The 55,606-nt window shown below is 68.6% G+C and carries 52 protein-coding genes (1 of these 52 running past the window's edge); 32 read left to right on the top strand and 20 right to left on the bottom strand.

Annotated elements, in window-relative coordinates; genetic code table 11:
• Together ASG72_RS01520 and ASG72_RS01515 are read right to left on the bottom strand one after the other, a co-directional pair.
• Positions 1-281, bottom strand: partial view of a DUF4142 domain-containing protein gene (locus tag ASG72_RS01520; protein WP_056707992.1) — the 5' portion only. 244 nt of this gene lie to the left of the window's left edge; only the first 281 of its 525 coding nucleotides appear in the window; the start codon lies at positions 279-281; the stop codon falls past the left edge of the window.
• 71 nt (positions 282-352) lie between these two features.
• Entirely contained in the window at positions 353-1,324 is a 972-nt protein-coding gene (locus ASG72_RS01515; protein WP_082539992.1) for an alpha/beta hydrolase, read from the bottom strand.
• A 162-nt stretch (positions 1,325-1,486) separates the two neighbouring features.
• On the opposite strand from ASG72_RS01515, the gene ASG72_RS01510 reads away from it, so the two are divergent.
• From ASG72_RS01510 to ASG72_RS01500, 3 genes are all read left to right on the top strand, one after another.
• Complete coding sequence (locus ASG72_RS01510; protein ID WP_156395746.1) at positions 1,487-1,813, top strand: PepSY domain-containing protein; 327 nt, start codon at positions 1,487-1,489, stop codon at positions 1,811-1,813.
• An 11-nt stretch (positions 1,814-1,824) separates the two neighbouring features.
• Positions 1,825-2,421 carry a general stress protein gene (locus ASG72_RS01505; protein ID WP_056707983.1) on the top strand — a complete coding sequence of 199 codons (597 nt, stop codon included), beginning with the start codon at positions 1,825-1,827 and terminating at the stop codon, positions 2,419-2,421.
• Between the two features lie 307 nt (positions 2,422-2,728).
• The gene (locus tag ASG72_RS01500) at positions 2,729-3,580 is read left to right on the top strand and encodes an SDR family oxidoreductase (RefSeq protein WP_056707980.1); all 852 of its coding nucleotides are present in this window, start codon (positions 2,729-2,731) and stop codon (positions 3,578-3,580) included.
• Positions 3,581-3,649: 69 nt separating this feature from the next.
• Here the strand turns inward: ASG72_RS01500 and ASG72_RS01495 are convergent, their stop codons facing one another.
• Complete coding sequence (locus tag ASG72_RS01495) at positions 3,650-4,528, bottom strand: DUF6551 family protein (protein WP_056707977.1); 879 nt, start codon at positions 4,526-4,528, stop codon at positions 3,650-3,652.
• Between the two features lie 268 nt (positions 4,529-4,796).
• Here ASG72_RS01495 and ASG72_RS20510 point away from each other — a divergent pair, with 268 nt between their 5' ends.
• On the top strand, positions 4,797-4,973 hold the full coding sequence (locus ASG72_RS20510) for a hypothetical protein (protein ID WP_156395745.1): 177 nt from the start codon (positions 4,797-4,799) through the stop codon (positions 4,971-4,973).
• A 74-nt stretch (positions 4,974-5,047) separates the two neighbouring features.
• Here ASG72_RS20510 and ASG72_RS01490 read toward each other — a convergent pair whose 3' ends face one another.
• From ASG72_RS01490 to ASG72_RS01480, 3 genes are all read right to left on the bottom strand, one after another.
• The gene (locus ASG72_RS01490) at positions 5,048-5,359 is read right to left on the bottom strand and encodes a DUF1236 domain-containing protein (protein ID WP_056707975.1); all 312 of its coding nucleotides are present in this window, start codon (positions 5,357-5,359) and stop codon (positions 5,048-5,050) included.
• A gap of 71 nt (positions 5,360-5,430) precedes the next feature.
• On the bottom strand, positions 5,431-5,931 hold the full coding sequence (locus ASG72_RS01485) for a VOC family protein (protein WP_056707972.1): 501 nt from the start codon (positions 5,929-5,931) through the stop codon (positions 5,431-5,433).
• Positions 5,932-5,941: 10 nt separating this feature from the next.
• Positions 5,942-6,295, bottom strand: coding sequence for a DUF1428 family protein (locus tag ASG72_RS01480; protein WP_056707968.1), 354 nt, complete (start codon positions 6,293-6,295; stop codon positions 5,942-5,944).
• A 204-nt stretch (positions 6,296-6,499) separates the two neighbouring features.
• Here ASG72_RS01480 and ASG72_RS01475 point away from each other — a divergent pair, with 204 nt between their 5' ends.
• From ASG72_RS01475 to ASG72_RS01465, 3 genes are read left to right on the top strand one after another with little or no spacing between them, the layout of a single operon-like run.
• A complete protein-coding gene (locus ASG72_RS01475; RefSeq protein WP_056707966.1) occupies positions 6,500-6,880 on the top strand; it encodes a YciI family protein in 381 nt (126 codons plus the stop codon).
• A gap of 12 nt (positions 6,881-6,892) precedes the next feature.
• Entirely contained in the window at positions 6,893-8,140 is a 1,248-nt protein-coding gene (locus tag ASG72_RS01470; RefSeq protein WP_056707961.1) for an RNA polymerase sigma factor, read from the top strand.
• Between the two features lie 24 nt (positions 8,141-8,164).
• A complete protein-coding gene (locus ASG72_RS01465; protein ID WP_244488656.1) occupies positions 8,165-9,694 on the top strand; it encodes an MFS transporter in 1,530 nt (509 codons plus the stop codon).
• Position 9,695: 1 nt separating this feature from the next.
• Here ASG72_RS01465 and ASG72_RS01460 read toward each other — a convergent pair whose 3' ends face one another.
• On the bottom strand, positions 9,696-11,687 hold the full coding sequence (locus ASG72_RS01460; RefSeq protein WP_056709865.1) for a biotin carboxylase N-terminal domain-containing protein: 1,992 nt from the start codon (positions 11,685-11,687) through the stop codon (positions 9,696-9,698).
• Positions 11,688-11,695: 8 nt separating this feature from the next.
• On the bottom strand, positions 11,696-13,270 hold the full coding sequence (locus ASG72_RS01455) for a carboxyl transferase domain-containing protein (RefSeq protein WP_056707956.1): 1,575 nt from the start codon (positions 13,268-13,270) through the stop codon (positions 11,696-11,698).
• Between the two features lie 182 nt (positions 13,271-13,452).
• Between ASG72_RS01455 and ASG72_RS01450 the strand changes: the two genes are divergently transcribed.
• The 3 genes from ASG72_RS01450 to ASG72_RS01440 all read left to right on the top strand — a co-directional run bounded on the left by ASG72_RS01450 (position 13,453) and on the right by ASG72_RS01440 (position 16,399).
• Positions 13,453-14,631 (top strand): acyl-CoA dehydrogenase family protein, encoded by a 1,179-nt coding sequence (locus tag ASG72_RS01450; RefSeq protein ID WP_056707953.1) that lies wholly within the window; start codon positions 13,453-13,455, stop codon positions 14,629-14,631.
• Positions 14,628-15,230, top strand: coding sequence for a TetR/AcrR family transcriptional regulator (locus ASG72_RS01445; RefSeq protein ID WP_056707951.1), 603 nt, complete (start codon positions 14,628-14,630; stop codon positions 15,228-15,230). The genes ASG72_RS01450 and ASG72_RS01445 overlap by 4 nt, the downstream gene beginning before the upstream one ends.
• Positions 15,231-15,358: 128 nt before the next feature.
• The gene (locus tag ASG72_RS01440; RefSeq protein WP_056707948.1) at positions 15,359-16,399 is read left to right on the top strand and encodes a histone deacetylase family protein; all 1,041 of its coding nucleotides are present in this window, start codon (positions 15,359-15,361) and stop codon (positions 16,397-16,399) included.
• 132 nt (positions 16,400-16,531) lie between these two features.
• Here ASG72_RS01440 and ASG72_RS01435 read toward each other — a convergent pair whose 3' ends face one another.
• Positions 16,532-18,088 carry an acetolactate synthase large subunit gene (locus ASG72_RS01435; protein ID WP_056709863.1) on the bottom strand — a complete coding sequence of 519 codons (1,557 nt, stop codon included), beginning with the start codon at positions 18,086-18,088 and terminating at the stop codon, positions 16,532-16,534.
• A 731-nt stretch (positions 18,089-18,819) separates the two neighbouring features.
• On the opposite strand from ASG72_RS01435, the gene ASG72_RS01430 reads away from it, so the two are divergent.
• From ASG72_RS01430 to ASG72_RS01415, 4 genes are all read left to right on the top strand, one after another.
• A complete protein-coding gene (locus ASG72_RS01430) occupies positions 18,820-19,782 on the top strand; it encodes an ABC transporter substrate-binding protein (RefSeq protein ID WP_056707944.1) in 963 nt (320 codons plus the stop codon).
• Between the two features lie 214 nt (positions 19,783-19,996).
• Positions 19,997-20,770: an ABC transporter permease gene (locus ASG72_RS01425; RefSeq protein WP_056707940.1), complete on the top strand. Its 774-nt coding sequence runs from the start codon at positions 19,997-19,999 to the stop codon at positions 20,768-20,770.
• Positions 20,767-21,552, top strand: coding sequence for an ABC transporter ATP-binding protein (locus ASG72_RS01420; RefSeq protein WP_056709861.1), 786 nt, complete (start codon positions 20,767-20,769; stop codon positions 21,550-21,552). Before ASG72_RS01425 ends, ASG72_RS01420 begins: the two co-directional genes overlap by 4 nt.
• 139 nt (positions 21,553-21,691) lie before the next feature.
• Positions 21,692-22,813, top strand: coding sequence for a DUF2778 domain-containing protein (locus tag ASG72_RS01415; RefSeq protein WP_082539991.1), 1,122 nt, complete (start codon positions 21,692-21,694; stop codon positions 22,811-22,813).
• 104 nt (positions 22,814-22,917) lie between these two features.
• Here the strand turns inward: ASG72_RS01415 and hutU are convergent, their stop codons facing one another.
• The 4 genes from hutU to hutI are packed head-to-tail and all read right to left on the bottom strand — an operon-like array spanning position 22,918 to position 28,110.
• Positions 22,918-24,588, bottom strand: a complete 1,671-nt coding sequence (gene hutU, locus ASG72_RS01410) for a urocanate hydratase (RefSeq protein WP_056707936.1) — start codon at positions 24,586-24,588, stop codon at positions 22,918-22,920.
• On the bottom strand, positions 24,585-25,421 hold the full coding sequence (gene hutG / locus ASG72_RS01405) for an N-formylglutamate deformylase (protein ID WP_280137731.1): 837 nt from the start codon (positions 25,419-25,421) through the stop codon (positions 24,585-24,587). Before hutG ends, hutU begins: the two co-directional genes overlap by 4 nt.
• Complete coding sequence (gene hutH, locus ASG72_RS01400; RefSeq protein ID WP_056707933.1) at positions 25,418-26,947, bottom strand: histidine ammonia-lyase; 1,530 nt, start codon at positions 26,945-26,947, stop codon at positions 25,418-25,420. Before hutH ends, hutG begins: the two co-directional genes overlap by 4 nt.
• Positions 26,944-28,110, bottom strand: coding sequence for an imidazolonepropionase (hutI, locus tag ASG72_RS01395; protein WP_056709858.1), 1,167 nt, complete (start codon positions 28,108-28,110; stop codon positions 26,944-26,946). The genes hutH and hutI overlap by 4 nt, the downstream gene beginning before the upstream one ends.
• 141 nt (positions 28,111-28,251) lie before the next feature.
• Here hutI and ASG72_RS01390 point away from each other — a divergent pair, with 141 nt between their 5' ends.
• Both ASG72_RS01390 and hutC read left to right on the top strand, forming a co-directional pair.
• On the top strand, positions 28,252-29,625 hold the full coding sequence (locus tag ASG72_RS01390; protein ID WP_082539989.1) for a formimidoylglutamate deiminase: 1,374 nt from the start codon (positions 28,252-28,254) through the stop codon (positions 29,623-29,625).
• A gap of 30 nt (positions 29,626-29,655) precedes the next feature.
• Positions 29,656-30,411, top strand: a complete 756-nt coding sequence (gene hutC, locus ASG72_RS01385; RefSeq protein WP_056707931.1) for a histidine utilization repressor — start codon at positions 29,656-29,658, stop codon at positions 30,409-30,411.
• A 108-nt stretch (positions 30,412-30,519) separates the two neighbouring features.
• Here the strand turns inward: hutC and ASG72_RS01380 are convergent, their stop codons facing one another.
• The gene (locus ASG72_RS01380; RefSeq protein ID WP_056707927.1) at positions 30,520-30,783 is read right to left on the bottom strand and encodes a glycine zipper domain-containing protein; all 264 of its coding nucleotides are present in this window, start codon (positions 30,781-30,783) and stop codon (positions 30,520-30,522) included.
• 233 nt (positions 30,784-31,016) lie between these two features.
• Between ASG72_RS01380 and ASG72_RS01375 the strand changes: the two genes are divergently transcribed.
• The 6 genes from ASG72_RS01375 (at position 31,017) to ASG72_RS21075 (ending at position 34,795) form a co-directional block, all read left to right on the top strand.
• Entirely contained in the window at positions 31,017-31,406 is a 390-nt protein-coding gene (locus ASG72_RS01375) for a PRC-barrel domain-containing protein (RefSeq protein WP_082540103.1), read from the top strand.
• A gap of 200 nt (positions 31,407-31,606) precedes the next feature.
• On the top strand, positions 31,607-32,497 hold the full coding sequence (locus tag ASG72_RS01370; protein WP_056707920.1) for a transglutaminase family protein: 891 nt from the start codon (positions 31,607-31,609) through the stop codon (positions 32,495-32,497).
• Positions 32,498-32,531: 34 nt separating this feature from the next.
• Positions 32,532-33,431: a diacylglycerol kinase family protein gene (locus tag ASG72_RS01365; protein WP_056707917.1), complete on the top strand. Its 900-nt coding sequence runs from the start codon at positions 32,532-32,534 to the stop codon at positions 33,429-33,431.
• A gap of 2 nt (positions 33,432-33,433) precedes the next feature.
• Positions 33,434-34,150: a phosphatase PAP2 family protein gene (locus ASG72_RS01360; protein ID WP_056707914.1), complete on the top strand. Its 717-nt coding sequence runs from the start codon at positions 33,434-33,436 to the stop codon at positions 34,148-34,150.
• Entirely contained in the window at positions 34,147-34,563 is a 417-nt protein-coding gene (locus ASG72_RS01355) for a DUF2177 family protein (protein WP_056707911.1), read from the top strand. The genes ASG72_RS01360 and ASG72_RS01355 overlap by 4 nt, the downstream gene beginning before the upstream one ends.
• 79 nt (positions 34,564-34,642) lie before the next feature.
• On the top strand, positions 34,643-34,795 hold the full coding sequence (locus tag ASG72_RS21075) for a hypothetical protein (RefSeq protein WP_200939870.1): 153 nt from the start codon (positions 34,643-34,645) through the stop codon (positions 34,793-34,795).
• Positions 34,796-34,798: 3 nt separating this feature from the next.
• Here ASG72_RS21075 and phaZ read toward each other — a convergent pair whose 3' ends face one another.
• On the bottom strand, positions 34,799-36,013 hold the full coding sequence (phaZ, locus tag ASG72_RS01350; protein ID WP_056707907.1) for a polyhydroxyalkanoate depolymerase: 1,215 nt from the start codon (positions 36,011-36,013) through the stop codon (positions 34,799-34,801).
• Between the two features lie 159 nt (positions 36,014-36,172).
• Between phaZ and ASG72_RS01345 the strand changes: the two genes are divergently transcribed.
• Both ASG72_RS01345 and ASG72_RS01340 read left to right on the top strand, forming a co-directional pair.
• Positions 36,173-36,826, top strand: a complete 654-nt coding sequence (locus ASG72_RS01345; RefSeq protein ID WP_056707903.1) for a glutathione S-transferase family protein — start codon at positions 36,173-36,175, stop codon at positions 36,824-36,826.
• A gap of 124 nt (positions 36,827-36,950) precedes the next feature.
• Entirely contained in the window at positions 36,951-38,396 is a 1,446-nt protein-coding gene (locus ASG72_RS01340; RefSeq protein ID WP_056707901.1) for an aldehyde dehydrogenase family protein, read from the top strand.
• 84 nt (positions 38,397-38,480) lie between these two features.
• On the opposite strand, the gene ASG72_RS01335 is transcribed toward ASG72_RS01340, so the two are convergent.
• From ASG72_RS01335 to ASG72_RS01315, 5 genes are all read right to left on the bottom strand, one after another.
• The gene (locus ASG72_RS01335) at positions 38,481-38,702 is read right to left on the bottom strand and encodes a hypothetical protein (protein ID WP_056707897.1); all 222 of its coding nucleotides are present in this window, start codon (positions 38,700-38,702) and stop codon (positions 38,481-38,483) included.
• 59 nt (positions 38,703-38,761) lie between these two features.
• Positions 38,762-39,931, bottom strand: a complete 1,170-nt coding sequence (gene pobA, locus ASG72_RS01330) for a 4-hydroxybenzoate 3-monooxygenase (RefSeq protein WP_056707895.1) — start codon at positions 39,929-39,931, stop codon at positions 38,762-38,764.
• A gap of 113 nt (positions 39,932-40,044) precedes the next feature.
• Positions 40,045-40,923, bottom strand: a complete 879-nt coding sequence (locus ASG72_RS01325) for a transglutaminase family protein (protein ID WP_056707891.1) — start codon at positions 40,921-40,923, stop codon at positions 40,045-40,047.
• Positions 40,920-43,415 (bottom strand): circularly permuted type 2 ATP-grasp protein, encoded by a 2,496-nt coding sequence (locus ASG72_RS01320; protein WP_056707888.1) that lies wholly within the window; start codon positions 43,413-43,415, stop codon positions 40,920-40,922. Before ASG72_RS01320 ends, ASG72_RS01325 begins: the two co-directional genes overlap by 4 nt.
• 35 nt (positions 43,416-43,450) lie before the next feature.
• Entirely contained in the window at positions 43,451-46,927 is a 3,477-nt protein-coding gene (locus ASG72_RS01315; RefSeq protein WP_056707884.1) for a transglutaminase family protein, read from the bottom strand.
• A 240-nt stretch (positions 46,928-47,167) separates the two neighbouring features.
• Here ASG72_RS01315 and ASG72_RS01310 point away from each other — a divergent pair, with 240 nt between their 5' ends.
• From ASG72_RS01310 to eda, 8 genes are all read left to right on the top strand, one after another.
• Complete coding sequence (locus ASG72_RS01310) at positions 47,168-48,769, top strand: ABC transporter substrate-binding protein (protein WP_156395743.1); 1,602 nt, start codon at positions 47,168-47,170, stop codon at positions 48,767-48,769.
• A gap of 141 nt (positions 48,770-48,910) precedes the next feature.
• Positions 48,911-49,972 carry an ABC transporter permease gene (locus tag ASG72_RS01305; protein ID WP_056707881.1) on the top strand — a complete coding sequence of 354 codons (1,062 nt, stop codon included), beginning with the start codon at positions 48,911-48,913 and terminating at the stop codon, positions 49,970-49,972.
• A gap of 4 nt (positions 49,973-49,976) precedes the next feature.
• A complete protein-coding gene (gene nikC, locus ASG72_RS01300) occupies positions 49,977-50,867 on the top strand; it encodes a nickel transporter permease (RefSeq protein WP_056707878.1) in 891 nt (296 codons plus the stop codon).
• Between the two features lie 2 nt (positions 50,868-50,869).
• Positions 50,870-51,757, top strand: a complete 888-nt coding sequence (locus ASG72_RS01295; protein ID WP_244488703.1) for an ABC transporter ATP-binding protein — start codon at positions 50,870-50,872, stop codon at positions 51,755-51,757.
• Between the two features lie 121 nt (positions 51,758-51,878).
• On the top strand, positions 51,879-52,631 hold the full coding sequence (locus tag ASG72_RS01290) for an ABC transporter ATP-binding protein (protein WP_056707872.1): 753 nt from the start codon (positions 51,879-51,881) through the stop codon (positions 52,629-52,631).
• 112 nt (positions 52,632-52,743) lie between these two features.
• Positions 52,744-54,249 carry a glucose-6-phosphate dehydrogenase gene (zwf, locus tag ASG72_RS01285; RefSeq protein WP_056707869.1) on the top strand — a complete coding sequence of 502 codons (1,506 nt, stop codon included), beginning with the start codon at positions 52,744-52,746 and terminating at the stop codon, positions 54,247-54,249.
• Positions 54,249-54,938, top strand: coding sequence for a 6-phosphogluconolactonase (locus ASG72_RS01280; RefSeq protein WP_056707864.1), 690 nt, complete (start codon positions 54,249-54,251; stop codon positions 54,936-54,938). Before zwf ends, ASG72_RS01280 begins: the two co-directional genes overlap by 1 nt.
• A 53-nt stretch (positions 54,939-54,991) precedes the next feature.
• Positions 54,992-55,606, top strand: a 615-nt coding sequence (gene eda, locus ASG72_RS01275; RefSeq protein WP_056709853.1) for a bifunctional 4-hydroxy-2-oxoglutarate aldolase/2-dehydro-3-deoxy-phosphogluconate aldolase, incomplete at its 3' end; no start/stop codon positions are given.

The following is a 55,606-nucleotide window of genomic DNA, read 5'->3' as shown; positions in this document are numbered from 1 at the left end:
GGCGCGTTCTGCGAGCGCTCGACGCGGCTCGAGAACACTTCGGCGATGGTTTCCTGTTCCGCGGCCTCGAGCTGCGCGAAGCGCTTGATCGCCGGATCGGTCGCTTTCGACAGCGCGACGCGGCTGGCCTCCAGCGTCATCTTTCCGGCGTCGAGAGTGGCGGTGATGTGCTCGCCCTCCGCGGCGGAGGGGCGGTTCTGGTCACTGGCCTGGGCGAGAGCGAAGCTCGGTGCCGCGATCGCGGCGAGGCTGAGGGCGCTCAGGGTCTGGCGTCGGTTCATGGCGTTCTCCTGCTGTTGTCCCAGCCGCACATGCCCCTGCAACGCCGGTGTCGGGCAAGAGTTGCGTCGCCTCAGCCGGTTCCGCCCACCATTCGCAGCGTCGCGCGGCCGGGTGATTCATCAGTGCGCGCGCTGTCCGCCAGCACGGTTTCGAGTTCGGCGAAGAAGCGCTCCGGTGCCTGGAAATGCGGAAAGGCGCCGGTGTCGAAGGCGCTGCGGCGCCAATTCTCCCGCTGCTCCACCCAGCCCGCCTGGGCGAAATCGGCGAAGGCGCCCTTGGTGCCATGCGCCAGCCAGACCGGCAGCCGCAGCGCCTCGTACAGCGTCCGCACATCGCCGGAGAATAGTTTCCCCGAGGCGAAGGCGAGGGGCGCGAAGGCGGCGTCGGGCTGGTGCGCGCTGGCATGGGCATAGTCGATCAGGCCGGGATCGACGTCGCTGGAGCCGAAGGTGCGCTTCAGGAAAAACCGGATGCTGGGCCGGCTGACCAGCGCCTTGTAGAGGGCATCGCGCCAGAGGCCGACCGTCAGCGCCGCCTCCAGCCCCGGTATCGCACGACCCTGCGCCCCGCCGGCGCGCCGCTTCTGCGCGCCATGTTCGAAACCCGTCGGCGTGACGAAGATCAGCTGCGCGAAGAGGTCCGGGCGGGCCAGCGCCGCGCGGGCGATGAATTCGCAGGTCAGCGACAGGCCGAGCACGGCGATCGGCCCGCTCCCCGCGATCTGCCGGACATGCTCCGCCGCGGCGATGACGGCGCGCGTATAGAACGCGATGGTGTAGTCGTCGCGCAGGCGCGAGGAGCCGCCGAAGCCGGGCAGGTCGAGCGCGAAGACCTGCCGATGCCGCGCCATGTGGTGGAAGATCGGGCGCACCTCATAGACCGATGCCGCCGCATTGATGCTGTGCAGCAGGAGCAGCGGAGCGCCGGACCCGTTCTGGTAGAGCCGCAGCCGATGCGCCTGGAAATCGATCTCGCTGACCGCACCCTCGACGGCGGGCGGCAGCTTGGGCATGGCGGGGCTCGGGCTGTCGGTCCTGCTCATTGCGGGTCTCCGCCTGCTGGTCGTTCGTCAACATGCCGGCTCGGCTCTGGTTCCGCAGCCGCGGCTGCGCGAGGGCTGCGCCCTGTGATTCTTCAAAGCTTTGACGCGCAACGCTGGGGAAATCTGAGCGGAACTCCTGCGAGTCCGGGCGGTTGTCACCTCATGCAACCATCGGAGGTCACGATGAAGACCACAATACTTGCGGCAGGCCTGGCGAGCATCCTGCTCGCACCCGGCGTTCTCGCCCAGACGAGCACCACCTCGCCGCTCCCCTCGCCGCGTCCCGGCGTCGATGGACAGGCGCCTCTGCCCGGCGCCAACAGCTTCACCGAGGAACAGGCCCGTGCCCGCCTCCGTGACAATGGCTACGGCAACCCCGGCAAACTGGCCAAGGGCGAGGACGGTATCTGGCGTGGCCAGGCCGAAAAGGACGGTGCCATGCGCAACGTCGCGGTGGATTACCGCGGCAACATCTCCATCAGCAATTAGGATCCCTCGCCATGAACCGTACCATTACCCGTGTCTATGACCGTTATTCCGATGCGGAAGCGGCCGTTCGCCGCCTGAAGGAAGCCGGATTCTCCGACACCCAGATCAGCCTGATCGGTCACCAGCACGCCCGTGGCGAGCCCGGGACCGACAGCGAGGTCGCCGATGACGCCGCCGGCGGCGCCGCTGTCGGCGGGGCTCTCGGCGCCGGCGCCGGCCTGCTGGCCGGGCTCGGCCTGATGGCGATCCCCGGCATCGGTCCGGTGGTCGCGGCCGGCTGGCTCGCCTCGACGGCGGCCGGAGCGGCGACAGGCGCCATCGTCGGTGGCGCGGCCGGCGGCCTGATCGGCGCCATGACCGAGACCGGCATGTCGCGGGAGGATGCCGAGACCTATGCCGAGAGCGTCCGCCGCGGCGGCTCGCTCGTCTCGGTCCGCACCGACGAGATGTCGGAACAGCGGGCGGCGACGGCTCTCGACGCCGGCGCCAGCCTCGACGTCTCGACCCATCGCGACGAGTGGCGTCGCGAGGGCTGGTCCGGCTTCGACCCGGCGGCCGAGCCCTATCCGCGCGACCGCATGCCCTATGGCCGTACCGGCCAGATCTGAGCCGGCTACTCTATCTCGCCGATGAACGGGCGCCCCTTCCGAGGGGCGCCCGCAACCGCAAGCAAAGAGGGCCCGCCAATTCGCCGAGCGCCGAGGATGCGATCGCGCCGTGCCTCGCCGTCGCGATGATCTGGGGGCCCCTGGCCACTGGCGCCAGCGGCAACCGCTCGGCTCCGGCCCAGACCGGCGCCCAGCCGCAGCAGCCGGCCCCCTCCACCGGCGGATGACGCATCGGCCGGCCCGGTGGTGGCCGGCGCGCCTTCGCCGCCCGCGCCCAGGCGCATCACCCTTTGCAGACGAGGCTGCCATGGCCGACACACAAAATCCCCCGCAATCCCAGGATCACCAGCCCGGCAGCGAGGCGCAGATGACGCCGCGCCCGGATTTCGAGCCCCGCTTCAGGGGTGCGGATCGGCTGGCGGATAAGGTCGCCCTGATCACCGGCGGCGACAGCGGCATCGGCCGGGCGGTCGCCGTCGGCATGGCGCGCGAGGGCGCGGATATCGCGATCGCCTATCTCGACGAGGAGGAGGATGCGGCCGAAACGGTCCGGCTGGTCGAGGCGGAGGGGCGCAAGGCCATCCGCTTCGCCGGCGATATCGGCGACGAAGCCTTCTGCCAGCGCGTCGTCGACGAGACCGTCTCCGCCTTCGGGCGCATCGACATTCTCGTGAACAACGCCGCCGAACAGCACACTGTCGAGACGCCGCTCGAAATTCCGGCGGAACAGCTCGAACGCACCTTCCGGACCAATGTCTTCGGCTACTTCTACATGACCAAGGCGGCGCTGCGCCAGATGAAGGAGGGTGCGGCGATCGTCAACACGACCTCGGTCACCGCCTATCAGGGCAATGACACGCTGATCGACTATGCCGCGACACGCGGCGCCATCGTCGCCTTCACCCGCTCGCTCGCCAAGGCGCTGGCGGACCGCAAGATCCGGGTCAATGCCGTTGCGCCGGGACCGATCTGGACCCCGCTCATCCCCGCCTCCTTCGAGCCCGAGCGGGTGGCGAAGCATGGCGCGCAATCGCCGATGAAGCGGCCCGGCCAGCCCAATGAGGTCGCCTCCTGCCATGTCTTCCTCGCGAGCGAGGAGGCGTCCTACATGTCGGGACAGGTGCTGCACCCCAATGGCGGCACGATCGTCGGGTCCTGAGCGACGCGCCGCCTGCGGCACCGGAGCGCGAGCGCGCCGGTGCCTGCTGATGTCCTCGGGCGGTGCGGCTCAGACGCTTTCGTTCTGCTCGGCCGCGCCGTCCTGATCGCTCCGGCCGCCGCGCTTCTTTCGCGCGTGCTGGTAGACGACGATCGCCAGCGCCCGCGACCGCCGCAGCTTCTTCGCCAGAGCGAGCTCCGTGCTCTTGGCCTGCAGCGTCGAACCATAGCGCTTCAGCGTCGCGAGCACGGTCTCGGGCTCGACATCGCCGAAATTCTCGTCATGCAGCACGGTGTCGATGGCCACGATCCATTCGGCGCTGATCGGCGCCATCTGCGCCTGCACCAGCGTCTCGATCACCACCCGTGCCCGCATCGCCGAGCGGCGGCGGATCAGGGAGACGAGGGCCGAGACCGCGATCAGCTCGCCGGGCCGGAAGGCGCGCCCCGGGGTGGGATTGCGCAGGATCGTCGCGCCGGCGCGCTCGCAGACCTGCTGGGCGGTCAGCGCATCGTCGTCGCCGCTGGCGGCGGCCGCGAAGAACAGCTGGGTGGTGGTGATCGGCACCCGATCCTTGTTGTGCCCGATGAAGGCGCGCGCCCGGTCCTCGCCTTCCTCGGCCTCGACCACCAGCACGTCGATCTCGCCGATGCCGCCATGCGTGACGGCCGCGATGGCGGTGTGCTGGCCATCGATGATGTGCCAGGAATTGCCGACCTTCGTCACGACCGGCACGTTGTAGCGTCGCCAATCCCATTCCTTGACCAGCTTCTGGATCAGTTTCAGCGAACGTCGCGAAATATCCCGCTGGTAGCTGGCATCGATCGAAAGGTCCGCGGGGTTCATCGACATGATCTTCGGACGCGGCCCGACCGGCCCCGGCTTGACGCTGTCGGGCAGGGCGATCGGCGCGATCGGACGAATCTCGTGGATCCCGTCTCTCTGCATATGTCGGACCTCGACTTTGGATGATTCAGCCGCCCGGGGCGGCGCTGTCTGACAAACGCGAAATCGCCGGTTTTGCTCCGTGCCCCGGTTGCGGCGGCCATTTACCGACACTGCATGGCTCCACCGGCTTAACCCCGCATTAACCATGTCGATGCAGCCTTCGTGACGGAAGCTCATGAAGCGGAGGCGCGATATGGACGCGTTTACGATGGTTGTGGTGGCCTGCGTCTCTGGTGAACCCCTGTGTCAGTCATCCCATCTCAGCCGGATGGAGTTCACGACCGCGGCGATCTGCGAGGCGCAGATCGACGACGTCACCAGCGCGATGACCAGGGACTTCGCCAAGCGTCAGGATTTCAAGGGGCGCGCGGTGACCTATGACGTCTCCTGCATGGACCGGACGCAGCTGATGCAGAAATTCGGCGTCACCCAGTCCGACACCTGAGACGTGTCGCGGCCGTGCCAGCCCCGCCGCATAGGCAGGGCTGGGCTGGCTCGTCGATCAGCGGGACCGGCCGATCACTCGATGATCTTGACGATCTTGCGGGTGCGCGGCTCGACCAGCACGGTCTGGCCGTTCACCACGGTGTAGCTGTACTCGGATACGCCGACATCGGCCGGCAGCGTCCGCAGCTGCACCTCGTTGGGCAGCTCGGCGCCGACCGAGACCTCCTTGGTGATCTTCACCGATTCCGGCTTCTCCTTCATCACATAGGAGCGGACCTTGCCGGTCTGCTCGGTGGTGATGGTGGTGGTGGTCGTCGTGCTGCTCTGGGCGAGGGCGGGAGCGCTCAGCAACACGGCGCCGGCAGCGAGAACAAGCATCTTCATGGTCGTCTCCTATCGGGAACTCCCCCCGGCCTTAAGACGCGGGTGGAGCGCGGGAGTTCCCGGCCGGGCGATCAGGCGTGCTGCGGCTGCGTCGCTTCCGGGCAGGGCATGCCGCCCATCTTCATCATGTTCTCCCGGATCTCCTCGGGCGTCAGCTTGCGCAGCTGCGTCGCAACCGACCAGTGATGGCCGAACGGATCCTCCAGCTTGCCGTAGCGATCGCCCCAGAACATGTCGGCGACCGGCATGATCACCGTGCCGCCGGCCTCGATCGCCCTGGCGAAGAAGCTGTCGACGTCGTCGCAGAACAGATGGATGGTCACCGGCGAGCCCTTCAGGGCCTTCGGCCCGAGCGCGCCCCATTCCGGCATCTCGTCGAACAGCATCACGGTCGAGCCGAGGATGCTGACGGCGGCATGCATCAGCTTGCCGTCGGGACCCGGCATCCGGGCGATCTCGGTCGCGCCGAAGGCCCGGACATAGAAGTCGATCGCATCGGCCGCGCCGGCGCAGATCAGGTGAGGGGTGACGCTGTGCATGCCCTCCGGCACGCCCCGCAGAGGCTCGGTCATGACGCGCTCCTCACAGCTCGACGAAGGTCTGGAAACCGCCGAAGATCATGCGCTTCCCGTCGAAGACGTTCGAACCCATCATCCCCTTCAGCCGCTCGTCGGCCATCACCTTGGCATTGATCGCGTCGCGATCGGCGCGCGAGGCATAGGTGATCCAGGAAAAGAAGACCGTCTCATCCTCCTTCGCCTGCACGGCGCGCGGGAAGGAGGTCAGTTCGCCATAGGGCACGTCGTCGCCGACGCATTCGACATAGGAGACGGCGCCATGCTCCATCCAGACGGAGCCGGCGAGCTGCGCCATCTCGCGATAGCTCTCCAGATTCGCCTTCGGGACGGCGACCACAAATCCATCCACATAAGCCATTCAATCCTCCTCCAGCTGGCTGCAATCATGAAAGGCTGTGCTGTCAGATTTTGACACCAGCCTGCTGCAGCACGACGCCCCTAGGACGGACGGGCCGCATGGCTCCCGACATCGGCCGCTCAAAAAATTGTACGGGATTTTTTCTTCTCGCAAATGTCGGCCCGGTGCAGTCTGCCGCGTCTTCAGGATTGAAAGGGAAATGCGATGCTCTACGCCATGCTCTGCTACGACAACGAGGACGCCGTCTGCGCCTGGCCGAAGGAGAAGGAGGCGGCGGTGATGGCCGATCTCGCCGCGGTCCAGCAGAAGCTGGCGGCGCAAGGCAAGCTCGGCCCGGTAGCGCGGCTGATGCCGACGACCGCCGCCGTGACGCTTCGCAAGGGGGCCGAGGCGGTGGTGCTGGACGGGCCCTTCGCCGAGACCAAGGAGCAGCTTCTCGGGTTCTTCGTCGTGGATTGCGCCTCGCTCGAGGAGGCGATCGAGACCGCCCGCGAGATGGCGCAGGCCTGCGGCTCCGGCGGCGCCTTCGAGATCCGGCCGATCGCCGTGCTGAACCCGGTTCCGCCGAGCCTGCAGCAGGGTTGATGGGGGCTGGCGATGAGCGATCTCGCCTGGTTGCACGCCGCATTGATCTCGGCCCGCCCTCAGGCGATGAGCGCGCTGCTGCGCCATTTCCGCGATATCGAACTGGCGGAGGAGGCTTTCCAGGAGGCCAGCCTGCGCGCCCTGCGGCATTGGCCGGAGAAGGGGCCGCCGCGCGACGCCGCCGCCTGGCTGATCTTCGTCGGTCGCAATGCGGCGGTGGACCTGCTGCGGCGGACGCGGCGCGAGACGGCGCTGCCGCCCGAGGAGGCTTTGTCGGAGACCGGCGATGCCGAGGCCGAGACGGTCGAGCGGCTCGACGGCGCCGCCTATCGCGACGATATCCTCCGGCTGATGTTCATCTGCTGCCACCCCGATCTGCCGGCGACGCAGCAGGTGGCGCTCGCCTTGCGCATCGTCTCGGGGCTTTCGGTGGCCGAGATCGCGCGCGCCTTCCTGGTCGGCGAGAGCGCCATGGAACAGCGCATCACAAGGGCCAAGGCGCGGATCGGACAGGGCGGCATCGGCTTCGAGACGCCGGGCGCGATCGAGCGGGCCGAGCGGCTGGGTGCCGTCGCCGCCATGCTCTATCTGCTGTTCAACGAGGGCTATACCGCCGGCTCGGCCATGGCGAGCGCCCGCGCGGCCCTGTCCGAGGAAGCGATCCGCCTGACGAGGCTGCTGGTGCGGCTCTTCCCGGCCGAGCCGGAGATCCTGGCGCTGCTGGCGCTGATGCTGCTGCAGCAATCGCGGCTGCGCGCCCGCTTCGATGCTCAGGGCCAGGCCGTCAGCCTGGAGGACCAGGACCGCTCGCTCTGGGACAGGGCGGCGATCGACGAGGCCCTGGCCCTGGTCGACAAGGCGCTGCGCCACCAGCGTCCCGGGCCCTATCAGATCCAGGCAGCGATCGCGGCGCTGCATGCGCGGGCGGAGCGGGCGGAGGCGACGGATTGGGCCGGCATCGCGCAGCTCTATGCGGCGCTGGAACGCATGCAGCCCTCGCCGGTGGTGACCTTGAACCGGGCGGTGGCGGTGGCCAAGCTCGAAGGGCCCGAGGCCGGACTCGCGCTGATCGAGCCTCTCGCGGGCCGGCTCTCGGGATATTTCTATTTCCACGGGGCGCGCGGCGCCTTTCTCGGCCAATGCGGCCGGGCCGCGGAAGCGCGCGAGGCGTTCAACCGCGCCATCGCGCTGGCAGGGTCGGCAGCCGAGGCTGCCGACATCAGGCGTCACATCGACCGGCTAGACCGGCCGGCCTCGTGACGCGCATCGCAGGGAGAGACCGAGTTGACGGGTGAGACGATGGAGCAGGCGGCGCCACGCTTGGCGACGCGCCGCGAATGGATCGGGCTGGGCGTGCTCGCGCTGCCCTGCATGATCTATTCGATGGATCTGACGGTGCTGAACCTGGCGGTGCCGACGTTGACGCGCGAGCTGAAGCCGAGCGCCAGCCAGCTGCTCTGGATCATCGACATCTACGGCTTCATGGTCGCCGGCTTCCTGATGACGATGGGCACGCTCGGCGACAGGATCGGCCGGCGCAAGCTGCTGATGATCGGCGCCTGCGCTTTCGGGCTCGCCTCCATCGTCGCCGCCTTCTCGGCCAGCGCCGAGATGCTGATCCTGATGCGGGCGGTGCTCGGCATCGCCGGCGCGACGCTCGCCCCCTCGACGCTGTCGCTGATCACGGTGATGTTCACCGACGAGAAGGAGCGGACCTTCGCCATCTCGATGTGGATCGCCGCCTTTTCGGCCGGCGGCATCATCGGCCCGGTCGTCGGCGGGGTGCTGATCGAGTATTTCTTCTGGGGCTCAGTCTTCCTGGTCGCCGTCCCGCCGATGGTCCTGCTGCTGCTGATCGGCCCGGCGCTGCTGCCGGAATACAGGGACCCGAAGGCCGGGCGGCTCGATATCGCCAGCGCGCTGCTCTCGCTCGCCGCGATGCTCTGCATCATCTATGGCGTGAAGAAGATCGCCGAGTTCGGCATGGGGCCGACGAGCCTGGCGGCGATCGGGCTCGGGCTGGCGCTCGTCGTCCTCTTCGTCCGGAGGCAGAACCGCCTCGCCGATCCGATGATCGACATGGCGCTGTTCAGGATCCCGGCGCTCAGCGCCTCGCTGGCGATCAACTTGTCGAGCATCATGTTCATGTTCGGCAGCTTCATCTTCTTCGCGCAATATCTGCAGCTCGTGGCGGGGCTTTCGCCGCTGGAGGCCGGGCTGTGGTCGCTGCCCTCCTCGATCGCCTTCACGCTCTGCTCCTTCGTCACCCCGGCGCTGGCGGCCCGCATCCCGACGGCGCGGCTGATCGCCGGCGGCATGGGCGTGGCCGCGCTCGGCTTCGTCTGGCTCAGCTTCGCGCCGAGCCTGCTGCAGATCGTCTCGGCCTCGATCGTCTTCTCCGTCGGCTTCACGCCGGTGATCGCCTTGACGACGGGGCTGGTCGTCGGATCGGCCCCGCCCGAACGCGCCGGCGCGGCCTCCGCCATGTCCGAAACCAGCGCCGAGCTCGGCGGCGCGCTGGGCGTCGCCATTCTCGGCAGCCTCGGCACCGCAATCTATCGCAGCCGGATGAGCGAGGTCGCGATGCCGGGCACGAGTCCGGAAGCGCTGGCCGGGGCCCGCGCGACATTGGGCGGCGCGCTCTCGGCGGCGGGGCAGATGGCGCCGGACCAGGCGGCACCCGTGCTGGCGACGGCGAGGGCGGCCTTCATGGGCGGGTTCCATGCCGTCGCGGCGCTGTCGATCCTCGCCATGCTGTTCTGCGCCGTGCTCGCCTTGACCGTGCTGCGCGACGCCAAGGCCGCACCGCACTGAGTCAGGGCGCGGGCTCGATCGCCACCAGCACATCGCCGGCCGCGACGGTCGCGCCGGCGCGGGCGCCGAGCTTCGAGACGATGCCGGTGGCGGGGCTCTTGAGCTCGATGAACAGCTTCATCGATTCGAGCACCGCCACGACCTGGCCGGCCTCGACATGATCGCCCGGCGCGACATGCAGCGCCGACAGCGTGCCGGGCATCGCGGCCCTGACCGCATCGCCACCCGCGGACCCGCCGCTGCGCGCGGCCGCCGCACGTTCGACCGCCAGGGACAGCCCGACATGGCCCTCGAACCCGCCATGGGCGAGGAACAGCCCGGCCGGATCCAGCGCCGCGAAGGCCCGCGAGCGGGCGCCGTCGATCACCACCGACCAGGCGCCGCGCCCGCTCCCGGTCACCGCCACCTCATGGGTCGCGTCGCCGTCGCGGATGCGCAGGAACCCGTCATGGCTCTCGACCCGCAGCAGCGCCTCGCCGCCCTCCGCCATCACCGCGAGATGGGCGGTGGCGACGGGGCCGGCCGGCGCCAGCAGGCGAAAGCCGCCGAGGCTGCCCCAGGGCCCGCTCGCCCGAGGCCCGGCACGCTCCGCGAGCCAGATCGCGGCGGCCACCGCATTGCGGGACGCGGCGTCGCAGGGCTCGGGCCGCCAGCCTTCCGGCCAGGTCTCGCGAATGAACAGCGTCGTCGCCCGCCCCTCGGCGAAAGCGGGCTGGCGCAAGGAATCGGCGAGAAAGGGCCGGACCGTGCCAAGGCCCAGCACCGCCATCTCGTCCAGCCCGGCCGCCAGCTTGCGCACGGCTCCGGCCCGGTCCGGCGCATGCGCGATCAGCTTGGCGAGCAGCGAATCGTAATGCGGCGAGACGGTCGAGCCCTCCGTCACGCCGCTGTCGAGACGCAGCCCCTCCGGCGCGTGCCAGAGCCTGATGCGACCTGTATCGGGCCGAAAACCCTCCTCGGCCCGTTCGGCGGTGATCCGCGCCTCGATCGCATGGCCGGTGCAGCGGATCTCGTCCTGCGCGAGCGGCAGCGGTTCGCCGGCTGCGATGCGGATCTGCCATTCCACCAGATCGAGCCCGGTGATGGCTTCCGTGACGGGATGCTCGACCTGAAGCCGTGTGTTCATCTCGAGGAAGAACACCTCCTGCGTCGCCGCATCGACCAGGAATTCCACCGTGCCGAGATTGTCATAGGCGATCGCCCGCGACAGGCGCAGCGCATTCTCGTGCAGCGCCGCGCGGGCCGCATCCGACAGGTTCGGCGCGGGCGCCTCCTCCAACAGCTTCTGATTGGCCCGCTGCACCGAGCAGTCGCGCTCGTAGAGATGCACGATCCGGCCATGCCGGTCTCCCGCGATCTGGACCTCGACATGGCGCGGCCGGCTCACGAATTTCTCGATCAGCAGCCGCCCGTCGCCGAAGGCGGCCTCGGCCTCGCGCGCGGCCGCCAGGATCGCGCCGTCGAGCTCGTGCTGGTGCTCGACCTTGCGGATGCCCTTGCCGCCGCCGCCGGCGGAGGCCTTCACCATCACCGGCAGGCCGATCGCCAGCGCCTCGCGGCGCAGCACCTCCGGCGCCTGGTCGGCGCCGTCGTAGCCCGGCACGCCCGGCACCCCGGCCTGGCGCGCGATCTGCTTCGAGCGGATCTTGTCGCCCATCGCGTCGATCGCCGCCGCCGAGGGGCCGATGAAGACCAGGCCATGGGCGTCGCAGGCGGCGATCAGATCCAGCCTTTCCGACAGGAAGCCATAGCCGGGATGGATGGCCTGCGCCCCGCTCGCCAGCGCGGCCTCGATGATGCGGTCGGCCCTGAGATAGCTGTCGCGCGCCGGTGCGGGGCCGATGGCGATGGCGCGGTCGGCCAGCCGCACATGCAGCGCCTCGCGATCCGCCTCGGAATGCACCGCCACGGTGCGGATGCCCATGCGCCGGCAGGTCCGGATGATGCGGCAGGCGATTTCGCCGCGATTGGCGATCAGGATCGTGTCGAACATCGCGGCGATCACATCCGATAGACGGGGCGGGGGCTGGGATCGCGCGGCTCGCCCGCCGCCAGCGCGAGGCATAGCCCGATCACGTCACGCGTCTGCGCCGGCTCGATGATGCCGTCGTCCCAGAGCCGCGCCGTCGCGTAATAGGGGTCGCTCTGCGCCTCGAACTGCGCCCGGGTCGTCGCGTCGAGCGCGGCGATCGCGGCCTCGTCGGCGGCACCCTTGAGCGATTGGCGGCGCAGATCCGTCACCACATTGGCCGCGACCTCCGGGCTCATCGTCGCGATGCGCGCATTGGGCCAGGAGAACAGGAAGCGCGGGCGGAAGCCGCGCCCGCACATGCCGTAATTGCCGGCGCCATAGGAGCCGCCGATCAGCACCGTATATTTCGGCACGCGCGCGTTCGAGACGGCATAGACGAGTTTCGCCGAATGCTTGGCGATGCCGCCGCGCTCGGCCTCGGTCCCGACCATGAAGCCGGTGATGTTCTGCAGAAACAGCAGCGGGATCTGGCGCTGGTCGCAGAGCTCGATGAAATGCGCGCCCTTCACCGCCGCTTCCGAGAAGAGCACGCCGTTATTGGCGATGATGCCGACGGGATAGCCATGGATATGGGCGAAGCCGCAGACCAGCGTGGCGCCGTAATCCGGCTTGAAGGCATTGAAGGCGCTGCCGTCGACCATGCGGGCGATCACCTCGCGCACGTCATAGGGCCGGCGCAGATCGGTCGGCACGATCTCGGTCAGCTCCGCCGCGTCGAAGAGCGGCGGGGCGGGCTCACGGCTGGGCGGGGCGAGCCGCCCGGTCTCGCCGAGCGAGGCGACGATCTCGCGCAGCTTGGCCAGCCCCTCGCGCTCGTCCAGCACGAGGTGATCGGCCACGCCGGAGACCTGCGTATGCATCTCGGCGCCGCCGAGCGTCTCGCCATCGACGATCTCGTGGATCGCGGCCTTGACGATCGGCGGCCCGCCGAGATGGATCCGGCCGGTGCCCTTGACCATGATCACCTCGTCCGACAGCGCCGGGATATAGGCCCCGCCCGCCGTGCAGCCGCCGAAGACCAGCGAGATCTGCGAGATCCCCGCCGCCGACATCCGGCACTGATTGTAGAAGGCGCCGCCGAAATGATCGCGATCGGGGAAGACGCGGTCCTGCTCCGGCAGGAAGGCGCCGCCGCAATCGACGAGATAGAGGCAGGGCAGGCGATGCTCCTCCGCAATCTCCTGGGCGCGCAGATGCTTGCGCACCGTCTCGGCGAAGAAGGAGCCGCCTTTCACCGTGGCGTCGTTGGCGATCAGCATGCAGGCCCGGCCGCTGACCATGCCGATGCCCGTGACGATGCCGGCACCGGGCACCTCGTTGCGGTAGAGCCCCCAGGCCGCCAGAGGCGACAATTCCAGGAAAGGCGTCTGCGGGTCGAGCAGCAGGTCGATGCGCTGGCGCACCATCACCTTGCCGCGCCCCTCATGCCGCTCCTTCATCCGCTCGCCGCCGCCGGCCGCGACCAGCGCATGGCGCTCCCGCAATGTGGCGATCATCGCGTCGAGCGGGGGCGGGGCGGTGGGGACCTGTGCTTCTGCCGTCATCGTGCCGCCTCGCTCCCTGCACCGTCATTGCGAGCGCAGCGAAGCAACCCAGGCGATGGCGAGCCCCTGGCTCCTGGATTGCTTCGCTGCGCTCGCAATGACGGCTTGAACCTGTCCGGAAATTCACCTACCGTCCGTTAGGTAGGCGGTTCCAATGCCTGCGGTCAAGCGCGGAGGTCATCATGTCGGCAGTGGAGAGGCTCGATAGCGGCGGCGCCCGTCGCTCCCCCTATTTCACCGAGGAGCATGAGGCGCTGCGCGACCAGCTCCGCCGCTTCGTCGAGACCGAGATCAAGCCGCATGCGCTAGCTTGGGAGGAGCAGGGCTTCGTGCCGCGCGCGCTGCTCAGGCGCATGGGCGAGCTCGGCTTCCTCGGCATCCGCTACCCCGCCGAATATGGCGGCTCCGAACTCGATACGATGGCGACCGTGATCCTGGCCGAGGAGCTCGGCCGCTCGACCTTCTCGGGCGTCGCGATCACCGCGCTGGTCCATACCGACATGGCGTCGGTGCATATCGCCAATGGCGGCAGCAAGGCCCAGCGCGACGCGCACATGCCGGGCATCATCGCCGGCGAGAAGATCGTCGCGGTCGCGGTCACCGAGCCCGATGCCGGCTCGGATGTGAAGGGCATCCGCACCACCGCGCGGCGCGAGGGCGACTCCTATGTGCTGAACGGCGCCAAGGTCTACATCACCAACGGCGTCCATGCCGATCTCTACTGCGTCGCGGCCAAGACCGATCTCTCCGCCAAGCCCTCGCAATCGGTCTCGATCTTCCTGGTCGAGAAGGGCACGCCGGGCTTCCGCGTCGCGCGCGAGCTCGACAAGCATGGCTGGCGCTCCTCCGACACCGCCGAGCTGGTCTTCGAGGATTGCCGGATCCCGGCCGAGAATCTGCTCGGCCAGGAGGGGCGCGGTTTCTACGCCATCATGAGCAATTTCCAGAACGAGCGCACCGTGATCGGCGCGATGGCGATGGGCGAGGCGCAGGCGGCGATCGAGCTGACGCTGGACTATGTCCGGACGCGCAAGGCTTTCGGCGCGACGCTCTGGGACAAGCAGGTCATCCGCCAGAAGCTCGCCATGCTCGCCGCCAGGGTCGAGGCCGGACGCCAGCTCGTCTACCACGCCGCCTGGCTCGATGCGCAGGGCTTCGACGCGACGCGCGAGGTCTCGATGGTCAAGGCCTATTGCGGCGAGCTGGTCAACGAAGTCATGTATGCCTGCCTGCAGTTCCATGGCGGCATGGGCTATATGCGCGAGAGCGCGATCGAGCGCATGACCCGCGACGCCCGCGTCCAGGCGATAGGCGGCGGCGCCACCGAGGTGATGCTGGAAGAGGTGGCGAAGCGGCTGTGAGCGTCGCGGTCGACAGGCCGGCCCGCGAGGCCGCCGGCGGCGGTTCGCGCCGGCTGATCCTCGATATGGCAGCGCGGCTGCTGCGCCAGGGCGGCTATCACCAGACCACGTTGCGCGAGATCGCCGAGGCGGTCGGCATCCGCAAGGCCAGCCTCTACCACCATTTCGCGTCGAAGGAGGAGATCGTCGAGGCGGTCGCCAATGACGGCGTGCGCTTCGTGCATGAGGCGGTGGTGGCGGCGCTGGCCGCGACGGCCGGCGCGCAGCCCCGTCAGCGCCTCGAGGCGGCGATCCACGCCCATCTCACGGCGCTGCACGACCATGGAGATTATACCAGCGCCAGCATCCGCGCCTTCGCCTTCGGGGCGGTGACGGTGCCCGAAAGCGTCAGGCTGACCCGCCGCCTCTATGACGAGGTCTGGCGCGGCTTCATCGCCGAATTGCAGGAGAGCCGCACGCTCGCGCCCGAAAGAGCGCCGGAAACGCTGCGCTATTTCCTGCTCGGCGCGATGAACGGCTCGATCGACTGGTACCGTCCCGGCCGCTTCGAGACCCGCGCGCTCGCCCGGGAGCTGACCTTGCTGGTGGCGGCGCGCTAGCTCACCGAGCGAGAGGTCCGGTATCGGCGGCCGCTTTCAGCGCAGGGGAGGGCGGCGTGACGCCGGCGTGACGCGAGGCTGCAGGCTTTGCTAGCCTGACATCGCCAAACAAGGGACGAAGCCGAACCATGCGCGCCTTCTATCATCCGGACCAGTCGCTCCACGATCCCCAGCAATATATGCGGTTCGGCCAGATCGTCGCGCCCAAGGACCTGCCGGAGCGCACGGCGCAGCTGCTCGCCGCGCTCGACCGCCATGGCGTCAGGCCGGAGCAGCCGGCCGATAGCGGGGTGGAGCCGATCCTGGGCGTGCACAGCGCCGAATTCGTCGATTTCCTCCAGAACGTCTGGCAGCGCTGGCTCGAACTGCCGGAGCGCGGCCCCGAAGCCTGGCCCAACACCTTCCCCTATTGGAGCGGCAGGACCGACGAGGCGATGCGCCCTCCCTGCCGGCCGACAGGGCTGATGGGGCAGCTCGGCTGGTATCTCGGCGATCTCTCGGTGCCCGTCGGCGAGCATTGCTGGATATCGACGCTGCGCTCGGCGCAGACCGCGGTGGCCGGCGCCGATGCGCTGCTGGCGGGGGAGCGTGCGGTCTATGCGCTCTGCCGCCCCTCGGGCCATCATGCCCGCGCCGACCGCGCCTCCGGCTTCTGCTATGTCAACAACACGGCGATCGCCGCGCAGCGCCTGCGCCAGGGCTTCGGCAAGGTCGCCATTCTCGACGTCGACGCCCATCATGGCGACGGCACCCAGCAGATCTTCTATTGCCGCGACGATGTGCTGACGGTCTCGATCCATGCCGACCCGGCGAATTACTACCCCTTCTTCACGGGTTATGAGGATGAGCGCGGCAACGGCCCCGGCGAAGGCTGCAATCTCAACCTGCCGCTGCCGCATGGCGCCGCCGGGCATGAGATGAACGCGGCCATCGACCGCGCCGGCCGGGCGATCCGCGAATTCGGCGCGGAGGTCCTGGTCGTGGCGCTCGGCTACGACGCGCATAAGGACGATCCGATCGGCGTGCTGAAGCTGGAGACGGCGGATTTCGGCGCGATCGGCGCCCGCGTGAAGGGTTTTGGGCTGCCGACCCTGGTCGTGCAGGAAGGCGGCTACGCCATCGAGGCGATCGGCGGCTGCCTCGACGCGTTTCTGGAGGGGTTCCGCTAGGACGGGAACGCCGCGGGCCGTCCGGGACCGCTGGCCTCACGGCTGGCAAACGCTTCCGCAAAGGGGACGGGTGGCCGTGAGTTGCGGGTACGGAAACGATCCGGGCCGCAGCTCACGCCGGCGAAACCTCGCTCAGATCACCGCTTCGATCAGGAACGGCCCCTTGCGGGCGAGCGCGGCCTTGAACAGATCGGTGAATTCCTCGGCCGTGGTGGCACGGGCCGCTTCTACGCCCATGCCGCGCGCCATCCCGACCCAGTCCAGCGCCGGCTCGTCGAGATTGAGCATCAGCTTGGCGTTGCGGCCGAAATCATTGACGCCGACGGCGCGCATCTCGCCATGCAGGATCGCATAGGTGCGATTGGCGAAGACCACGGTGACCACATCGAGGTTCTCGCGCGCCTGCGTCCACAGCCCCTGCACCGTATACATGCCGGAGCCGTCCGCCTGCATGCCGATGACCTTGCGGTCGGGGCAGGCCACCGCCGCGCCGATCGCGAGCGGGATCCCTTCGCCGATCGCCCCGCCGGTGAGCTGGATATAGTCGTGCTGCGGCGCCGTATGGCATTGCTGGTAGAAGACGCGGCCTGAGGACACGGATTCATCGCAGATGATGCAGTTTTCCGGCATCAGCCGCGAGACGATGGTGCAGACCTTGTCGGCGTCGAGCGCGCCCCCGGGCAGCGCGCCCTGATCGGGCAGAGGCCGGGCGATCAGGGTCGGCGCCGTCTTCGTCGCCCCGAGCTCCTCGGCCAGCGCCGCGATCGCGCCTGGCAGATCGTCGCCCGGCTCGGCCAGGGTCATCACCGCGCAGCTGTCGTGGATCAACCGCCCGGGCTTGCCGGGATAGGCGAAGAAGCCGACCGGAACCTGCGAGCCGACCAGCACGATCAGGTCGAGATCCTTGAGCTGGCCGAGCGCGATGTCGATCGGGTAGGGCACTTTCGGCAGGGCGACGCGACCGAGACCGCGTTCGATGCGGCCATTCGACATCTGCCCGATCATGCGGCAGCCGGTCGTGGCGCAGATCCGCGCCGTCATCTCCATTGGCCCGGCCCGCAGCGAGGAGCCGGTCATGATGAAGGCGGCGCGCCCGCCATGCTTGCGCAGCGCCTCGGCCACGGCCTTCACCGTCGCCTGATCGACCGTCTTCGCGGCCGGAACGCTGGTCGGGGCCAATTGTGCCGGCTCGACGCTGCCCCAGGCGCAATCGGCGGGCAGGATCACGGTGGTGACGCCGGGCAGCGACAGCGAGGCGGCATAGGCCTCGCCGATCGCCGGGCCGACATCCTCGGGCGTCGCGATGCGGCGGACGAAATGCGACATCGGCCGGGCCAGGCTCTCGATGTCGCTGGTCAGCGGCGCGTCATGGACGAGGTGGTAGGTCGCATGGTCGCCGACGACATTGATCATCGGCGTGCGGGCGCGCCGGGCATTGTGCATATTGGCCAGCGCATTGGCCATGCCGGGGCCGCAATGCAGCAGCGTCGCCGCCGGCTTGTCGGCCATGCGGGCATAGCCGTCGGCGGCGCCCGTCACCACCCCCTCGAACAGGCCGAGCACGCAGCGCATCTCCGGCTTGCGGTCGAGCGCCGCGACGAAATGCATCTCGGATGTGCCGGGATTGGCGAAGCAGACATCGACCTCGTTGACGAGGAGCGTGTCGCAAAGGCGGTCGGCGCCGTTCATCATAAACTCTCAGGCTGATTGAATCGGCCATGCGCCGACGGCCAAGCCAGTCCGATTATCCCAAGCCGGTCAAGAGACAAAATTCTGCAAAGCTTTTTGCCATTATCTCAGTCGGACATGGCCGAGTCTTCGAGGATCGTTTGAAGAATCGTGATGTCGGTCTCGATAGATTCCGATCCGCGAAAAACCGAATATCCAATATTGTCGCGTCCCTATTCAATCTCGATTCTGACACAAGCGCCGCCGCAAACGATCATGATATAATCATCTCTCTGGCAATCCGGAGTAAATCTGATTTTCGTTTCGTTTAGATAGGCGATGAACGTAAATATGTCGCCTATATTACGGATGTTTTGTATCATATTCTGAACCTGTCTTGTCTGAAGTGCTTGATAACAGCATTCGCGGCTGAGCCACGCTGGCTTTCCGGCGGTATGGAATCGCCGATGACATGAGTAAAGCCGCCCAGTAATAACTTCATTTATGAAGTGTTTTATTTTTCGATGTCATTCCGGACAGGAATTATACGGAGCACGGCAGCGGCCGGCCTGTAATCGCAGCGATCAATGGTCTAATCGAACCCGCGGCACCCCGAAAACCCCGATCGGCGCTTGACGTAATTGCATATGCATTTAACCTGCCTTGGAACGAAGGTTGCATTGTCGCTGGACGGGCTGCGTCCTCTCCGGCGACGTGGCAAACGGAAGAATCGCAGAGGGAAGGGTTCCGTCATGATCGCATCGAAGCGCATAGCAGCTCTGGCCGGCATCGGCCTCGCCGGCCTCCTCGCGGCGGGGGCCGCGCAGGCCCAGACCAAGGTGAATATCGGCATTTCCGGCTGGACCGGCTTCGCGCCGCTCGTCCTGGCCAAGGAGGCCGGGATCTTCGCGAAGAACGGGCTCGATGTGACGATCAAGAAGATCCCGCAGAAGGACCGCCACCTCGCCATCGCTTCCGGCGACATCCAATGCGCCGCCACCACCGTCGAGACCTGGATCGTCTGGGACGCGGCCGGGATCAAGACCAAGCAGATCTTCCAGCTCGACAAGAGCTATGGCGCCGACGGCATGGTGACGCGCAACGCCACCGCCTCGATCAAGGACCTCAAGGGCAAGACCGTCGCGGCCTCGGCGCCCGGCACCTCGCCCTATTTCGCCCTCGCCTGGATGCTGAAGGAGAACGGCATGTCGGTGAAGGACGTGACGGTGGTCAATATGGAGCCGGGCCCCGCCGCCCAGGCCTTCATCGCCGGGCAGAACGACGCGGCCATGACCTATGAGCCCTATCTCTCGGCCGTGCGCGAGAAGCCCGATGCGGGCAAGATCATCGCCACCACCTTGGACTATCCGATGGTGATGGACACATTCGGCTGCACCCCGGCCTTCCTCGCGGCCAATGACGCGGCAGCCGCGGCGCTCACCAAGAGCTATTTCGAGGCGATCGAGATGATCGGCAAGGAGAAGGACAAGGCCTTCGGCATCATGGGCGCCGATGTGAAGCAGTCGGCCGAGCAATTCGGCAAATCGGCCGCGTTCCTGAAATGGGCGGATGCGGAGGGTAACCGCAAGTTCTTCGCCGGCGATTGGCAGGCCTTCTCGGCCAAGGCGGCCGATCTCCTGCTCGAGATCGGCCTGATCAAGTCCAAGCCGGATCTGGCTTCGCTGGTCGAGACGGAATACGTCGCGGCGAAGTGAACTGACCTCGGTCGCAACCGAACGAGGCGCAGGGAACCCTCTCCCGTAGGGAGAGGGCAGGGTGAGGGGTGGGCCGATCGACGCTTCGGCCGTGAGCTCACCGCGGCCTCGCTTCGTATTCGGCGCGTCACCGGTCCAGGGGCCGACACCTCACCGCTACCCCTCTCCTGACAGGAGAGGGGATCCCGCGCTTCCTCTCGTCAGCGACTATGTCATGAAACCCCTCCAGCCCGTTCCGGCAGCGGCCCGCATCGCCTACGGGCTCGCCTTCTTCGCGCTGTTCGTCGCGCTCTGGTCGATCGCGACCTTCGGCGGCTTCGTCCAGCGCCTGTTCCTGGCCGATCCCCTCACCATGGTGGCGGAGGGCTATAATCTCCTCGTCCGCTACGGCTTCGCCTTCGATATCGGCATGACCATCTGGCGCGTCGTCGGCGGTTTCATCCTGGCCGTGCTCGTCGCTCTGCCGCTCGGCATCCTGATGGGCGCCTACAAGCCGATCGAGGCCTTTCTCGAGCCCTTCGTCTCCTTCGCCCGCTATCTCCCGGCCTCGGCCTTCATCCCGCTGCTGATCCTCTGGGCCGGCATCGGCGAGGCGCAGAAGCTGCTGGTGATCTTCATCGGCTCGGTCTTCCAGCTGATCCTGATGATCGCCGTCGCGGTCGGATCGATCCGCCGCGATCTCGTCGACGCCGCCTATACGCTCGGCGCCAGCGACACCTCCGTCGTCCGCCGGGTGCTCCTGCCCAACGCCGCGCCGGAGATCGCCGAAATCTTCCGCCTCGTGCTCGGCTGGGCCTGGACCTATGTCATCGTGGCCGAGCTGATCGGCTCCTCCTCCGGCATCGGCCATATGATCACCGACAGCCAGGCCCTGCTCAATACGGGGCAGATCATCTTCGGCATCATCGTCATCGGGCTGATCGGCCTGATCTCCGATTTCCTGTTCAAGGCGGTCAACCAGCGCCTGTTTCCGTGGGCCAGAACGTGAGCAAGCTGATCATCGAGAAGGTCGGGAAGATCTTTCCCGCCCAGCGCGGCGGCCAGCCGACGCGCGCGCTGATGCCGACCTCGCTCAGTGTCGGCGACAACGACTTCATCACCATCCTCGGCCCGTCGGGCTGCGGGAAATCGACGCTGCTGCGCATCATCGGCGGGCTGGAACGGGCGACCGAGGGCCGCATCATGCTCGATGGGGCGGAGGTGAAAGGCCCCGGGGCCGATCGCGGCTTCGTCTTCCAGAGCTATACGCTGTTTCCCTGGCTGACGGTGATCGAGAACATCGCATTCGGGCTGCGCGAGAAGGGCGTCGGCGAGCGCCAGCGTCTCGACATCGCGCGCGACTGGGCCAGCCGCGTCGGCCTGTCCGGCTTCGTCGACCATTTCCCCCGGCAGCTCTCGGGAGGCATGCAGCAGCGCACGGCGATCGCGCGCGCCCTCGCCAACGACCCGAAGATCCTGCTGCTCGACGAGCCCTTCGGCGCGCTCGACAACCAGACCCGCGCCCTGATGCAGGAGATGCTGCTCGGCATCTGGGAGCGCGAGCAGAAGACGGTGCTCTTCGTCACCCACGACATCGAGGAGGCGATCTTCGTCGGCTCGCGCGTGGTGGTGATGAGCGCGCGCCCCGGACGCATCAAGGCGGATATCCCCGTGGACCTGCCGCATCCCCGGCCTTATACCATCAAGACCAGCCCCGCCTTCGTGGCGCTGAAGGAGCGGCTGGTCGAGGAAATCAGGGTCGAGGCCGTATTGGCGGCCGAAGGCCACTGACTTCGCAGATGACGGCGATTTTTCACGGCGCCTACACCGTCGGTTAACCAAGCACTGCCCCAATGGATGGCGACAGAGTTCGCCGCTCCGCCCGGCCGAGGCCGGGATAAGCGGCGGTGTTGCGTAGCGTGGGTATGGCATGAGTGACCGGATCGACAGCGACCCGTATGGGGAGCCGCAACTGCGCCTGCGCCGCCGGCGCAGACGGAAGACGCCCCTCTTCGCGATAGGCCTCCTGGTCACGGCATTGGCGGGTTTCGCCGCGGCCAGCCGCTGGCTGCCGGCAGCCGAACCCTCCGCGACCGTCGCCACGGCCCAGCCCGCCGCGAACCCGCACAGCGCTCTCCTGAACCCGGCGCATTCGCTCGGCCAAGCACCGCTCGGCTTCGGCGCGAACGGCCCTCTGGCGGCATGGCGCCCGCAGGCGACCCCGCCGAAACCCGAGCAAGCCGCGGCCGCCTCCGCCGATCGCCCCGACAATGTCGCCGTGCTGCCGCTGCCGCCGCTCCCGGCCGCGCCGCTGGCCGCCACCGCCCAGCCCGCCTTGCCGCAGGGGCCGCAGACCGCCATCGCGCCGCTGCCGATCCCCCGCCCGGCGGGATTGCGTCCGCTGGAGGCTGCCGAGCCGCGCGTCGCGACCGGTGCGCCCGCGCGCCGCGGCCGCGCCGCTGCCGTCGCGCCCGTGCCGGAGGACAACCGCAACTTCTTCCAGAAGCTGTTCGGCATGCCGCAGCAGCAGCCGGGAACGGCGCTGGCCTATGCGGCGCCACAGGATGATGTCGTCGATCGCGGCCGCGGCACCAGGCTGAGCCCGCTGATCACCCCGCCGCCGACCACGGCCGCCGCCACGGCGGTCTACGACATCAGCGCCCGCACGCTCTACATGCCGAATGGCGAGCGGCTCGAGGCGCATTCCGGCCTCGGCGACAAGATGGACGACCCCCGCTACGTCCATGTCCGCATGCATGGCGCGACGCCGCCGCATGTCTATAATCTGACCGAGCGCGAGGCGCTGTTTCACGGCCACCGCGCCGTCCGCCTACATCCCGTCGGCGGCAGCGGCGCGATCTATGGCCGCGCCGGTCTGCTGCTGCATCCCTATCTGCTCGGCCCGCGCGGCGATTCCAATGGCTGCGTCTCGATCCGCGACTATGACCGCTTCCTGAAGGCGTTTTTGCGCGGCGAGGTGAAGCGTCTCGTCGTCGTCGCCGGCAATGGCGCGCCGCCGCCCGCCATCGCCCTCAACGCCGCCAGGGACTGAACGAGCCCCGGCGGCGATGCCAGGCATCGCGCCGGACAGGCGCGAGCGCCGACCGATCGGACCGCCGATCCGGTCCCCGGCGCGGCGCCGGGCGCTGCACGTCGTCAGCCGATGTCGAGACCGGGCAGGCGCAGGCCCTTGTCGCGGGCGCAATCCCTGGCGATGTCGTAGCCGGCGTCGGCATGGCGCATCACGCCGGTCGCCGGGTCGTTCCAGAGCACGCGCTCCAGCCGCCTCGCCGCTTCCGGCGTGCCGTCGGCGACGATGACGACGCCGGAATGCTGGGAATAACCCATGCCGACGCCGCCGCCATGATGCAGCGAGACCCAGGTCGCGCCGCCCGCTGTGTTGAGCAGCGCATTGAGCAGCGGCCAGTCCGAGACGGCGTCCGAACCGTCCTTCATCGCCTCGGTCTCGCGGTTGGGCGAGGCGACGGAGCCCGCATCCAGATGGTCGCGGCCGATCACCACCGGCGCCTTCAATTCGCCCTTGGCCACCATCTCGTTGAAGGCGAGGCCGAGCCGGTGGCGATCGCCGAGCCCGACCCAGCAGATGCGCGCCGGCAGCCCCTGGAACTGGATTCGCTCGCGCGCCATGTCGAGCCAATTATGCAGATGCGCATCGTCCGGCATCAGCTCCTTCACGCGCTGGTCGGTGCGGTAGATGTCCTCGGGATCCCCCGACAGCGCCGCCCAGCGGAACGGGCCGATGCCACGGCAGAAGAGCGGGCGGATATAGGCGGGCACGAAGCCGGGGAAATCGAAGGCGTCGGCGACCCCCATATCCTTCGCCATCTGGCGGATGTTGTTGCCGTAATCCAGGGTCGGCACGCCCATGCGGTGGAAGTCCAGCATGGCGCGCACGTGATCGGCCATCGAGCGCTTGGCGGCCTCGATCGTGCCGGCCGGATCGCGCTCGCGGCGCTCGTCCCACATTTCCAGCGTCCAGCCGGCCGGGAGATAGCCGTTCAGCGGGTCATGGGCGGAGGTCTGGTCGGTGACGACATCGGGCCTGATGCCGCGCCGGACCATGTCGGGGAACACCTCGGCCGCGTTGCCGAGCACGCCGACGGAGACCGGCTTGCCCTTCGCATGCGCGGCCTCGACGATCGCCAGCGCCTCGTCGATACTGCCGGCCTTCTCGTCGAGATAGCCGGTGCGGAGCCTGAACTCGATCGAGGAGGGCTTGCACTCCACCGCGATCATCGAGGCGCCGGCCATGGTCGCGGCCAAGGGCTGCGCGCCCCCCATCCCGCCCAGGCCGCCGGTCAGGATCCATTTGCCCTTGAGCGAGCCGCCATAATGCTGCCGGCCGACCTCGACGAAGGTCTCGTAGGTGCCCTGAACGATGCCCTGCGTACCGATATAGATCCAGGAGCCGGCCGTCATCTGGCCGTACATCATCAGCCCGCGCCGATCGAGCTCGTGGAAATGCTCCCAATTCGCATAGGCCGGGACGAGATTCGAATTGGCGATCAGCACGCGGGGCGCGTCCGGATGGGTCCTGAAGATGCCGGCTGGCTTGCCGGACTGGACCAGCAGCGTCTCATCGGCCTCGAGCGAGCGCAGCGCGGCGCAGATCCTGTCGAAATCCTCCCAGCTGCGGGCGGCGCGGCCGATGCCGCCATAGACCACGAGTTCGCCGGGCTTTTCCGCCACGTCCGGATCGAGATTGTTCATCAGCATGCGCAAGGGCGCCTCGGTCAGCCAGGATTTGGCCGAGAGGCTGCTACCGCGCGGGCTGCGGATGACGCGGCTATTGTCGATGCGGGTCATGGACGGCTCCGTTCGTGAAGGGCTGCGGCGTCGAGCGCGGCTTCGATGATGCGGGACAGGGCGGCCTGCAATGTCGACGCCCTCGCCGCGTCGAAGCGCCAGGGCGGCGCTTCCGCCGCGAGATAGGCCGACAGCGCGATCTCCATCTGGATCGCATGGACATGCTGCTCCGGCCGGCCGTAATGCCGCGTGATCCAGCCGCCCTTGAAGCGGCCATTGGCGACGCAGCTCAGCCCCGTGGCGGCCATGGCCCGTTCGGCCGCCGCGGCCACCGGGCCGGCGCAGCTCGCGCCGGAATTGGTGCCGAGATTGAGCGTCGGCAGCGTTCCCTCGAACAGGCGCGGGATCACCGATTTGATCGAGTGGCAGTCCCAGAGCAGGCACCAGCCATGCTCCGCTCTGATGCGCTCGATCTCCGCCGCGAGGGCTGCATGATAGGGCTCGAAATAGGCGGCCCGCCGGCGTGCGATCTCCTCCTCGGCCAGCGGCCCGGTCCAGATCGGCGCGCCGTCGAAGGTCGTCGTCGGGACCAGCTCAGTCGTCGCCTGGCCGGGATAGAGCGAGGCGCCGGACGGGTCGCGGTTGAGGTCGATCACATAGCGCGACAGCCCGGCCTCGACGATCGTCGGCGCGAACCCCGCGGCAAAATCGTAGAGACGGCGCATGTGCCAGTCGGTATCCTCGAGCGCCAGGCCGCGTGGGGTGAGGGCGGCCGCGACCTCGGTAGGCAACCCGGTGCCGGGATGCGGCATGGACAGGATCAGCGGGGAGGAGCCCCGCGAGACGCTGACGGCCGCCGGCAGGGCGTGCGGCAGGGTGTCTGGCGCCGTCACGCGCCGAACTCCGCCAGGGTATCGAGCCCGGCCGCGCGGCCGACGGCCCCGCTCAGCACCAGCTCGGTCGCCGCCGCGAGGTCGGGCGCGAGATAGCGATCCTCGGTGAGCGGCGCGATGCGGCTGCGCAGCAGCGCCAGCACCGGCTCCAGCAGGGGGCTGGTCTTCAGGGGGCGGTGATGCTCGATCGCTTCCGCGGCCGCCATCAGCTCCACCGCGACGATGCTGGCGGCGTTGCGGGCCATGTCCAGCAGGCGATAGGCGCCATGCGTCGCCATCGAGACATGGTCCTCCTGGTTCGCCGAGGTGGGGATCGTGTCGACCGAGGCCGGATAGGCCTTCTGCTTGTTCTCGGAGGCCAGGGCGGCAGCCGTGACCTGGGCGATCATGAAGCCGGAATTGAGCCCGGCATCGCGGGCCAGGAAGGGCGGCAGCCCGCTCATCACCGGGTCGACCAGCAGGGCCATGCGCCGCTCCGACAGATTGCCGATCTCGCACAGGCCGATCGCCAGCATGTCCGCCGCGAAGGCGACCGGCTCGGCATGGAAATTCCCGCCCGAGACGATCTCGCTCGGGCCCAGCACCAGCGGATTGTCGGTCACCGCATTGGCCTCGATCCGCAGGGTCGTGGCGGCGTTTGCGAGGAGATCCCGCACCGCGCCCATCACCTGCGGCTGGCAGCGCAGCGAATAGGGGTCCTGCACCTTGCTGTCGCCGAAGCGATGGCTGTCGCGGATCTCGCTATGCGCGATCAGCTCGCGCAGGATCGCCGCGACGCGGATCTGGCCCGGCTGTCCCCGCAGGGTCTGGATGCGCGGATCGAAGGGCGTGTCGGAGCCCTTCAGCGCATCGACGGAGAGCGCGCCGGCCACAAGCGCCGCGTCGAACACGCGGGCGATCTCGGCGAGACCGGCCAGCGCCAGAGCGGTCGAGACCTGGGTGCCGTTGATCAAGGCGAGGCCTTCCTTGGCGCCGAGCGACAGCGGCGCCTGGCCGATCGCGGCCAGCGCAGCGCCTGCGGGCCTTGTCTCGCCTTTCAGCCTGATCTCGCCGACCCCCATCAGCGCCGCGGTCAGATGGGCGAGCGGCGCGAGATCGCCCGAGGCTCCGACCGAGCCCTTGGCCGGGATCACCGGCAGCGCGTCGGCGCTCAGCGCTCCGACGAGCGCGCGCACCACCTCCGGGCGCACGCCGGAGGCGCCGCGCGCCAGGCTCGCCGCCTTCATCGCCAGGATCAGCCGCACCACCCCGTCGGGCAGCGCCGAGCCGGTGCCGACAGCATGGGACAGGATGAGATTGCGTTGCAGCGTCGCCAGATCGGCATCGGCGATGCGCACGCTGGCGAGCTTGCCGAAGCCGGTATTGACGCCATAGGTCACGGTGCCGGCGGCGACGATGTCGTCGACGATCCGCTGCGCCTGTGCGATCTCCCGGCTGTCGGCATCGAGGGTCACGCTGGCGCCGTTCAGGATCGCGCGCCAATCGAGCAGGTCGGCTGCACCGGGTGTCAGGGGGATCGCCGTCATGTGCCGTTCCAGATGCGGGTGTGAAGCGGGTTGAAGCCGATGCGGTAGGCGAGCTCCGCCGGCCGCTCGATCTCCCAGATCGCGAGGTCGCAGGCCTTGCCCCGCTCCAGCGTGCCGATCTCGGCGCCGAGGCCCAGCGCCTGCGCGGCATGGCGCGTCAGCCCCGCCAGCGCCTCCTCCGGCGTCAGGCGAAAGAGCGTGCAGGCCATGTTCATCACAAGCAGAGGCGAGGTCAGCGGCGAGGAGCCGGGATTGGCGTCCGTCGCGAGCGCGATCGGCACGCCATGGCGGCGCAGCAAAGCGATCGGCGGCATCTGCGTCTCGCGCAGGAAATAGAAGGCGCCGGGCAGGATGACGGCCACCGTCCCGGCCTCGGCCATGGCCAGCACGCCGGCCTCGTCGAGATATTCGAGATGATCGGCCGAGAGCGCGCCATGTTCGGCGGCCAGCGCCGCTCCGCCGAGATTGGAGAGCTGTTCGGCATGGATCTTGACCGCGAGCCCCTTGGCTTTGGCCGCGGCGAAGACGCGGGCCGTCTCCTCCGGCGAGAAGGCGATGCCTTCGCAGAACACGTCGACCGCGTCGGCCAGCCCCTTCTTCGCGATCTCGTCCAGCATCGGCCCGGCGACCTCGGCGATATACTCGCCCGAGCGGCCCTTGAATTCAGGCGGCGTCGCATGCGCCCCGAGGAAGGTGGTGCGGACCCGGACCGGCCGGTCCCGCCCGATGCGCCGCGCCACTTCGAGCTGCTTGACCTCCGCCTCCCGCGCCAGCCCGTAGCCGGATTTGATCTCGACGGTGGTGACCCCCTCCGCCATCAGCGCGGCGAGGCGGCGGTCGGCGCTGGCGAAGAGGGCGTCCTGGCTCGCCGCCCGCGTCGCAGCGACGGTGGAGAGGATCCCGCCCCCGGCGCGCGCGATCTCCTCATAGCTCGCGCCGTTCAGGCGAAGCTCGAATTCATGGGCGCGGTCGCCGCCATAGACGAGATGGGTGTGGCAGTCGATCAGCCCCGGCGTGATCCAGCGTCCGTCGCAGGCGATGGTCTCCACGGCGTCGAAGGCCGGGGCTTCGCTGCGCGGCCCGGCATAGAGGATCCGCCCGCCGCGGCAGGCGACGACGCCGTCTTCGATCGCGCCATAGGGCGCCGCCGCATCGGCGGCCATCGTCGCCAGCCGCGCCTGCGTCCACAGCCTGTCGCAGACCAATGGCCCGTCCCGCTCTTCCGCCACGCCGCTTTCCTCTCGACAATCCCGGAGCCGCGACTATGCTAGCCAATTGCATATGCAAATGACAAGGGGTTGCGGATGGCCTCTCCCGGGGAGCTGACACTTCATCTCGACGAGGCGCTGCTGCCGGACGGGATCCGGAGAGACGTCACCCTGCGGATCGCGGGCGGGATCATCACCGATCTCGCCACGGACGCCGCGCCGGCGCCCGGCGCGGAGCGGCTGCGCGGCCTGACGCTGCCCGGCATGCCGAACCTGCACAGCCATGCCTTCCAGCGCGGCATGGCCGGGCTGGCCGAGCGCCGCGGCGAGGGCACCGATTCCTTCTGGACCTGGCGTGAGGTGATGTATCGCTTCCTGGATCGGCTGGACCCGGAAGATGTGCAGGCGCTAGCCGCGCAGGCCTTCGTCGAGATGATCGAGGGTGGTTTCACCGCACTCGCCGAGTTTCATTACCTGCATCACGATCCGCAGGGGCGGCCCTATGCGGAGCGGGCCGCCATGGCGCAGGCCATCGCCAGTGCCGCCGCGGAAACCGGGCTGGGGCTGACCCTGCTGCCGGTGCTCTACCGCTTCGGCAATTTCGGACAGGCGGCCCCCGCCCAGGGCCAGCGCCGCTTCCTCAACGATCGCGATGGCTATCAGCGGCTCGTCGAGGCGAGCCGCCTGGCGATCGCTCCGCTGGACGATGCCCGGCTCGGGCTCGCGCCGCATTCGCTGCGCGCGGTCGCGACCGAGGATCTCGCCTGGCTCGCCGGCCTCGACCCGGACTGTCCGCTGCATATCCATGTGGCCGAGCAGCTGCGCGAGGTCGAGGACAGCCGGGCGCTGACCGGGCGCAGGCCCGTCGAACTGCTGCTGGACCATGTCGCGCTGGACCAGCGCTGGTGCCTGATCCACGCGACCCATCTGAGCGGCGAGGAGCGGGACGCGATCGCCCGCAGCGGCGCGGTCGCGGGCCTGTGCCCGATCACCGAATCCAGCCTCGGCGACGGGATCTTCGACGGCGTGCGCTATCGCGAGGCGGCGGGACGCTTCGGCATCGGCAGCGATTCCAACATCCAGATCGACGCCGGCTCCGAACTGCGCCAGCTGGAGTATTCGCAGCGCCTGCGCGATCGCGGCCGGGCGCTGCTGGCCCCGCCCGGCACATCGACCGGCGTCGCGCTCTGGCAGCAGGCCTGCGCAGGCGGCGCCCAGGCCTGCGGCCGCGCCATCGGGCGGATCGCGCCCGGCTGCCGCGCCGATCTGGTGACGCTCGATCCCGACCATCCGGCGCTGCTCGGCAAGAGCGGCGAGATCGCGCTGGACAGCGCGGTCTTTGCCGGCAATGCACTACCGCTGAGCACTGTCTTCATCGGCGGGCGCAAGCTGGTCGGCGAGGGCCGCCATCATCGCCGCGAGGCCGTGCGCGGCCGTTTCGCGACGGTGATGCGCAAGCTGCTGTCATGAGGCGGTGATGGTCGAACCGTGCTGAGGGCGATGGCGACAGGCGAAACCAATCTCGGCGATGTCCGCCTCGACGGGGCAGGGCCGCTCTATGACCAGATCCGCCGGGCGATCCGCGATCTCATCCTCGGCGGCGCCTGGCCGCCGGGGACGTCCGTGCCGCCGGAGCATGCGCTGATGGAGCAGCTCGGCGCGTCGCGCATGACGGTCCATCGCGCGCTGGTGCAGCTCGCGCGGGAGGGCCTCATCACCCGCCGCCGGCGCTCGGGCACCATCGTCGCGAGCCCCCCGACCACCTATGCCATGCTCAACATCCTCTCGATCCCGGAGGAGGTGCGCAAGCGCGGCAAGAGCCACAGCTACCGGATCCTGTCGCGACGCGACGGCAAGGCGACGGCGGAGGTCGCGGCGCGCTTCGGCCTGGCGCGCTCGGATCAGGTCTGCCATCTCGTGACCCTGCATTTCAGCGACGGCCAGCCGCATGTGCTGGAGGAGCGCGTCATCCATCTCGCCAGCGTGCCCGCCGCGGGCGGACAGGATTTCGGCGCGGTCCCGCCGGGCGACTGGCTGCTGCAGAACAGTCTGTGGTCGCAGGCCGAGCACGCGATCAGCGCGGTGGCGGCCGAGGCGCCGGATGCGCAGCGCCTGGCCATTCCGGCGGGGACGCCCTGCCTGCTGATCGAGCGGCGCACCTGGAACCAGCAGGACCCGGTTACCGCCGTGCGGCTGCTCTATCCCGGTGCCGAACATCGCTTCGTCGGGCGCTTCGGGCCCTATGGCGAGGTCTGAGCCGGCGGCGCCGCTGCGCGCGCGACGGACCGGCATAGGGCTCACTCATGAAAAAAGCCCGCCCTCCTTGCGGAAGACGGGCTCTTTCATCCACCGATCGGGTGTCGATCAGCAGGAGTAGCGAACGCGGCGGCCATATTCGTCGCGGCCGTAGCAGATCCGGTCGGGCGTCGCGGCCGAGCCGATGATCGCGCCGCCGGCGCCGCCGATCGCAGCACCAGCCAGAGCACCGCCGGCGCGTCCGGTGGCGAGGCCGCCGATCACGGCGCCCGTGCCGGCGCCGATCAGCGCCCCGGTGCCGGCATTCTGTTCGCGCTGGGTGCAGGCGCCGAGCGAGGCGGCCATTGCGGCGACGATGATGAACTTCTTCATTGCTACTCTCCTTGGCAATTGACCCGTCGGCCGCAGCCGCGTGTGCCGGTAAACAGCTTGCCGTCGCGAAAGTTCCGGCGCCGTGCCGAAGGCGACCGCGAGGCATCCCCGCGCCGCGTCCCCGTCATGATCGCTGCGGCACTCGGACCGCGCGTTTTCCGCGGAACCTTGCGAGCGGCATCACGTTGATCGGGGACCAGGCGGTGGAAACGCCGCCTCATGAGGAGACCGCTATGACAGCTCAGACCATGACGGGTCAGACCATGACCAGCTCGCCGAACCCGCTGATCGCCGGGGCGCGTGTGGCCGGAACGGACGTCTACAACACCGCCGGCGAGCATCTTGGCGAAATCTACGACGTGATGCTCGACAAGCGCACCGGCAAGGTCGCCTACGCCATCATGTCGTTCGGTGGCTTTCTCGGCATCGGCGAAAAATACCATCCGGTGCCGTGGAGCGTGCTCGACTACGACACCCAGCGCGGTGGCTATGTCGTGCCGCTGACCAAGGACAAGCTCGAGGCGGCGCCGATGTATGACAGCGCCGGCGAGCCAGACTGGAACGATCGCGGCTACGGCACGCGCGTCCACGATTATTACGGCACGATGCCCTATTGGATGTGAGGCCGTGCCCGAAGCAGGTCGCGGCGGTTGCTATCCCCCCAGCCGAATCGTCGTGACGGCGAGATGCGGGCCCAAAAGGCCCGCATCTTCTTTTTGTGAAGGACGTCGCGAACGCGCCTCGATTTCACCGCCTAAATGCCCAGACGGGCGAAATCTCATGGTCGCCCGCTGAAGGGAGCGACTGGTCCGGGAGAACATCCATGCAGATCCGCTACGGCTACCGCATCGAGATCCATTGCCAGCAGGAACTGCCGATGGTCACCCTGCTCGATGTTCACCCCTCGCGCCGGCTCGATCTGGTGCGGCCGGACGAGATGCTGGTGAAATCCCTGCGTGATCCCGCGCGCCCCGTGCAGGTCGACCAGTATCTCGACCAGTTCGGCAATATCTGCCGCCGCATCCTCGCTCCGGCGGGCGGCGTGCTGCTGCAGTCGGAAGGCGTCGCCCATGACAGCGGCGAGCCCGATCCGGTCGCCCCCGAGGCGCGGGAGGTGCCGCCCTCGCAGCTGCCAAACGAGGCGCTGGTCTACCTCCTCGGCAGCCGCTATTGCGAAACGGACAAGCTGTCGGGCACCGCCTGGAACCTGTTCGGCCAGATCGAGCCGGGCTGGAAGCGCGTCCAGGCGATCGTCGACTTCGTCCACAACCACCTGACCTTCGGCTATCATTTCGCGCGCAGCACCCGCACCGCCGCCGAGGCCTTCGAGGAACGCGTCGGCGTCTGCCGCGACTTCGCGCATCTCGCCGTGGCGCTCTGCCGCTGCATGAACATCCCGGCGCGCTACTGCAACGGCTATCTCGGCGATATCGGCGTTCCGCCCAACCCGGCGCCGATGGATTTCAACGCTTGGTTCGAGGTTTATCTCGGCCGCCGCTGGTACACGTTCGACGCGCGTCACAATACGCCGCGCATCGGACGCATCGTGATCGCGCGCGGGCGCGACGCGACCGATGTGGCGATGGTCTCGTCCTTCGGTCCGCACCAGCTCGGCGCCTTCGAGGTGGTGACGGAGGAGATCGAAACCGCCACGCATCCTGCTAATATTGCGATGCAGGCTTCAAGCTGGCCGCGTCAGATGGCTCTATCCTGATTTCAATGCTTACAAGCGAGTTCGGCACCACAAAATGCGCCACGTCATCGTCGTCAATGCGCGTGCCGGAACCGTGCTGGAGCTCGGGCAGGCCGCCTTCGCGACCCGGGTGGCCGAGGCTTTCGCCAGCCATGGTTGCACCGCAGACGTAAGGCTGGTCAGCCCCAAGGAGCTGCACTCGGCCCTGGCGCTGGCCATCGCCGATCAGGACGCCGTCCCCGTCATCGCCGGCGGCGACGGCACGATCAACGGCGTCCTGCCCATCCTGCTCGAGGCGCACCGCCCGGTCGGCATCCTCCCGCTGGGAACGGTCAACGTGCTCGGCCGCGATCTCGGGCTCTACGGCACGCTGGAGCGGCAGATCGAGGCGCTCTGCACCGGCCGTCCGGTCGAGCTGGATATCGGCCGGGTCAATGACCAGATGTTCCACTCCCTGTCCGGCATGGGCTTCTTCAGCCTGATGGCACGCGAGCGGGAGCATGCCCGCCGGCGCTTCCCCTTCAGCCGGGCCGCGGCGTTCCTGGTCGCCAGCGTGCGCTCGATCCTGTTCACCCGCGCGATCACCGTCGAGATCCTGGTGGAGGATGAGCGCCGCCAGGTCGAGGCCGACGCCGTCCTCGTCACCATCAACAGCTTCGACGGCGCTGAATGGCGGCGCAGCGATCTCGCCGGCGGGGTCTTCGAAGTCCACATCCTCAATGCCGGCGGGCTCTGGTCGCGCTGCAAGGCCGCGCTTTCGGTGGTGACCGGCGGCTGGCGCGACTCGCCCGAGCTCGTCTCCTTCACCACGCCGGAGGTGACCTTGCGCCGGCGCGACAAGCGCCGCGGGCACATCACCTTCGACGGCGAGGTCGAGCGCCGCGGCGGGGCGCTCTCCTACCGGCTGCTGCCCCGCGCCGTGACGGTCATCGCCGCCCGGGAGCCTAACCTCTAGCCATGGCCTCGCGACGCTTTCTCCTGCCGCTCGCCGCGGCCTGCGGATTTCTCGGCCTGGCGATCTTCATCGCCACCGGCAACAGCTTCGCCTTCGACACCGGGCTCGTGCTGATGCTGCGCGAGACCGGCAATCCCTCCATGCCGATCGGCCCGCTCTGGCTGCGGGAGGCGGTGCGGGACGTCACGGCGCTCGGCAGCTTCACCGGGCTGGGGCTGATGATGATCACCGCGAGCCTCGTGCTGTGGCAATGCCGCCATCCGCGCCTGGCGGTCGGGCTGCTGGTCAGCGTGCTGGCGGCGACCCTGGCCAGCACCTGGCTGAAGATCCTGATCGGCCGCGAGCGGCCGGACATCGTGGAGCATGCCGCGCTGACCTTCACCGCGAGCTTCCCGAGCGGGCACGCCTTTCTCTCGGCGGTGACGCTGCTCTGCATCGCGGGTTTCGTCGGCCTGGCGGTGAAGCGCCGGCACATCACCAGGCTCTGCTACGTGATAGCCTGGAGCGTCATCGTCCTGATCGGGGCGAGCCGGGTCTATCTCGGCGTGCACTGGCCGACGGACGTTTTGGCCGGCTGGCTGCTCGGAATGACCTGGGCCAGCCTCTCCGTCGCCTGGCTCGGCCGCAGCATGGTCAGCCAGGAGATCCGGGACGAGCAGGGCCACGTAGACAGGCTGGGCGGTTCCGTGCCGCCGGAGCCGAAGGACGAGCCCGCATGACGCGTTTCCTGCTGATCTACGCTGCGACGGCGCTGATCCTGTTCCCGCTCGACCTGCTCTGGCTGAAATATGTGGCCCGCGAATTCTATGTCGCCCGCATGGGGGATCTGCTGCTGCCCGAGCCGCGGCTCGGCATCGCCGCGTTGTTCTACCTCGTCTATGTCGCCGGCATCGCCTGGTTCGCGATCCTCCCCAATCTGGCGAGCGGCAGCGTTCTCGCCGCGCTGCTGGCGGGGGCAGGGCTCGGCGTCCTCGCCTATGGCACCTACGACATCACCAATCTCTCGACGCTGCGCGGGTTTCCGGTCTCGGTGGCGCTGACCGATCTGGCCTGGGGCACGGTCCTGACCGCCGTCAGCGCCGCCGGCGGGCTCTATATCGCGACACGCTGGTTCGGCGTCGCAGCAGAATGATGCACCGCAGCGGAACCGCTGGGCGGGGACTGCGTTGTCTGCGCGTCGCGCCTGACGCGACGGCATCTCAGGACATCCCATGCTCGCGTCCCGCAACCTCCTTGTCGGCCTCGTCATCCTTCTCGTCGGCGGCCTCGCCGTGACCGGCTATGCGCTCTATGAAGAGAAGAAGCAGCCCGAGGGCGTCGAAATCTCGGTCGGCAAGAACGGCCTCTCCATCAAGGAAAACTGAGCCTCAGCTGTTGGCGAGGATCATGTTGCGGACGATCGGATAGACCTGCCCGTCCCATTTCCGGCCCGAGAACACCCCGTAATGGCCGACGCCGGCCTGCATGTGGTGTCTCTTGCGGAACGGCTTCAACCCGCTGCAGAGATCGTGAGCCGCCGCCGTCTGCCCGAGCGCGCAGATGTCGTCGCGCTCGCCCTCGACGGTGAGCAGGGCGGTCCGCCGGATCGCCCTGCAATCGACCGTCTCGCCGCGATAGCGCAGCGTCCCGGCGGCGAGCCGCGCCTCCTGGAAGATCCATTGCACGGTTTCCAGGTAGAACTCGGCCGGCAGGTCGAGCACGGCGAAATACTCGTCATAGAAGCTCTTGATGATCGCGGCCTGCTCGTCGTCGCCGGTGGCGAGGCAGGTGAACAGGTCGATATGGGCATGGACATGCCGGGTCAGGTTCATCGCCACGAAGGCGTTGAGCTGGACGAAGCCGGGATAGACCTCCCGTCCGGCCCCGGCATAGCGGCGCGGCACCGTGGCGATCAGCCTCTCCCGGAACCAGTCGATCGGCTTGGCCACCGCCAGCCTGTTGACCGCCGTGGGGTTGATGCGCGTATCGACCGGCCCCGCCATCAGAGTCATGCTGCGCGGCTGGTCGGGATGCCCGGCCTGCGCCATCACCGCCACGGCGGTGAGCACCTGGACGCAGGGCTGGCACACCGCGACGACATGCGTCTCCGGCCCCAGCGCCTCGATGAAGGCGATCAGCGTGTCGACATAATCATCATAGCCGAAGCCGCCCGCCTCCAGGCTGACGTCGCGCGCATTGTGCCAGTCGGTGATGTAGACGTCGTGGTCGCGCAGCAGCGTCGCCACCGTGCCGCGCAGCAGCGTCGAGAAATGGCCCGACAGCGGCGCCACCACCAGCACCTTGGCCTGGGCCGACTGCGCCTCCTTGCGGAAGCGCAGCAGATCGCCGAAGGCACCGGCGAGCGCCACCTCCTCGCCGACCGCGATCTCGCCATCGCCGTCGGGCGCGGTCCTGATCCGGTAATCCGGCCGCTCATGCGTCAGCCTCGCGCGGCTGATCATCTCGCAGGCGGCCGCCGTGGCGCGCAGATCGAGCGGCTGGCCGCTCATGGCGCGGCTGCCGAGCGCCGAAAGCGCCGCATGCGCCAGCACGCGGGCGGGATTGATGAGGTCGGACTGGGCCTGATAGGCGGCGTAAAGCATCGGGAGACGGCCTCGTCACGGGCAACCGATCATCCGGGCGCGTGCCACGCCCCTGCGTCATGGTGCACCGCAATACGGGGCTGACGCAAGTTTGTTCTAGAACAAATCGCTCGTGGAACAGCTCTTGCTACGCTCGGTCCTCTCATCGGATCGAACCTCATGCCCCGGGCCAGCCTGACGATCAGCAGCAAGAACTACTCCTCCTGGTCGCTGCGCGGCTGGCTGCTCTGCCGCATGGCCGGGCTGGAGGTGGAGGAGCGACAGCTGGCGTCGGATGATCCCTCGGCCCGGGCGGAGCTGCTGCTGCTGTCGCCGTCCTTCCTGGTGCCGTGCCTGATCGACGGCGATGTCGAGGTCTGGGATACGCTGGCGATCGCCGCCTATCTCGACGAGACCTATCCGGCGGCGGGTCTGCTGCCGCTGGAGCGGAAGGCCCGCTCCCATTGTCGCGCCGTCTCGGGCGAGATGCATTCCGGCTTCGCCAATCTGCGCTCGGCCCTGCCGATGAACCTGAAGGCCCATTACCCCGGCTTCAAGATCTGGGCCGGCGCCCAGGCCGATATCGACCGGGTCACCGAGATCTGGCGCGATTGCCTGACCCGCTATGGCGGCCCCTATCTGTTCGGCGAGCGCAGCATGGCCGATGCGATGTATGCGCCCGTCTGCATGCGCTTCCTGACCTATGACGTGCCGCTCGACGCGGCCAGCCGGGCCTATTGCCGGATGATCGCGCAATGGCCGGATCTCGAGCGCTGGATCGCCGACGCCAAGGCCGAGCCCGACGATGTCGAGGAGCTCGACGCCGAGTTCTGAGCTAAGCAGCCGGGGGGCGCGCGTCGACCCGTGCCGTCTTGCCGCGCATGATCTCCGCGCAGTGGCCATTCAGTGCTGAAGACGCTAACACCACCCGATCAAAGACAGATCAAGGGAGGTCGCGATGACCGAGATGTTCAAGAACCTGATCGCCGGCGAATGGGCCGGCGCCGGCAATGCCTCGCGCAACATCAACCCCTCCAACACCAATGACGTCGTCGGCGAATATGCGCAGGGCGCGGTCGAGGATTTGAACAACGCGGTCGCCGCGGCCAAGGCGGCCTTTCCGGGCTGGAGCCGCAGCGGGCCGCAGGAGCGCTACGAGATCCTGAAGAAGGCCTCCGACGAGATCCTGGCCCGCAAGGAGGAACTCGGCCGCCTGTTGTCCCGCGAGGAGGGCAAGACCCTGGCCGAGGGCATCGGCGAGGCCGGCCGCGCCGGGCAGATCTTCGCCTTCTTCGCCGGCGAGTGCCTGCGCCTCTCCGGCGAGACCGTGCCCTCCGTGCGCCCGGGCGTCGGTGTCGAGATGACCCGCGAGCCCGTCGGCATCGTCGGCATGATCACGCCGTGGAACTTCCCGATCGCGATCCCGGCCTGGAAGATCGCGCCTGCGCTCGCTTACGGAAACTGCGTGGTCATCAAGCCGGCCGATCTGGTTCCCGGCTCGGCCTGGGCGCTGGTCGACATCATTCAGCGCGCCGGCCTGCCCAAGGGCGTGCTCAATCTGGTGATGGGTCGCGGCTCCGTGGTCGGCCAGGCGCTGCTGCAGCACAAGGACGTCCACGCGATTTCCTTCACCGGCTCGGTCGCGACCGGCCGCAAGGTGGCGGAGGCCTGCATCGCCTCCTCGCCGATGAAGAAGGTCCAGCTCGAAATGGGCGGCAAGAACCCGCTCGTCGTGCTCGACGACGCCGATCTCAAGGTCGCGGTCGAGGCGGCCGTCACCGGCGCCTTCTTCTCGACCGGGCAGCGCTGCACCGCCTCCTCGCGGCTGATCGTTCAGCAGGGCATCCATGACCGCTTCGTCGAGGCCTGCATCGAGCGTCTGAAGGGCGTCGTCGTCGACGATGCGCTGAAGGCCGGCACCCATATCGGCCCAGTGGTCGACCAGAGCCAGCTCGACCAGGACCTGAAATACATCCAGATCGCCAAGGACGAGGGCGGCAAGCTGGTCTGGGGCGGCGAGTTGCTGAACCGCGAGACGCCCGGCTTCTACCTCCAGCCGGCGCTGTTCACGGAGACGACGAACAGCATGCGCATCTCCCGCGAGGAGGTGTTCGGCCCCGTCGCCAACATCATCCGCGTCAAGGATTATGACGAGGCGCTCGCCATCGCCAACGACACCGAATTCGGCCTGTCCTCCGGCATCTGCACGACCTCGCTGAAGCATGCGACGCATTTCAAGCGCAACGCCGAGGCCGGCATGGTGATGGTCAACCTCGCCACGGCGGGCGTCGACTACCACGTGCCTTTCGGCGGCCGGAAAGGCTCGAGCTACGGCCCGCGCGAGCAGGGCGCCTACGCCAAGGAGTTCTACACCACGGTGAAGACGGCCTATACGCTGGCGTGAACAGAGGTCAGTATTGCGAGCGGGCCGCGCCTCCGGGCGCGGTCCGTTTTTCTTGAGCCTGAGCCATCGATTGATACTTTGCGATCAGCTTGGCGAAGACCTCTTCGGCTGGCGTGACGCGGCCGGCATCGGCATCCGCGACCCCGCGCGCGATCGCAGCATGCAACTCGGCGCGTCGTTCTTCCTGAGTCGCACCAGCTTGACGGCCTGCTGGATGACCGCATCGGGGGATTCGTAGCGCCCGACCGCGACAAGGCTTGTCACGAAAGCCTCATCATCCTCCTCGAGCTCGATCGTGCCGCGCATGGCGCCTCCTCCTCGATGAGCGAAAATAGTCGATGCGATGTGACGCCGTCACGTCTCCCTCAATACGGCAGCCCGACATAATTCTCCGCCAGCGCCGCCATCGCGTGCCGGGAGGAGACGAGGTAGTCGAGCTCGGCCTGCTGCATGCGCTGCTCGAACGGGCTCTGCTCGGGGAAGCGGTGCAGCAGCGAGGTCAGCCACCAGGAAAACCGCTCCGCCTTCCAGACCCGGGCCAGCGCCCGCTGCGAATAGGCGTCGATGCCGGCGGCCGACCCTTCCAGCACCGCCTCGGCCAGCGCCTCCGACAGGTAATGCACGTCGCCGGCGGCGAGGTTGAGCCCCTTGGCACCGGTCGGCGGCACGATATGGGCGGCGTCCCCGGCGAGGAACAGCCGCCCGAAGCGCATCGGCTCGGCGACGAAGGAGCGCAGCGGTGCGATCGATTTCTCGATCGAGGGACCGGTCTTCAGCGCGGCGGCGGAGGCCGGATCGAGCCGCAGCCGCAGCTCGTCCCAGAAGCGCTGGTCCGACCAATCCTCGATCCGCTCGTCGAGCGCGCATTGGATGTAATAGCGGCTGCGCGTAGCCGAGCGCATCGAGCACAGCGCGAAGCCCCGCTCGCTGCCGGCATAGATCAGCTCATGCGAGACCGGCGGCACATCGGCCAGGATGCCGAGCCAGCCGAAGGGATAGACGCGCTCGAAGCTGCGGATCGCCTGGGCGGGAATGCTGGCGCGCGACACGCCGTGATAGCCGTCGCAGCCGGCGATATAATCGCAGTCGAGCCGGGTCTCCACGCCACCATGGCGATAGGTGACGAAGGGCCGGCTGCCGTCGAAATCATGCAGCGCCACCTCGTCCGCCTGAAACACGGTCTTGCCGCCCTGCGCCGCCCTCAGTTCCATCAGGTCGCGCGTTACCTCGGTCTGGCCATAGACCGTGACATGCCGCCCGGTCAGCCCGGCGAGGTCGATGCGGTGGCGGCGCGCGCCGAACAGCAGCTCGACCCCATCATGCGGCAGGCCCTCCGCATGCAGCCTCGCCCCGGCGCCGACCTTGTCCAGCAGCGCGACCGTGCCCTGTTCGAGAACCCCGGCGCGGATCCGCGCCAGCACGTAATCGCGGCTCTTGCGCTCGATGATGACGCTGTCGACCCCGGCCTCGCGCAGCAGCTGGCCGAGCAGCAGCCCGGCCGGCCCGGAACCGATGATCGCGACCTGGGTCCGCATGCCTGTCCTCCTCGATCGCCCCGGTCTTCGCCGGGGGCAGCCATCGGGACCATTCAGGAAAACCGTTGCCTCGGCAACTATAATCGCGAGTCGGTCTTACGGGGCGGGGGACGTCAGCCGATCGGGATGACGTCGACGGCGATGCCGATCTTCTGAGAGCCGGGGCCGACCAGCACGCCGTCGAGCGGCGAGACATCGGCATAGTCGCGGCCGAACGCCGTGACGATATGGTCGTCGGCGACGATGATGTCGTTGGTCGGGTCGAGCCCGACCCAGCCGGTCTCCGGCCCGCACCACAGCATCACCCAGGCATGGCTGGCATCGGCGCCTTCCAGCCGCTTCTGCCCCTCGGGCGGGATCGTCCGGATATAGCCGCTGACATAGGCGGCCGGCAGGCCGAGCCCGCGCAGGCCGGCGATCATGATATGCGCGAAATCCTGGCAGACACCGTGCCGGTTGGCGAAGGCCTCGGCCAGGGGCGTCGAGACCTCGGTCGCGTCGGGATCATAGGTGAAATCGCTGCGGATCCGGCGCATCAGCTCGCTGGCGGCCTCCAGCACGGGCCGCCGCGGCGGGAAGCTCTCGCGGGCATAGGCGACCACCGGCTCGACCTGCGGCACCAGCCGGCTGGGGAACAGGTGATGCACCGGCGAATCCGGAGCCAGGCTGCCCGATGCCAGCGCCAGCGCCGCGACCTCCTCCCAATGCCGGGTCAGGCCGGGGAAGGGCGGGGCCGGGCGGTTGACGGTGACCCGCGCCCGCATCTCGACCTTGAGATCGCGATGCGGCTTGGCGATCGTGATCGTCGTCATGCGGTTGCCGAAGAAGCAGATATTGTCGATCCGCTCGACCGGGCGCGGGGTCACCACGAGCTCGCTCTTCTGCACGCTCTGGCCGCCATCGCCGCGCGGCAGCAGCCGCAGCAGGCAGCGCGCGAAGGGCACCGGCCGGGAATAGCCATAGGTGGTGACGTGGCGGACGTCGTAGATCACGCGATCCCCATCATCCGCGAGGTCTCGGGCGCCGCGCTCTGCAGGAAATAGCGGTCGGCGACGGCGCTCGACAGCCCCATCAGCAACTGTTCGAACAGCAGGATGCTGGTGCGGTCGAGCCGCCCGGCCTCCGCCGTCCGGCATTCCGTCGCGAGCTTCAGCGCGAGGCGGCGCGGCGCCTCCAGCATGCCGTCATCGGCGAGCGAGGGCAGCTGCGCGATCTCGGTCTCCAGCCGGTCGATCTGGAAGGCGACGGAACGCGGATTATAGGGGTCGAGCATCACCAGATCGAGCACCGGCTGCAGGCTCGCGCCCAGCAGATAGCGCGAGCGATAGGTGATCTGCGAATCCGTCAGGTCGAGCAGCGCGTCGAGCCCGTCCGTCGGCGCCGTCGCTTCCGCGAAATGCCGCGCGAAGCGGCAGGTGGCGATGCCGCGCTCGATCCGCCGCCCGATGTCGAGGAAGCGCCAGCCCGCGCCCCGGACCATGTTCTCCTGGCTCAGCCCGGAGAAGGCGGCGAGGGATTTCAGCGCCCTGTCGGCGATTTCATAGGCTTCGCCCTCGCTCGGCTGCAGCCCGGGCTCCAGCGTCAGCTGGCCCTGCAGATCGCCGAACAGCCGCCAGGCATCGACCGACAGCCGCTCGCGGATCACCGAGGCCGTGCGGCGCGCCTCGCGGACGGTGGCATGGGCGGAGCCGTAATGCTCGACATCATGCAGCGCCACCGCCGCCTGCAGCGCCGGGCTCTGGCCCTTGCCGCCCGGCGCCGCGCCCCAGGCGGTGAGCAGGTTGACCAGCCGGCGCAGCGTGTCGCTGCGCCCGGGCGAGGCGTCGTCGGCGTCGAGCAGCCGGCCGAGCAGCGCGCGCACCAGGCGCAACGTCGCCTCCGTGCGCTCGAGATAGCGGCCGAGCCAGAACAGATTATCCGCGGCGCGGCTCGGCAAAGTGCCCACCACCCGGCGGATGCTGATCCGGTCCGCCGTCGGCAGCAGGCTCATCGGCTCGACAGGCGCGTCGGAGATCACCCAGACATCGCTGGACCGCACGCCGCTGCGCATGATCACGGCGCGGGCATCGGCATCGTCGGAGATGCGGCAGAACCCGCCGGGCATCACCTTCCAGCCATCGGGTGTCGCCGCCGCGAAGACGCGCAAAGTCACCGGATGCGGCCGCAGATGCCCGTTCTCATAGACCGGCATGGTGGAGAGCCGCACCACCTCCTGCCCGACATAATCCATGCCCCTGGCCGCGATCCGTGCCCGCAGCGCCTCGCGCTCCGGCCGGTCGAGCTCCCCCGCCAGCACCGGCTGGCCGTCGCGGCCGCCGCCGGCCGAGCGGAAGGCGGGAGCGATGCTCATCTCGTCGAGCCGGTCGAGCACGATCTCCCTTTCGCGCGCCTGTCCGCACCACCAGGTCGCGACATTGGGCAGGATCAGGGCCTCGTCGAGCAGCTTCTGGCCGATCCGCGGGAGGAAGCCGAGCAGCGCCCGCGATTCCACCACGCCCGAGCCGAGGCCGTTGGCGATATGGACATTGCCCTGGCGCACCGCCTCGACCAGACCGGCGACGCCCAGCGCCGAGCGGGCGTTCAGCTCCAGAGGATCGGCGAAATCCCCGTCGATGCGACGCCAGATCACGTCGGCGCGCTTGGGACCGGCGATGGTGCGCACATGCACCCGCCCGTCCCGCATCATCAGGTCGCCGCCCTCGACGAGCAGGAAGCCGAGATAGCGGGCGAGATAGGCCTGCTCGAAATAGCTCTCGTTGAGCGGTCCCGGGGTCAGCAGGCAGATCCGCGGCTCGACCCTGCGCGAACGGGAGACGAGGCCGGCGCGAAAGGACTGGAAGAAGGCCGCCAGCCGCTCGACATTCATGGTGCGGAACAGATCCGGGAAGGCGCGGGCCAGCGCCAGCCGGTTCTCCAGCGCATAGCCGGTGCCCGAGGGCGCCTGCGTCCGGTCCCCCAGCACCCACCAGCGCCCATCCGGGCCGCGGCCGAGATCGGCGGCGTAGAGCTGCAGCGCGCCGCCGCTCGGCGCGCCCTGCAGGGGCCGCAGATAATCCGGGCTGCCGCTGACCACCGCGGCCGGCAGCAGCCCCTCGCCGATGGTGGCGCCCTTGCCGTAGATGTCGTCGAGCAGGGCCGAGAGCAGCTGCGCCCGTTGCGCCACCCCGGCCGCGATCGTCTGCCACTCCGCCCCGGTCAGCACCAGCGGCACATGGCTCAGCGGCCAGGGGCGCTCCCCGGCCAGCGGGTCGCGCTCGTCGAGATCGCCATGCACGCGATAGGAGACGCCGGTGTCGCGGACATGCCGGTCCGCCAGGCCGAAGCGCTGGCCGAGCTCGTCCTGCGACAGGCTGCTCCATTCCGCCAGGAACGGCTCCCATTGCGGGCGCACCGTCCCGTCCGGCGCCATCAGCTCGTCATAGGCGCCGGCCAGCGGGCGATAGCCGCCCAGCAGCGCGTTGCGCCGCTCCGTCCTGACGCGCATCGACGGTGATCGGCCCTGTAGCGCCATGCGCGGGTCTAGACTCCGATGGGGCGCCGCAGATCCAGCGTCAGCGGGAACTCGGCGCTGCGCTCTTCCGGCGGAATCGCCAGCGCGCCGGGACTATGACCGATCGCCTCGAAACGCGCGAGCCGTCGCGCCTCCGCTTCGTAGGAATTCACAGGCGGTGTCTCGTAATTGCGCCCGCCGGGATGGGCGACATGATAGACGCATCCGCCGAGCGAGCGGCCGACCCAGCTGTCGACGATGTCGAAGGTCAGCGGCGCATGCACCGGGATGGTCGGGTGCAGCCCGGAGGCCGGCTGCCAGGCCTTGAAGCGCAGGCCCGCCACCGCCTCGCCGCCGCGGCCGATGCCGGTCATCGGCAGGCGCCGTCCGTTGCAGGTGATGATGTGGCGGCCGGGCACGAAGCCGCTGGCCTTGACCTGCAGCCGTTCGACCGAGCTGTCGACATAGCGCACGGTGCCGCCGATCGCCCCTTCCTCGCCCAGCACATGCCAGGGTTCGAGCGCCTGGCGCAGTTCCAGCGCCACCCCGCCATGCTCGACCCTGCCGAAGAAGGGGAAGCGGAATTCGTGCTGCGCCTCGAACCAGGCGGGATCGAAGGCGTAGCCGGCGCGCGCGAGATCGCCCAGCACATCCTGGAAATCCTGCCAGACCAGCTCCGGCAGCATGAAGCGGTCATGCAGGCTGGTGCCCCAGCGCACCAGCTTGCCCTCCTGCGGCTCGCGCCAGAACCAGGCGATCAGCGCCCGCACCAGCAATTGCTGCGCCAGGCTCATCCTCGCGTCCGGCGGCATCTCGAAGCCGCGGAACTCGATCAGCCCGAGCCGCCCCGTCGGCCCGTCGGGCGAATACAGCTTGTCGATGCAGATCTCGGTGCGATGGGTGTTGCCGGAGACGTCGACCAGCAGGTTGCGGAACAGCCGGTCGACCAGCCAGAGCGGGATCGTGCCCTGCAGCGGCCCCGGCACCTGCGCCAGCGCGATCTCGAGCTCGTAGAGCTGGTCCTGCCGCGCCTCGTCGATGCGCGGCGCCTGGCTCGTCGGGCCGATGAACAGCCCGGAGAACATGTAGGACAGCGCCGGATGGCGGTTCCAGTAGAGGATGATGCTCTTCAGCAGGTCCGGCCGGCGCAGGAAGGGCGAATCCGGCGGCGTCACCCCGCCGAGCACGACGTGATTGCCGCCGCCCGTGCCGGTGTGGCGGCCGTCGACCATGAATTTCTCGGCACAGAGCCTGGCCTGGCGGGCTTCCTCATAAACGCCGCGGGTGATCTCCACCGCCTCGCGCCAGGAGCGGGCAGGGTGGATGTTGACCTCGATTACCCCGGGATCGGGCGTGACCTTGACGACGTTCAGGCGCGGATCATGCGGCGGCGGATAGCCCTCGATATGCACCGGCTGCCCGCGCTCGCGCGCCACCTGCTCGACGCTGGCGACGAGATCGAGATAATCCTCCAGCCGCTCGACCGGGGGCAGGAAGACGCAGAGCACATTGTCGCGGATTTCCAGGCTGATCGCGGTGCGCACATGCTCGCCGCCGATCTCCTGCTCCGTCCGGTCCTGGGCCCCCGGCCCGGCCGTCTCGACGCTGCGGGAGAGCTGGTGGGGGCGCGGCTCGCCCGTCACCGCACCCTCGACCTGCGGCGCGGGCGCGGAAACCGCCGCCATGGATACTCCTGACGGAGCCGATCCGGGCTCCATCGACCCGTCCTGCGCCACGCCGCCGCGCGGGGCCTGAAAACCGGGGCTGGCGGTCTGGCCGCCGGTGGGCAGCGGCCCGCGCGGCTCCATCGGGTCCTGCGGGTGGATATGCGGATATTCCGCCTTCGGCACCACCGGCAGCGAGCCCAGCGGCAGGCGGTAGCCGACCGGGGAATCGCCCGGTACCAGGAACAGCCGGCCGCGGCGCAGCGTCCATTTCTCGGAGCGCCAGCGGCGATCCTGCGCCTGGCTCTGCCAGCGCTGCACCGGGATGACATAGCCGCGCGGCTTGCCGAGCCCGAGCTGGAAGACCTGCTGCATCCGCGCCCGCTCTTCCGGATCGGCGAGGCGCGGATCCAGCGGATCGACATTGTCCGGGAGCTGGGCCTCCTTAAGCAGCCAGTAGCCGGTATCCTCATAGGCCGGCAGCACGTAATCCGCGCCGAGGCCGAGCTTCTCCGACAGCCCCTCCGCCAGCGCCTCCGCCTCCGCCATGGTGGCGCCGGCTTCCAGCTCGAGATCGCGCCCCGTCGGCGTCCCCGGTTCGCGCGCGATCAGCGCCGCGTCGCGCCAGATCGGCTCGCCGTCCTGGCGCCAGTACAGCGCGAAGGCCCAGCGCGGCAGGCTCTCGCCGGGATACCATTTGCCCTGGCCGTAATGCAGCATGCCGCCCGGCGCGAAGCGCTCGCGCAGGCGGCGGATCAGCACGTCGGCGCGCTGGCGCTTGGTCGGCCCGACGGCGGCGATGTTCCACTCCTCGCCGGTCTGGTCGTCGATCGAGACGAAGGTCGGCTCTCCGCCCATCGTCAGCCGGACGTCCTGCGCCGCCAGATCGGCCTCGACGCGCTCGCCCAGCGCATCGAGCTGCGTCCAGGATTCGTCGGAGAAGGGCAGGGTGATGCGCGGCACCTCGTGCACGCGCGCCACGCTCATATGGAAGTCGAACTTCGTCTCCGCATAGCTCGCCACGCCCGAAACCGGTGCGGCGGAGCGGTAATGCGGCGTCGCCGCCAGCGGCAGATGGCCCTCGCCCGTCAGCAGGCCGGAGGTCGGATCGAGGCCGATCCAGCCGGCGCCGGGGATGTAGACCTCGGCCCAGGCATGCAGGTCGGTGAAATCCTTGTCGGTCCCGGCAGGGCCTTCCAGCGGCGCGATATCCGCCTTCATCTGGATCAGATAGCCGGAGACGAAGCGCGCCGCGAGGCCGAGATGACGCAGGATCTGCACCAGCAGCCAGCTGGTGTCGCGGCAGGAGCCGGAGCGGATGGCGAGCGTGTGCTCGGGCTCCTGCACGCCGGGCTCCATGCGGATCCCATAGGCGACGTGCCGCGCCAGCCGCGCATTGAGATCGACGATGAAATTGACGGTGTTGCTCTGGTCGCGCGGCAGGTCGCGGAGATAGCCGGTCAGAAGCTCGCCGGGCGGCTCGGTCACCAGATAGGGCGCGAGCTCCGCCCTGAGCTCGTCGGGGTAATGGAAGGGAAAGCTCTCGGCCTCGGTCTCGACGAAGAAGTCGAAGGGGTTGATGATCGACAATTCGGTGATCAGGTCGACCTCGATGCGGAATTCCCGCACCGGCTCCGGAAAAACATAGCGCGCCAGCCAGTTGCCGCTCGGATCCTGCTGCCAGTTCACGAAATGCTCGGCCGGCGTGACCTTCAGCGAATAGCTCTTGATCGCGGCGCGGCAATGCGGGGCGGGCCGCAGCCGGATGATCTGCGGGCCGAGGGTGACCGGGCGATCATAGGTGTAGTGCGTGACATGGTTCAGCGCAGCGATGATGGCCAAGGGTCTGACACCTGCTCGTTTGCACGCGGCGGGGCGCCGGCTGGCCTCAGGTTAGCGAGGCACTTCCCCCGCGCAAAGCACAACCTTGCGCAAGGCCGCGCCCGCCACGACGCCAGCTGCGCAAGAAATGAGCATTTGACGAGGATCTCGCCCGGAAACGCCATGGTAGCGCTGGACTCCACGGCATGTCTGGTTCCACATTGCCGCGATCGACGGCCGAGTACGGCCGCCGGACAGATAATGGGGAATTCCATGCGTCAATTCGCAAAAATGCTCACGGTCTCCGCCTTCGCGGCGTTGATGGCGTCCTCGGTCGTCGCCCAGACGCCGAAGGACACGGTCGTGATGGCCAAGCAGATCGACGACATCATCTCGCTCGACCCGGCCGAGGCCTTCGAGTTCTCGGGCGTCGAGGTCGGCGCGAACGTCTATGACAAGCTCATCGGCGTCGATCTGGCCAAGGGCAACGCGCTGGTCGGCGAGCTCGCCGCGAGCTGGACGGTCAGCCCCGACAATCTGACCTACACCTTCAAGCTGCGCCCCAACCTGAAATTCCACTCCGGCAATGCGCTGACCGCGGCCGATGTGGTCTATTCCTTCCAGCGCGCCGTGACCCTCAACAAGTCGCCGGGCTTCATCCTCGCCCAGTTCGGCTTCACCAAGGAGAACGTGCTGGAGAAGGTGAAGGCCACCGATGACGGCACCGTCGTCATCACCGTCTCCAAGCCCTTCGCCCCGACCTTCTTCCTCAACTGCCTGACCTCCGGCGTCGCCTCGATCGTCGATTCCAAGCTGGTCAAGGCCAATGAGAAGGACGGCGATTTCGGCAATGCCTGGCTGAAGCTGAACTCCGCCGGCTCCGGCGCCTACAAGGTCCGCGCCTATCGTCCCAACGAGCAATATGCGCTCGAGGCCAATGAGAGCTGGTACAAGGGCGCGCCGAAGAACAAGCGCGTCATCGTCCGCCACGTCGCCGAGCCGGCCTCGCAGCGCCTGCTGCTGGAGAAGGGCGATGTCGACATCGCCCGCAACCTCTCCAAGGACCAGCTCGCCGCGGTGAAGGACAAGGCCGACATCCAGATCGTGCAGGGCGACAAGGGCTACATCCTCTATCTCGGCCTCAACACCAAGAACCCGCATTTCGCCAAGCCTGAAGTGCGCGAGGCGATGAAGTGGCTGGTGGATTACACCGCGATCGAGCGCAACATCGTCGAGGGCACCTACAAGCACCATGAATCCTTCCTGCCGAAGGGTTTCCTGGGCGCCATCGACGACAAGCCCTACAAATTCGATCCCGCCAAGGCCAAGGAGCTGCTCACCAAGGCCGGCTATCCCAACGGCTTCACCGTCACCATGGATGTCCGCTCGGTGAACCCGATCACCGACATCGCCCAGGCGATCCAGTCGAGCTGGGCCCAGGCCGGCATCAAGCTCGAGCTGATCCCCGGCGACGGCAAGCAGACCCTGACCAAGTACCGCGCCCGCACCCATGACATCTATATCGGGCAGTGGGGCCCGGATTATCTCGATCCGCACACCAATGCCGAGACCTTCGCCATCAACGAGAACAATGGCGAGGATGCCAAGTCGAAGACGCTGGCCTGGCGCAATGCCTGGGACATCCCGGACATGACCAAGGTCACCCAGGCCGCCGTGCTGGAATCCGACGCCGCCAAGCGCGCCGCCACCTATGGCACGCTGCAGCGCGAGCATCAGAAGGTCTCGCCCTTCGTCATCATGTTCCAGCAGGTCGAGGTGTCGGCGCTGCGCAAGGGCGTGAGCGGCTGGGCGATCGGGCCGAGCTCCGACACCAATTTCTACGCGCCGATCGCGAAGAACTGAGACCGGCTCCGAACGAGCCCCCGCCACGTCCCGCGGACGTGGCGGGTTTTTGCTTTGGGCGGCCGCCGGCGGCGAGAGGCCGGGCCGGCGGGCGTTCGAGACGGACACAGACCTCCCGAGACGAGACGAAGTGGTTGCGTGATGACGGTTGCCGAGACGAGCAGGCGCAGCGGAGCGTTCCGCGACAGGGCCTCGCGCTGGGGCGGGCTGATCGGCCGCGAGCTGAGCACGGTGGCGATCACCATGTTCGGGCTGCTGCTGATCACCTTCCTGATCGCGCGCGTGGTGCCGATCGATCCGGTCCTCGCCGTGGTCGGCGACAATGCCCGGCCCGATGTCTATGACGCGGCGCGCGCCGAGCTCGGCCTCGACAAGCCGCTCTGGCAGCAATTCGCGATCTATGTCGGCAAGGTCTTCACCGGCGATCTCGGCACCTCGGTGCTCACCGCGCAGAAGGTCACCGACGACATCAAACGCGTCTTCCCCGCGACGCTCGAACTCGCGACCCTGGGAACGCTGATCGGCGTGGTGCTCGGCGTGCCGCTCGGCGTGCTGGCCGCCGTCTATCAGGGTCGCTGGCCCGACCAGCTCGCCCGCATCCTCGGCCTGTTCGGCTATTCCATCCCCGTCTTCTGGCTCGGGCTGATGGGGCTGCTGCTGTTCTACGCCAAGCTCGGCTGGGTCGGCGGGCCGGGGCGCATCGGCGTCGCCTGGCAGGATTTCGTCACCCCCGTCACCGGCGTCATCCTGCTCGACGCCGCCATGCAGGGCGAATGGGACGCGTTCTGGGACGCCTTCTCCCATCTCGTCCTGCCCTCCGCCGTGCTCGGCCTGTTCAGCCTGGCCTATATCAGCCGCATGGCCCGCAGCTTCATGATCGCCGAGCTGCAGCAACAATATGTCATCGCGGCGCGGGTGAAGGGCATGTCGGAGTTCCGCGTGATCTGGCGCCACGCGCTGCGCAACGCGCTCGTGCCGCTGATCACGGTCGTGGCGCTGTCCTATGCGCAGCTGCTCGAGGGTTCGGTGCTGACCGAGACGATCTTCGCCTGGCCCGGGCTCGGCCGCTACATCACCAATTCGCTGCTGAACGCCGATATGAACGCCGTGCTGGGCGGCACGCTGGTCGTGGGGGCGGTGTTCATCGGCGTCAACCTGTTCTCCGATATTCTCGGCCGCCTGGTCGATCCACGGACGCGGTGAGGCCATGACCACCTGGACCGAGTACCTCACCACCGATTCCCCGCAGTCGCGCCGCCAGGCCAGGCTCGGCCAGCTCTACCGGCAATGGCTCGCCTTCCGCCGCAACCGCCTGGCGGTGATCGGCCTCGGCATCGTCGTCGCGCTGCTGCTCGTCGCCGCCTTCGCGCCGCTGATCGCGCCCTTCGACCCGCTGGCGCAGAACCTCGACCGCCGGCTGATGCCGCCCTCCGCCGTCAATTGGTTCGGCACGGATTCGCTCGGGCGCGACATCTTCAGCCGCATCGTCCACGGCGCCCGCGTCACGCTGGTCATCGTCATCATGGTGGTGATCATGGTCGGCCCGGTCGGCCTGCTGATCGGCGCGACCTCGGGCTATCTCGGCGGCTGGGTCGACAGGGCGCTGATGCGGGTCACCGACATCTTCCTCGCCTTTCCCCGCCTCGTCCTGGCGCTGGCTTTCGTCGCGGCGCTGGGGCCGGGGCTGGAGAACGCCGTCATCGCCATCGCGATCACCGCTTGGCCGCCCTATGCGCGCGTCGCCCGCGCCGAGACGCTGATCATCCGCCAGCAGGACTACATCGCCGCGGTGCGGCTGCAAGGCGCCTCGCAATGGCGCATCGTCTGGAAACATGTGGTGCCGCTCTGCCTGCCCTCGCTGATCGTGCGCACCACGCTGGACATGGCCGGCATCATCCTCACCGCCGCCGGTCTCGGCTTCCTCGGGCTGGGTGCGCAGCCGCCGATTCCGGAATGGGGCGCGATGATCTCCGCCGGGCGCGAGCAGATCTTCGATCAATGGTGGGTCGCGACCTTCCCGGGCGTCGCGATCTGCATCGTCGCCCTCGGCTTCAACCTGCTCGGCGACGGCCTGCGCGACGTCATGGATGCGAGGTGAGCATGATGCACCCGACACCCCCTCTCTCGTCGGCCATGACCGAACAGCCTCTGCTCGAACTCGACAATCTCCGGGTCAATTTCCACACGCCGACGGGAATCGTGCGGGCGGTGCGCGGCCTGTCCTTCACGCTCGGCCGCGAGCGCCTCGGCATCGTCGGCGAATCCGGCTCCGGCAAGTCGATGACCGGCCGCGCCATTCTCGACCTCATCCCGCCGCCGGGCGAGGTGCTGGCCGACCGTATGGTCTATCGCGGCCAGGACTTGCTGACCATGGACAGGCGCAGCCGCCGCAAGCTGCGCGGGCGCCACATCTCCATGGTGATGCAGGATCCGAAATTCTCGCTGAACCCGGTCCAGACGGTCGGATCGCAGATCGCCGAGGCCTATCGCGTCCATCACAAGGCGAGTGCGCGCGAGGCGAAGGAGCGCAGCCTCGGCATGCTCGAGGCGGTGCAGATCCGCGAGCCGGCCCGGGTCTATGATCTCTACCCGCACGAGGTCTCCGGCGGCATGGGCCAGCGCGTGATGATCGCGATGATGCTGATCGCCGAGCCCGACATCCTGATCGCCGACGAGCCGACCTCGGCGCTCGACGTCACGGTCCAGCTGCAGGTGCTGAAGATCCTCGACGATCTCGTCACCAGCCGCGGCATGGGCCTGATCTTCATCAGCCACGACCTGCATCTGGTGCAGTCCTTCTGCGACCGCGTCATCGTCATGTATGGCGGCAAGGCGATGGAGACCCTGCCGGCCGCCGAACTGGCGGATGAGTCGGCGCGGGCCCGCCGCCACCCCTATACGCTCGGGCTGCTCGGCTGCCTGCCGGATCTCGACCACCCCAAGGCGAAGCTCGCCACATTGGAGCGCGACCCCGCATGGCTGGCCTGAACCAGACCGAACCCGCCGCGGCTCCCCGCCCGTGCCGCGCCCGGCGGCCCGAGGTCGTTTCGGGACCATGGCTTCGCCTCCCGCTCGGAGGGCGGGCCGACACGAGCGAAAGTGCAATGCGATGACCGGCCCCGCGATCGCCACCGAGAGGCTGAACGTCTCCTTCGCCGATAATCACGTGGTCAAGGACCTGTCGCTCTCGGTCCAGCCGGGCGAGAGCTTCGGCATCGTCGGCGAATCCGGCTCCGGCAAATCCACCGTGCTGCGGGTGCTGGCCGGCCTCAACCGCGACTGGAGCGGCGAGGTCGCGATCCTCGGCAAGAGCCAGCCGCGGCAGCGCGACAAGGCGTTCCACCGCGCCGTTCAGATGGTCTTCCAGGATCCCTATGGCTCGCTTCATCCGAAGAAGACCGTAGATGACGCGCTGGCCGAGCCGCTGACCATCCATGGCATCGGCGATGCGGAAGCCCGGATCGGCCGCGCCATGGCCGATGTCGGCCTGCCGCCCTCCTTCCGCTTCCGCTATCCGCACCAGCTCTCCGGCGGCCAGCGCCAGCGCGTCGCCATCGCCAGGGCGCTCGTGCTGGAGCCGAGCATCCTGCTGCTGGACGAGCCGACCTCGGCGCTCGACGTCTCGATCCAGGCCGAGGTGCTGAACCTGCTGACCAGCCTGCGCCGGCAGCGCAACCTCACCTACATTCTGGTCAGCCACGATCTCGCGGTCGTCGCCCATATGTGCGAGCGCCTGCTCGTCATGCAGTTCGGCCGCGGCGTCGAGGAGATGACGGCGCAGACGCTGGCGGCGCGCAATCCGCAGACCGATTATGCCCGCCAGCTGCTGGTCGCCAGCGAAGGCTTCAAGCGCGCGGGATGAGGCGCACGCCCCGCGCGCGGAGCGTCGTGATGTTTCCGCAAAAGCGCGTCATGATGGCGCGAGTCGCAGGGAGGTGCCCTGCGCTTCTCGCCAGACGAAAGACGCCCCGCCCATGGACGCCATCGCCGATCGCATCATCCGTCCCGAGGCTGCGCCGCAGCGCACGCCCGTGCCGCCTTTCGATCTGGTGATCTTCGGCGCGAGCGGCGATCTCGCCTTGCGCAAGCTGTTTCCCGCTCTGGCCCAGCGCAATCAGGAGGGCGTGCTGCCCGAGGACAGCCGCATCCTCGCCATCGTGCGCAAGAGCGAGGATGTGACGGGGCTGCCGAACCAGATCGCCGAGCGGCTCGCCCAAGACAATCTCGCCGCGGATGAGATCGAGGCCTTTCTGCGCCGCCTGACCATGGTCCAGGCCGATGCGCTGCAGCCGGAGAGCTTCGCCGCGCTGAAGCAGGCGCTCGGCCAGTCGGAGCGTGTGCGGTCCTTCTATCTCTCGACGCCGCCCGACCTGTTCATCCCGATCTGCGAGAACCTCGCCAAGGCCGATATCCTGACGCCGACCTCGCGCGTCATCCTGGAAAAGCCGCTGGGGCGCGATCTCGCCTCCGCCCGCGAGATCAACGACGCGGTGGCCCGCATCCTGCCCGAGAGCCGCACCTACCGGATCGATCATTATCTCGGCAAGGAAACGGTCCAGAACCTGCTGGTGCTGCGCTTCGCCAACACGCTGTTCGAGCGCTCCTGGTCCAGCCGCGACATCGACAACGTCCAGATCACGGTGGCCGAGACCGTGGGGCTGGAAAGCCGCGCCGGCTATTACGACAAGGCCGGGCATATGCGCGACATGGTGCAGAACCACGTCATGCAGCTGCTCTGCCTCTTCGCCATCGAGCCGCCCAACATGCTCGAGGCCGATGCCGTGCGCGACGAGAAGGTGCGCGTGCTGAAGGCGTTGCGCCCGATCGTCGGCCCCGATGTCCAGCGCCACACGGTGCGCGGGCAATATGGCGCCGGCCAGAGCGACGGGCAGCGCGTGCGCGGCTATGCCGAGGAGCTCGGACACGCCTCCAACACCGAGACCTTCGTGGCGATCCGCTGCGAGATCGACACCTGGCGCTGGGCCGGGGTGCCGATCTATCTGCGCTCCGGCAAGCGCATGGCGCAGCGCTATTCCGAGATCGCCGTCACCTTCAAGCCGGTGCCGCATTCGATCTTCGGCAGCGGCCCCGGCTGCGACAGGCTCGACGCCAACAGGCTGGTGATAAGGCTGCAGCCGAATGACGGGGTGCAATTGCAGCTGATGATGAAGGTGCCGGGCTCCGGCCGCCTCAAGATCGTGCCGCGCCAGCTCGATCTGCGTTACGAGACCGCCTTCGACGTGCGCACCCCCGACGCCTATGAGCGCCTGCTGACCGACGTCATCCGCGGCGACCAGACCCTGTTCATGCGCCGCGACGAGGTCGAGCAGGCCTGGGCCTGGGTCGACCCGATCCTGGCCGGCTGGCGTGAATTCTCGCCGCAGCCGCATCGCTACGCCGCCGGCTCCTGGGGCCCGTCCCAGGCGATCGGCCTGATCGAACGCGACGGCCGCTCCTGGGCCGATCCGGAGATGCTGTGATGGCGCCGGCCGGTCCCACCGCCTGGTTTCGCTTCGACACGCTGGAAGGGGCCTGCGAGGCGCTCTCCGAAAGCGTCGGCGTCCGCATCCGGGCGCTGCTCGATCGGCAGGCGCGCGTGCTCCTCGCCGTCCCCGGCGGCACCAGCCCCCGGCATTTCCTGGAGACGCTGGGCGAGGTGCCGCTCGATTGGGGCCGCGTCACGCTGATGCCCACCGATGAGCGCTTCGTCGCGCCGGAGGACGCCGCCTCCAACGAGCGCATGCTGCGGGAGCGGTTCCGCCCGCTCGGCGAGGGGCGCTGCGGCTTCGTCTCCTTCCACGGCTATGGCAGCGATCTGGAAGCCGCGGCTTCGGCACTCTGCGCCCATATCGCCACCCTGCCGACGCTCGACATCCTGGTCAGCGGCATGGGGGCCGACGGCCATATCGCCTCGCTCTTTCCCGGCGACCCCGCGCTCGAGCCGGACTGCCCCGATAGCGGCGTCGCCATCGCGCGGCCGGACGGCCATGCCCCGCGGCTCTCCTTGTCGCCCGGCCGGCTCCTGGAGGCGCGCTGGGCGGGGCTGCTGATCTCGGGGGAGGCCAAACAGGCCGTGCTCGCCGCGGCCGCGGAGCGTACGAGGCCGCTGCCGATCGATCTCCTGCTGCGCCGGCCGCAGGGCCTCGACGTCTATTGGGGCAGGCGCTAGAGACGGGGCGCACCGATCCGCAGCCCCGCGAACCGCCTGAAATGAGAACCGCCATGGACGAAACAGCCGTGATCGCTCGCCTGAAGGCCTGCGGCGTCGTGCCGGTCGTGGTGATCGAGGATGCGGCGCTCGCCGTCGATCTCGCGCGCGCGCTGGTCGAGGGCGGCATCGACATCGTCGAGGTCACGCTGCGGCGGCCCGCCGGACTCGCCGCGCTGGAGGCCATCGCCCGCCAGGTGCCGGAGGCGCTGGCCGTGGCCGGCACGGTCGTCACGCCCGAGCAGGTGCTGCAGGTGAAGGAGGCCGGCGCACAGGCGGTGGTCAGCCCCGGCTTCAGCGAGACGGTCGACGCGGCGCTGAAGGAAGCCGGCCTGCCCTGGCTGCCGGGTGTCGCCACCGCGTCGGACTGCATGCGCGCGGTCGCGGCCGGGCGGCTGCATTGCAAATTCTTCCCCGCCGAACAGGCCGGGGGCGTCTCCGCCATCAAGGCGCTGTCGGGGCCGTTCCCGCAGCTGCAATTCTGCCCCACCGGCGGCGTCGGCCTGAACAACCTCGCCGATTACCTCGCGCTCGGCCAGGTGATCTGCGTCGGCGGCTCCTGGCTGGTCCCGACGGATGCGGTGGCAGCGCGCGACTGGGCGCGGGTGACGCGGCTGGCGAGAGAGGCG

It is taken from the genome of Allobosea sp. Leaf344 (assembly GCF_001426225.1).
GTDB lineage: Bacteria > Pseudomonadota > Alphaproteobacteria > Rhizobiales > Beijerinckiaceae > Allobosea.
This window is presented reverse-complemented; position numbering and strand designations above follow the sequence as displayed.

Bases quoted from the DNA above. Each gene is read 5' to 3' on its own strand.
- ASG72_RS01310 (WP_156395743.1), top strand. From the start codon at position 47,168: ATGGGGAATTCCATGCGTCAATTCGCAAAAATGCTCACGGTCTCCGCC.
- ASG72_RS01365 (WP_056707917.1), top strand. From the start codon at position 32,532: ATGCGCCACGTCATCGTCGTCAATGCGCGTGCCGGAACCGTGCTGGAG.
- ASG72_RS01360 (WP_056707914.1), top strand. From the start codon at position 33,434: ATGGCCTCGCGACGCTTTCTCCTGCCGCTCGCCGCGGCCTGCGGATTT.
- ASG72_RS01505 (WP_056707983.1), top strand. From the start codon at position 1,825: ATGAACCGTACCATTACCCGTGTCTATGACCGTTATTCCGATGCGGAA.
- ASG72_RS20510 (WP_156395745.1), top strand. From the start codon at position 4,797: ATGGAGTTCACGACCGCGGCGATCTGCGAGGCGCAGATCGACGACGTC.
- hutI (WP_056709858.1), bottom strand. From the start codon at position 28,110: ATGGCCGCCGATGCGGCGGCGCCCTATGGCGCGATCGAAGACGGCGTC.
- ASG72_RS01305 (WP_056707881.1), top strand. From the start codon at position 48,911: ATGACGGTTGCCGAGACGAGCAGGCGCAGCGGAGCGTTCCGCGACAGG.
- ASG72_RS01485 (WP_056707972.1), bottom strand. From the start codon at position 5,931: ATGACCGAGCCTCTGCGGGGCGTGCCGGAGGGCATGCACAGCGTCACC.
- ASG72_RS01490 (WP_056707975.1), bottom strand. From the start codon at position 5,359: ATGAAGATGCTTGTTCTCGCTGCCGGCGCCGTGTTGCTGAGCGCTCCC.
- hutU (WP_056707936.1), bottom strand. From the start codon at position 24,588: ATGACCCGCATCGACAATAGCCGCGTCATCCGCAGCCCGCGCGGTAGC.
- ASG72_RS01340 (WP_056707901.1), top strand. From the start codon at position 36,951: ATGACCGAGATGTTCAAGAACCTGATCGCCGGCGAATGGGCCGGCGCC.
- hutH (WP_056707933.1), bottom strand. From the start codon at position 26,947: ATGACGGCGATCCCCCTGACACCCGGTGCAGCCGACCTGCTCGATTGG.
- ASG72_RS01440 (WP_056707948.1), top strand. From the start codon at position 15,359: ATGCGCGCCTTCTATCATCCGGACCAGTCGCTCCACGATCCCCAGCAA.
- hutC (WP_056707931.1), top strand. From the start codon at position 29,656: ATGGCGACAGGCGAAACCAATCTCGGCGATGTCCGCCTCGACGGGGCA.
- ASG72_RS01320 (WP_056707888.1), bottom strand. From the start codon at position 43,415: ATGCGCGTCAGGACGGAGCGGCGCAACGCGCTGCTGGGCGGCTATCGC.
- ASG72_RS01295 (WP_244488703.1), top strand. From the start codon at position 50,870: ATGATGCACCCGACACCCCCTCTCTCGTCGGCCATGACCGAACAGCCT.
- nikC (WP_056707878.1), top strand. From the start codon at position 49,977: ATGACCACCTGGACCGAGTACCTCACCACCGATTCCCCGCAGTCGCGC.
- ASG72_RS01390 (WP_082539989.1), top strand. From the start codon at position 28,252: ATGGCCTCTCCCGGGGAGCTGACACTTCATCTCGACGAGGCGCTGCTG.
- ASG72_RS01370 (WP_056707920.1), top strand. From the start codon at position 31,607: ATGCAGATCCGCTACGGCTACCGCATCGAGATCCATTGCCAGCAGGAA.
- ASG72_RS01345 (WP_056707903.1), top strand. From the start codon at position 36,173: ATGCCCCGGGCCAGCCTGACGATCAGCAGCAAGAACTACTCCTCCTGG.
- pobA (WP_056707895.1), bottom strand. From the start codon at position 39,931: ATGCGGACCCAGGTCGCGATCATCGGTTCCGGGCCGGCCGGGCTGCTG.
- ASG72_RS01515 (WP_082539992.1), bottom strand. From the start codon at position 1,324: ATGAGCAGGACCGACAGCCCGAGCCCCGCCATGCCCAAGCTGCCGCCC.
- phaZ (WP_056707907.1), bottom strand. From the start codon at position 36,013: ATGCTTTACGCCGCCTATCAGGCCCAGTCCGACCTCATCAATCCCGCC.
- ASG72_RS01335 (WP_056707897.1), bottom strand. From the start codon at position 38,702: ATGCGCGGCACGATCGAGCTCGAGGAGGATGATGAGGCTTTCGTGACA.
- ASG72_RS01355 (WP_056707911.1), top strand. From the start codon at position 34,147: ATGACGCGTTTCCTGCTGATCTACGCTGCGACGGCGCTGATCCTGTTC.
- ASG72_RS01495 (WP_056707977.1), bottom strand. From the start codon at position 4,528: ATGCAGAGAGACGGGATCCACGAGATTCGTCCGATCGCGCCGATCGCC.
- ASG72_RS01430 (WP_056707944.1), top strand. From the start codon at position 18,820: ATGATCGCATCGAAGCGCATAGCAGCTCTGGCCGGCATCGGCCTCGCC.
- ASG72_RS01455 (WP_056707956.1), bottom strand. From the start codon at position 13,270: ATGACGGCAGAAGCACAGGTCCCCACCGCCCCGCCCCCGCTCGACGCG.
- ASG72_RS01280 (WP_056707864.1), top strand. From the start codon at position 54,249: ATGGCGCCGGCCGGTCCCACCGCCTGGTTTCGCTTCGACACGCTGGAA.
- ASG72_RS01460 (WP_056709865.1), bottom strand. From the start codon at position 11,687: ATGTTCGACACGATCCTGATCGCCAATCGCGGCGAAATCGCCTGCCGC.
- ASG72_RS01500 (WP_056707980.1), top strand. From the start codon at position 2,729: ATGGCCGACACACAAAATCCCCCGCAATCCCAGGATCACCAGCCCGGC.
- ASG72_RS01290 (WP_056707872.1), top strand. From the start codon at position 51,879: ATGACCGGCCCCGCGATCGCCACCGAGAGGCTGAACGTCTCCTTCGCC.
- ASG72_RS01375 (WP_082540103.1), top strand. From the start codon at position 31,017: ATGACAGCTCAGACCATGACGGGTCAGACCATGACCAGCTCGCCGAAC.
- ASG72_RS01435 (WP_056709863.1), bottom strand. From the start codon at position 18,088: ATGAACGGCGCCGACCGCCTTTGCGACACGCTCCTCGTCAACGAGGTC.
- ASG72_RS01450 (WP_056707953.1), top strand. From the start codon at position 13,453: ATGTCGGCAGTGGAGAGGCTCGATAGCGGCGGCGCCCGTCGCTCCCCC.
- ASG72_RS01425 (WP_056707940.1), top strand. From the start codon at position 19,997: ATGAAACCCCTCCAGCCCGTTCCGGCAGCGGCCCGCATCGCCTACGGG.
- ASG72_RS01380 (WP_056707927.1), bottom strand. From the start codon at position 30,783: ATGAAGAAGTTCATCATCGTCGCCGCAATGGCCGCCTCGCTCGGCGCC.
- ASG72_RS21075 (WP_200939870.1), top strand. From the start codon at position 34,643: ATGCTCGCGTCCCGCAACCTCCTTGTCGGCCTCGTCATCCTTCTCGTC.
- ASG72_RS01415 (WP_082539991.1), top strand. From the start codon at position 21,692: ATGAGTGACCGGATCGACAGCGACCCGTATGGGGAGCCGCAACTGCGC.
- ASG72_RS01510 (WP_156395746.1), top strand. From the start codon at position 1,487: ATGCAACCATCGGAGGTCACGATGAAGACCACAATACTTGCGGCAGGC.
- ASG72_RS01475 (WP_056707966.1), top strand. From the start codon at position 6,500: ATGCTCTACGCCATGCTCTGCTACGACAACGAGGACGCCGTCTGCGCC.
- zwf (WP_056707869.1), top strand. From the start codon at position 52,744: ATGGACGCCATCGCCGATCGCATCATCCGTCCCGAGGCTGCGCCGCAG.
- ASG72_RS01470 (WP_056707961.1), top strand. From the start codon at position 6,893: ATGAGCGATCTCGCCTGGTTGCACGCCGCATTGATCTCGGCCCGCCCT.
- ASG72_RS01480 (WP_056707968.1), bottom strand. From the start codon at position 6,295: ATGGCTTATGTGGATGGATTTGTGGTCGCCGTCCCGAAGGCGAATCTG.